Source organism: Bacillus sp. 103mf (assembly GCF_900116295.1).
In the GTDB taxonomy this organism is placed as follows: domain Bacteria; phylum Bacillota; class Bacilli; order Bacillales; family Bacillaceae_G; genus Bacillus_A; species Bacillus_A bruguierae.
Genome location: NZ_FPAF01000005.1, coordinates 230,686 through 288,192, shown reverse-complemented (window position 1 = coordinate 288,192; position 57,507 = coordinate 230,686). Strand labels below are relative to the sequence as shown.

At 33.5% G+C, this 57,507-nt stretch carries 52 protein-coding genes, 1 tRNA gene and 8 pseudogenes; 14 read left to right on the top strand and 47 right to left on the bottom strand.

Annotated elements, in window-relative coordinates; all coding sequences use genetic code 11:
• Window positions 1-606 (top strand): lipoprotein BA_5634 family protein (locus BM350_RS27000; protein ID WP_170857720.1); only part of this gene is annotated, 606 nt, incomplete at its 5' end.
• A gap of 128 nt (window positions 607-734) precedes the next feature.
• Window positions 735-1,784: pseudogene (locus tag BM350_RS15250) on the top strand (IS4 family transposase); the annotation flags it as partial.
• 96 nt (window positions 1,785-1,880) lie between these two features.
• On the opposite strand, the gene BM350_RS15245 reads toward BM350_RS15250, so the two are convergent.
• A complete protein-coding gene (locus BM350_RS15245; protein WP_090911255.1) occupies window positions 1,881-2,357 on the bottom strand; it encodes a hypothetical protein in 477 nt (158 codons plus the stop codon).
• Window positions 2,358-2,932: 575 nt separating this feature from the next.
• On the opposite strand from BM350_RS15245, the pseudogene BM350_RS15240 reads away from it, so the two are divergent.
• A pseudogene (locus BM350_RS15240) lies at window positions 2,933-3,397 on the top strand (transposase); the annotation flags it as partial.
• 117 nt (window positions 3,398-3,514) lie between these two features.
• Here the strand turns inward: BM350_RS15240 and BM350_RS26995 are convergent.
• From BM350_RS26995 to BM350_RS15200, 7 genes are all read right to left on the bottom strand, one after another.
• Window positions 3,515-3,676: a hypothetical protein gene (locus BM350_RS26995; RefSeq protein ID WP_170857719.1), complete on the bottom strand. Its 162-nt coding sequence runs from the start codon at window positions 3,674-3,676 to the stop codon at window positions 3,515-3,517.
• On the bottom strand, window positions 3,639-4,238 hold the full coding sequence (locus BM350_RS15235; protein ID WP_090911257.1) for an undecaprenyl-diphosphatase: 600 nt from the start codon (window positions 4,236-4,238) through the stop codon (window positions 3,639-3,641). Before BM350_RS15235 ends, BM350_RS26995 begins: the two co-directional genes overlap by 38 nt.
• 434 nt (window positions 4,239-4,672) lie before the next feature.
• Entirely contained in the window at window positions 4,673-4,861 is a 189-nt protein-coding gene (locus BM350_RS26990; protein WP_090911259.1) for a type 2 periplasmic-binding domain-containing protein, read from the bottom strand.
• A 972-nt stretch (window positions 4,862-5,833) separates the two neighbouring features.
• Window positions 5,834-6,253 (bottom strand): YxiG family protein, encoded by a 420-nt coding sequence (locus BM350_RS15215; protein WP_090911261.1) that lies wholly within the window; start codon window positions 6,251-6,253, stop codon window positions 5,834-5,836.
• Between the two features lie 45 nt (window positions 6,254-6,298).
• A complete protein-coding gene (locus tag BM350_RS15210) occupies window positions 6,299-7,225 on the bottom strand; it encodes a hypothetical protein (protein WP_090911263.1) in 927 nt (308 codons plus the stop codon).
• Window positions 7,226-7,604: 379 nt separating this feature from the next.
• Window positions 7,605-8,360 carry a DUF4262 domain-containing protein gene (locus tag BM350_RS15205; RefSeq protein ID WP_090911265.1) on the bottom strand — a complete coding sequence of 252 codons (756 nt, stop codon included), beginning with the start codon at window positions 8,358-8,360 and terminating at the stop codon, window positions 7,605-7,607.
• Window positions 8,361-8,539: 179 nt separating this feature from the next.
• Window positions 8,540-8,827 (bottom strand): RHS repeat domain-containing protein, encoded by a 288-nt coding sequence (locus BM350_RS15200; RefSeq protein WP_170857718.1) that lies wholly within the window; start codon window positions 8,825-8,827, stop codon window positions 8,540-8,542.
• A 157-nt stretch (window positions 8,828-8,984) separates the two neighbouring features.
• Between BM350_RS15200 and BM350_RS27585 the strand changes: the two are divergent.
• Window positions 8,985-9,122: pseudogene (locus BM350_RS27585) on the top strand (IS6 family transposase); the annotation flags it as partial.
• Window positions 9,123-9,400: 278 nt separating this feature from the next.
• On the opposite strand, the gene BM350_RS15190 reads toward BM350_RS27585, so the two are convergent.
• The 9 genes and pseudogenes from BM350_RS15190 to BM350_RS15150 all read right to left on the bottom strand — a co-directional run bounded on the left by BM350_RS15190 (window position 9,401) and on the right by BM350_RS15150 (window position 22,276).
• The gene (locus tag BM350_RS15190; RefSeq protein WP_090911269.1) at window positions 9,401-10,069 is read right to left on the bottom strand and encodes a hypothetical protein; all 669 of its coding nucleotides are present in this window, start codon (window positions 10,067-10,069) and stop codon (window positions 9,401-9,403) included.
• A gap of 18 nt (window positions 10,070-10,087) precedes the next feature.
• Window positions 10,088-10,294: an HNH endonuclease signature motif containing protein gene (locus BM350_RS15185; RefSeq protein ID WP_211482629.1), complete on the bottom strand. Its 207-nt coding sequence runs from the start codon at window positions 10,292-10,294 to the stop codon at window positions 10,088-10,090.
• A gap of 70 nt (window positions 10,295-10,364) precedes the next feature.
• Window positions 10,365-10,832, bottom strand: coding sequence for an RHS repeat domain-containing protein (locus BM350_RS15180; RefSeq protein ID WP_244548010.1), 468 nt, complete (start codon window positions 10,830-10,832; stop codon window positions 10,365-10,367).
• 212 nt (window positions 10,833-11,044) lie between these two features.
• Window positions 11,045-11,806, bottom strand: a complete 762-nt coding sequence (locus BM350_RS15175) for a hypothetical protein (protein ID WP_090911271.1) — start codon at window positions 11,804-11,806, stop codon at window positions 11,045-11,047.
• Window positions 11,807-11,826: 20 nt separating this feature from the next.
• A pseudogene (locus BM350_RS15170) lies at window positions 11,827-13,512 on the bottom strand (RHS repeat-associated core domain-containing protein); the annotation flags it as partial.
• Window positions 13,513-13,620: 108 nt separating this feature from the next.
• Window positions 13,621-14,007: a hypothetical protein gene (locus BM350_RS15165; protein WP_090911275.1), complete on the bottom strand. Its 387-nt coding sequence runs from the start codon at window positions 14,005-14,007 to the stop codon at window positions 13,621-13,623.
• A 170-nt stretch (window positions 14,008-14,177) separates the two neighbouring features.
• On the bottom strand, window positions 14,178-14,615 hold the full coding sequence (locus BM350_RS15160) for a hypothetical protein (protein WP_090911277.1): 438 nt from the start codon (window positions 14,613-14,615) through the stop codon (window positions 14,178-14,180).
• Entirely contained in the window at window positions 14,615-21,139 is a 6,525-nt protein-coding gene (locus BM350_RS15155; RefSeq protein ID WP_090911280.1) for a DNRLRE domain-containing protein, read from the bottom strand. The genes BM350_RS15160 and BM350_RS15155 overlap by 1 nt, the downstream gene beginning before the upstream one ends.
• A gap of 678 nt (window positions 21,140-21,817) precedes the next feature.
• Window positions 21,818-22,276: an SRPBCC family protein gene (locus BM350_RS15150; protein WP_090911282.1), complete on the bottom strand. Its 459-nt coding sequence runs from the start codon at window positions 22,274-22,276 to the stop codon at window positions 21,818-21,820.
• A 365-nt stretch (window positions 22,277-22,641) separates the two neighbouring features.
• Here BM350_RS15150 and BM350_RS15145 point away from each other — a divergent pair, with 365 nt between their 5' ends.
• Window positions 22,642-23,835, top strand: a complete 1,194-nt coding sequence (locus BM350_RS15145; RefSeq protein ID WP_090911284.1) for a S8 family peptidase — start codon at window positions 22,642-22,644, stop codon at window positions 23,833-23,835.
• Between the two features lie 159 nt (window positions 23,836-23,994).
• Here BM350_RS15145 and BM350_RS15140 read toward each other — a convergent pair whose 3' ends face one another.
• Both BM350_RS15140 and BM350_RS15130 read right to left on the bottom strand, forming a co-directional pair.
• Window positions 23,995-24,450, bottom strand: a complete 456-nt coding sequence (locus BM350_RS15140; protein ID WP_090911288.1) for a hypothetical protein — start codon at window positions 24,448-24,450, stop codon at window positions 23,995-23,997.
• Between the two features lie 385 nt (window positions 24,451-24,835).
• Window positions 24,836-25,429: a S1 RNA-binding domain-containing protein gene (locus BM350_RS15130; protein ID WP_090911292.1), complete on the bottom strand. Its 594-nt coding sequence runs from the start codon at window positions 25,427-25,429 to the stop codon at window positions 24,836-24,838.
• Between the two features lie 174 nt (window positions 25,430-25,603).
• Between BM350_RS15130 and BM350_RS15125 the strand changes: the two genes are divergently transcribed.
• A complete protein-coding gene (locus BM350_RS15125) occupies window positions 25,604-26,071 on the top strand; it encodes a GNAT family N-acetyltransferase (RefSeq protein ID WP_090911294.1) in 468 nt (155 codons plus the stop codon).
• Between the two features lie 628 nt (window positions 26,072-26,699).
• On the opposite strand, the gene BM350_RS15120 is transcribed toward BM350_RS15125, so the two are convergent.
• The 3 genes from BM350_RS15120 to BM350_RS15110 form a co-directional block, all read right to left on the bottom strand.
• A complete protein-coding gene (locus BM350_RS15120; RefSeq protein WP_244548009.1) occupies window positions 26,700-27,851 on the bottom strand; it encodes a cysteine desulfurase family protein in 1,152 nt (383 codons plus the stop codon).
• An 18-nt stretch (window positions 27,852-27,869) separates the two neighbouring features.
• A complete protein-coding gene (locus tag BM350_RS15115; protein ID WP_090911298.1) occupies window positions 27,870-28,763 on the bottom strand; it encodes an LPD16 domain-containing protein in 894 nt (297 codons plus the stop codon).
• A gap of 25 nt (window positions 28,764-28,788) precedes the next feature.
• Window positions 28,789-28,859, bottom strand: a tRNA-Cys gene (locus BM350_RS15110).
• Between the two features lie 411 nt (window positions 28,860-29,270).
• On the opposite strand from BM350_RS15110, the gene BM350_RS15105 reads away from it, so the two are divergent.
• Window positions 29,271-30,227 carry a DMT family transporter gene (locus BM350_RS15105; RefSeq protein WP_090911299.1) on the top strand — a complete coding sequence of 319 codons (957 nt, stop codon included), beginning with the start codon at window positions 29,271-29,273 and terminating at the stop codon, window positions 30,225-30,227.
• A gap of 180 nt (window positions 30,228-30,407) precedes the next feature.
• On the opposite strand, the gene BM350_RS15100 is transcribed toward BM350_RS15105, so the two are convergent.
• From BM350_RS15100 to BM350_RS27260, 15 genes and pseudogenes are all read right to left on the bottom strand, one after another.
• Window positions 30,408-30,905 carry an SMI1/KNR4 family protein gene (locus BM350_RS15100; RefSeq protein WP_090911301.1) on the bottom strand — a complete coding sequence of 166 codons (498 nt, stop codon included), beginning with the start codon at window positions 30,903-30,905 and terminating at the stop codon, window positions 30,408-30,410.
• A 161-nt stretch (window positions 30,906-31,066) separates the two neighbouring features.
• A complete protein-coding gene (locus BM350_RS15095) occupies window positions 31,067-31,552 on the bottom strand; it encodes an Imm30 family immunity protein (RefSeq protein WP_090911303.1) in 486 nt (161 codons plus the stop codon).
• A 174-nt stretch (window positions 31,553-31,726) separates the two neighbouring features.
• A complete protein-coding gene (locus BM350_RS15090) occupies window positions 31,727-32,092 on the bottom strand; it encodes a hypothetical protein (protein ID WP_090911305.1) in 366 nt (121 codons plus the stop codon).
• Window positions 32,093-32,542: 450 nt separating this feature from the next.
• On the bottom strand, window positions 32,543-35,113 hold the full coding sequence (gene pulA, locus BM350_RS15080) for a type I pullulanase (RefSeq protein ID WP_090911308.1): 2,571 nt from the start codon (window positions 35,111-35,113) through the stop codon (window positions 32,543-32,545).
• A gap of 762 nt (window positions 35,114-35,875) precedes the next feature.
• The gene (locus tag BM350_RS15070) at window positions 35,876-36,337 is read right to left on the bottom strand and encodes a DUF7832 domain-containing protein (RefSeq protein ID WP_090911309.1); all 462 of its coding nucleotides are present in this window, start codon (window positions 36,335-36,337) and stop codon (window positions 35,876-35,878) included.
• A 359-nt stretch (window positions 36,338-36,696) separates the two neighbouring features.
• Window positions 36,697-37,215 carry a hypothetical protein gene (locus BM350_RS15065; protein WP_090911311.1) on the bottom strand — a complete coding sequence of 173 codons (519 nt, stop codon included), beginning with the start codon at window positions 37,213-37,215 and terminating at the stop codon, window positions 36,697-36,699.
• 460 nt (window positions 37,216-37,675) lie between these two features.
• Window positions 37,676-38,464 carry an Imm47 family immunity protein gene (imm47, locus tag BM350_RS15060; protein ID WP_090911313.1) on the bottom strand — a complete coding sequence of 263 codons (789 nt, stop codon included), beginning with the start codon at window positions 38,462-38,464 and terminating at the stop codon, window positions 37,676-37,678.
• A gap of 174 nt (window positions 38,465-38,638) precedes the next feature.
• Complete coding sequence (locus tag BM350_RS15055) at window positions 38,639-39,181, bottom strand: RNA 2'-phosphotransferase (RefSeq protein ID WP_090911315.1); 543 nt, start codon at window positions 39,179-39,181, stop codon at window positions 38,639-38,641.
• Between the two features lie 211 nt (window positions 39,182-39,392).
• Window positions 39,393-39,944, bottom strand: a complete 552-nt coding sequence (locus tag BM350_RS15050) for an SUKH-4 family immunity protein (protein WP_090911317.1) — start codon at window positions 39,942-39,944, stop codon at window positions 39,393-39,395.
• A complete protein-coding gene (locus BM350_RS15045) occupies window positions 39,941-40,483 on the bottom strand; it encodes a DUF2247 family protein (protein WP_090911319.1) in 543 nt (180 codons plus the stop codon). Before BM350_RS15045 ends, BM350_RS15050 begins: the two co-directional genes overlap by 4 nt.
• Before the next feature lie 185 nt (window positions 40,484-40,668).
• Window positions 40,669-41,175 carry an ankyrin repeat domain-containing protein gene (locus BM350_RS15040; RefSeq protein ID WP_090911321.1) on the bottom strand — a complete coding sequence of 169 codons (507 nt, stop codon included), beginning with the start codon at window positions 41,173-41,175 and terminating at the stop codon, window positions 40,669-40,671.
• Window positions 41,168-41,503 carry an SDR family NAD(P)-dependent oxidoreductase gene (locus tag BM350_RS15035; RefSeq protein WP_280141390.1) on the bottom strand — a complete coding sequence of 112 codons (336 nt, stop codon included), beginning with the start codon at window positions 41,501-41,503 and terminating at the stop codon, window positions 41,168-41,170. The genes BM350_RS15040 and BM350_RS15035 overlap by 8 nt, the downstream gene beginning before the upstream one ends.
• 89 nt (window positions 41,504-41,592) lie before the next feature.
• Window positions 41,593-42,102 (bottom strand): annotated as a pseudogene (locus BM350_RS15030) (GNAT family protein).
• A 287-nt stretch (window positions 42,103-42,389) separates the two neighbouring features.
• Window positions 42,390-44,474 carry a serine hydrolase domain-containing protein gene (locus tag BM350_RS15025; RefSeq protein ID WP_090911323.1) on the bottom strand — a complete coding sequence of 695 codons (2,085 nt, stop codon included), beginning with the start codon at window positions 44,472-44,474 and terminating at the stop codon, window positions 42,390-42,392.
• A gap of 94 nt (window positions 44,475-44,568) precedes the next feature.
• Window positions 44,569-44,896, bottom strand: a pseudogene (locus BM350_RS27260) (serine hydrolase); the annotation flags it as partial.
• A gap of 1,341 nt (window positions 44,897-46,237) precedes the next feature.
• On the opposite strand from BM350_RS27260, the gene BM350_RS15010 reads away from it, so the two are divergent.
• From BM350_RS15010 to BM350_RS28050, 3 genes and pseudogenes are all read left to right on the top strand, one after another.
• Complete coding sequence (locus BM350_RS15010; protein ID WP_090911325.1) at window positions 46,238-47,095, top strand: MBL fold metallo-hydrolase; 858 nt, start codon at window positions 46,238-46,240, stop codon at window positions 47,093-47,095.
• A 108-nt stretch (window positions 47,096-47,203) separates the two neighbouring features.
• A complete protein-coding gene (locus tag BM350_RS15005) occupies window positions 47,204-48,337 on the top strand; it encodes a zinc-dependent alcohol dehydrogenase (protein ID WP_090911327.1) in 1,134 nt (377 codons plus the stop codon).
• Window positions 48,338-48,483: 146 nt separating this feature from the next.
• Window positions 48,484-48,585, top strand: a pseudogene (locus BM350_RS28050) (RNA-guided endonuclease TnpB family protein); the annotation flags it as partial.
• A gap of 63 nt (window positions 48,586-48,648) precedes the next feature.
• On the opposite strand, the gene BM350_RS15000 reads toward BM350_RS28050, so the two are convergent.
• Window positions 48,649-48,840 carry a spore coat protein gene (locus BM350_RS15000; RefSeq protein WP_090911329.1) on the bottom strand — a complete coding sequence of 64 codons (192 nt, stop codon included), beginning with the start codon at window positions 48,838-48,840 and terminating at the stop codon, window positions 48,649-48,651.
• A 241-nt stretch (window positions 48,841-49,081) separates the two neighbouring features.
• On the opposite strand from BM350_RS15000, the gene BM350_RS14995 reads away from it, so the two are divergent.
• Together BM350_RS14995 and BM350_RS14990 are read left to right on the top strand one after the other, a co-directional pair.
• Window positions 49,082-49,294, top strand: coding sequence for an alpha/beta-type small acid-soluble spore protein (locus BM350_RS14995; RefSeq protein ID WP_026591505.1), 213 nt, complete (start codon window positions 49,082-49,084; stop codon window positions 49,292-49,294).
• A 339-nt stretch (window positions 49,295-49,633) separates the two neighbouring features.
• Window positions 49,634-50,149: a DUF3231 family protein gene (locus tag BM350_RS14990; RefSeq protein WP_090911331.1), complete on the top strand. Its 516-nt coding sequence runs from the start codon at window positions 49,634-49,636 to the stop codon at window positions 50,147-50,149.
• Window positions 50,150-50,177: 28 nt separating this feature from the next.
• On the opposite strand, the gene BM350_RS14985 is transcribed toward BM350_RS14990, so the two are convergent.
• Window positions 50,178-50,672 (bottom strand): YndM family protein, encoded by a 495-nt coding sequence (locus tag BM350_RS14985; protein WP_090911333.1) that lies wholly within the window; start codon window positions 50,670-50,672, stop codon window positions 50,178-50,180.
• Between the two features lie 278 nt (window positions 50,673-50,950).
• Here BM350_RS14985 and BM350_RS14980 point away from each other — a divergent pair, with 278 nt between their 5' ends.
• Window positions 50,951-51,163: an alpha/beta-type small acid-soluble spore protein gene (locus BM350_RS14980; protein WP_090911335.1), complete on the top strand. Its 213-nt coding sequence runs from the start codon at window positions 50,951-50,953 to the stop codon at window positions 51,161-51,163.
• Here BM350_RS14980 and BM350_RS14975 read toward each other — a convergent pair.
• Complete coding sequence (locus BM350_RS14975; RefSeq protein ID WP_090911337.1) at window positions 51,125-51,271, bottom strand: MerR family DNA-binding transcriptional regulator; 147 nt, start codon at window positions 51,269-51,271, stop codon at window positions 51,125-51,127. The genes BM350_RS14980 and BM350_RS14975 overlap by 39 nt on opposite strands.
• 504 nt (window positions 51,272-51,775) lie before the next feature.
• Between BM350_RS14975 and BM350_RS14970 the strand changes: the two genes are divergently transcribed.
• On the top strand, window positions 51,776-52,597 hold the full coding sequence (locus tag BM350_RS14970) for an alpha/beta fold hydrolase (RefSeq protein ID WP_090911340.1): 822 nt from the start codon (window positions 51,776-51,778) through the stop codon (window positions 52,595-52,597).
• Between the two features lie 55 nt (window positions 52,598-52,652).
• On the opposite strand, the gene BM350_RS26985 is transcribed toward BM350_RS14970, so the two are convergent.
• From BM350_RS26985 to BM350_RS14940, 7 genes and pseudogenes are all read right to left on the bottom strand, one after another.
• Complete coding sequence (locus BM350_RS26985) at window positions 52,653-52,793, bottom strand: hypothetical protein (RefSeq protein WP_170857717.1); 141 nt, start codon at window positions 52,791-52,793, stop codon at window positions 52,653-52,655.
• A 237-nt stretch (window positions 52,794-53,030) separates the two neighbouring features.
• A complete protein-coding gene (locus BM350_RS14965; RefSeq protein WP_090911342.1) occupies window positions 53,031-53,450 on the bottom strand; it encodes a hypothetical protein in 420 nt (139 codons plus the stop codon).
• Between the two features lie 675 nt (window positions 53,451-54,125).
• A complete protein-coding gene (locus BM350_RS14960; protein ID WP_090911344.1) occupies window positions 54,126-54,833 on the bottom strand; it encodes a DNA alkylation repair protein in 708 nt (235 codons plus the stop codon).
• A 239-nt stretch (window positions 54,834-55,072) separates the two neighbouring features.
• A complete protein-coding gene (locus BM350_RS14955; protein WP_090911346.1) occupies window positions 55,073-55,546 on the bottom strand; it encodes an Imm30 family immunity protein in 474 nt (157 codons plus the stop codon).
• Between the two features lie 376 nt (window positions 55,547-55,922).
• Window positions 55,923-56,447 carry a hypothetical protein gene (locus tag BM350_RS14950; RefSeq protein WP_090911348.1) on the bottom strand — a complete coding sequence of 175 codons (525 nt, stop codon included), beginning with the start codon at window positions 56,445-56,447 and terminating at the stop codon, window positions 55,923-55,925.
• Between the two features lie 313 nt (window positions 56,448-56,760).
• A pseudogene (locus BM350_RS14945) lies at window positions 56,761-56,967 on the bottom strand (IS4 family transposase); the annotation flags it as partial.
• A 112-nt stretch (window positions 56,968-57,079) separates the two neighbouring features.
• Window positions 57,080-57,502: a DUF1801 domain-containing protein gene (locus tag BM350_RS14940; RefSeq protein ID WP_090911350.1), complete on the bottom strand. Its 423-nt coding sequence runs from the start codon at window positions 57,500-57,502 to the stop codon at window positions 57,080-57,082.
• Between the last annotated feature and the right edge of the window lie 5 nt (window positions 57,503-57,507).

Genomic DNA, 57,507 nt, shown 5'->3' with positions numbered 1-57,507 from the left:
GCAGGATATTTTGTCTATCAAAATAAACCAAATATATTACTTGTATCTGGAAATCAACAACAAGTAGAAAAAGTAATAGAAGAATATAAGTCTAAATTAGCTTCTTCTACGTACTATAAAGAAAAAATTTTATGTAAGGATAATGAAAAACAATTATGTGATAATTTTAATACAAATTTAAGAATTTTGAATAAAACTACAGCTGAAAAATTAATACAGGAAAAGATGTTACAAAAATCAATAGGTCCACGTGTTACAGAACCAATTCATTCTTTACCATCAATTACAAAAGAAAAAGGTGTTGTGTATGGAAAAGACATTTCTAGTGAAGATATAAAGGTTGAAAATTATATAATTCCTGTAACAAGAGGAGAAGGTGAATTAGGTATTGGTGTAGGACAAGGACAAAAAATACAGTCTAAATTAATTATTGTTGATGATTCTATTTATAAAGAACTGCCATTGAAAGAAAATACTTTTGGTATATTGCGTTTTGATATTAAAAACATTTTAATGGATAATGTTCCAGGTCTAGGAGTTGTAGAAAAATCGTATTCAGAAGTAGAGACGATAAGAGTAAAAGCTAATAAAAAGATTAATTATTAACGTGCTATTTTTAGTTTTAATAGGGGTCACTATACATGCCCATCAGCTTAAGAGATTTTAATACCCTCAAATACAAAAAAACGTTATCCTTTCTAAATAAAATAAATTAGAAAGGATGACGTTTTCTTATGCATTTTTCAATTCAAGATGAATTACAATCATTTGCGGAAGAATTACAACGATATGTTACACCTGTATTCTTAGAAGAACTTGCAAGAGAAATTGGATTTATAAAGAGAAAACGTAAGTTTTCTGGCTCAGACTTAGCTACTATGTGTATTTGGATTAGTCAACAGGTGGCAAGTGATCCCTTAGTCCGATTATGTAGTAGGCTTCATGCAGCTACTGGTACTTTACTTAGCCCTGAAGGCTTAAATAAACGTTTAAATGCGAAAGCAATTTTGTTTTTACAAAATATTTTTTCTTTACTCTTACAACAAAAAGTATGTGAACAAACGCAAATTTCTAACCAGCTTTTCTCTTATTTTCAACGAATCCGTATCCTAGATGCCACCGTATTTCAAGTGCCAAATGCTTTAGAAAATGTATATCCAGGCTCTGGAGGATGCGCCCAAACAGCCGGAATCAAAATTCAATTAGAATATGATCTGCACAGTGGGGAGTTTCTTAACTTTCAAGTTGGACCAGGAAAAAATAATGACAAAACATTTGGTACGGAATGCTTAGATACCTTACGGCCAGGAGATTTATGTATTCGTGATTTAGGTTATTTTTCATTGGAAGACTTAGATCAAATGAATCAAAGAGGTACATATTATATTTCTCGTTTAAAATTAAATACAAATGTATATATGAAAAATCCAAACCCCGAATACTTTAAAAATGGCGCTATTAAGAAACAATCGGAATACATACAAATCGATGTAAAACAGATTTTGAAACAACTACAGCCTGGGGAAACATTTGAATTAAAACAGGCTTATATCGGTGATAAACAACAACTGTTTGCACGTATTATTTTTCATCGATTAACAGAAAAGCAACTACAAAAACGAAGAGCAAAGATTGCAGAAAAAGAAAAATCACAAAATAGAACGTACTCAGAGAAGAGCAAAATGATAGCGGGATTAAACGTATATGTGACAAATACACCTTGGGAATGGGTTCCGATGGAACAGGTACATGAGTTGTATACGTTACGTTGGCAAATAGAGATATGTTTGAACAACCTACTCCTGACAATAACATGACTGGAACAACTAAAGCTAACATTTTACGTTTCATACTCACCTACCCCTTTATTTGTTTATCTGTTACTTAATCTTTTTCATTTCCTTATGCCCTTCATCTATTAACTTAGAAGCGGTTTTTAGTTCATCAACTGCTATTTCTACGCTTACTTTGTCTCCCATAGATAAAGCAGTTTGCATATGGTCTACCCCTGCTTTTACATATGTCATTGCTTCATCTACCTTATTGTGTACAGGGAAGTATTTTTGGTCGTACTCTAATTTTTTTACCTTGTCTACTGTATCTAGGAAAGGTTCAGAAAGCTCTCTAAACTCAGTTGCTTTTTTATACTGTGATTTCTTGATATTGATAAGGTTATCAATATCTCTAGCTTGGTCTGTAAAATCTTTCATTAGATATTTTAGGTTTTTAGGGTAGTCTTCTGGTTTATTTTGCTCTATTGAAACTTTAATTTCTTCTTTTTCTTTCTGATTGTTTACACAACCTACCGCTGATAATAACATGACTGGAACTATTAAAGCTAACATTTTACGTTTCATTATGTATACTCCTTTTTAACAGTGTTGTAATTGACTAACATATGGAACTGTAACATAAAATAAATAAACAAATATAAGCTCATTTTTTGTCTTTAAAGGGAATCCCTCCTTTTTTTTCGTATTTTCATTTAATGAAAAGTAATTCTCCAAATAAAATAAAAGAACTTGTAGCTAAATATTTTAGCTCATCAAAACAAAATATACATTCTACACAATCGGGGTAATTCCTAAAATATGGTTTGTTAACATCATTATATAACATAATTATGAATTTTTGTTAAAAATTCTATATTCTTGGATAAATTGCACTCCACTTTCTTACTTGTTTTTATTTACATGTAGTTTAACCATTTGAAAGTAATAAAGTGGTAGATGGATTTATTCATGTTGAACATATAATCGTTGTCAATATTGATACACAAAAAGCAACCGTTTATTATACGGATGCTTTTTGATTGCAAATATTATTAAAATTAAATGAATTTCTTAATTTATATCCTTTTCAGATTCAGCCCAGCTATACCCTATTTTATCGAAAGTAAACTTTTACCCAAAAGTTTACATTGTAACCTACCGAGCGATATAAGCATCGACTTGAAAGAAGCAGGCTCATTCTGGACCTTTTTTCGTCATGGCTTCATGAACAGAAAGATCGTGTTTTACCAAAAAGTGCGCTAGGAAAAGCCATCACTTATTGTTTGAATCAATGGAAGCATCTTAAAGCCTTTTTATTAGATGGTCATTTAGAAATTGATAACAATAGAAGTTAACGTTCTATTAAACCGTTTGTAATCGGGAGGAAGAATTGGATGTTCTCAAATACACCGCGAAGTGCTAGAGGAAGTACCATCATGTATAGTGTGGTGGAAACCGCAAAAGAGAACAATCTAAGTCCCTATCATTATCTTCGTTATTTGTTTGAAACGCTTCCTAACATCAATTTAAACAATAAAGAAGAAATTGATAAAGTCTTGCCGTGGTCAAAAGATTTACCATCTAGCTGTAGAGTGCCGAAAAAAAGTGAAGCAAACAAAAAATAACTCCAAAATCAACTTTTATTGTATATTTTGGAGTTACTTGACGTTTACTTTGCAACGAAAGAGAACCGCAACACTGCCTAAAACCTGGGCGCTTATCACATCCACAAACACACAAAATTAAGAAGCCTTCTTCATTCGTTGTTGCTCTTTAATTTGTTCAGCAACAGCTGCAACATGAATACATTCCATATATAGGTTGTCAGCATCTGTATCTTTCACGCTAACTTTTATACTTGTATACTCAAAATCCCTTTGATTTGTTTTTGGATGGTAAAACATGTTTCTCTACTCTTTCATATAGAGTAAGCAATTGCTTGATAAAAGAAAATTTCGGTACTAACCAATACGAAAATAACGCTGAAACACATCCTATTAAAGCCCCTATTGCAACATCAAAAGGATAATGAACCCCCACCCAAATACGAGAGATCGCTACACAAAATGCAAGTATAAGCCATAACCATCCAGTCTTTTTACGAACAAGCCAAAGCGAAAAACAAATCGAAAAAAAGAGAATCGTATGGTCACTAGGAAATGAATTATCTACAGCATGGTTGACAAGTTTATTAACATCAGGCAATACTGCAAACGGTTGATAATTCAAATAAAATTTCCCTGCTATTTTTCCAAGCACCTCAGCAATCACAAAAGCAACCATCGCTTTAATAACCATCATCCTACTTTTTCTGGATCCGGTAAACCAATAAGCTATAATAATTAAACCAAAAATATATACCATATATTCTGCCAAAAATATCATGGCTGAGTTTAGGAATGAATATTGTTTACCTAAATCATTGATTGCTCGAAAAATATCAATATTGAATTGAGAAAAAGACATTTTCAAATCCCTCCTTTATAGTAAGGTGCTTACCTGATCGCCATATACCTTCATTACATGAATAGTTTTGATTATTGTACTCATCTAAAAATACCAACCTTCTTGTACGCTTATAATTTTATTATGGGAAAAAAGGTTTAAATGGGACTTAACTACTTCTTAACTATGTGAATGTATTGTTTCTTCCTCTAACATGACGTTTTCCATACGTACGTATATTTCGACTAACGTTTTTAAACGCGAGCTGAGAAAACGTCATCTTCCTTCCCCTCCCACGCCTTTTTTACTTTCATAAAAATAGGTATCACCATGAGTATGACATCTCCTTCTTCTTTCTTCTTTCTTCTTTTTCACTATAATAAAAAAAGAAAAAGGAAAACATCGAACTTTCTTACATACATTCGTGTATTCTTACAGTTTTGTCATTTTTCTCGTCATTTTGTAAATGTGTTCATCGCCTTGCCTTTCGCTATTTTCAAAAACTCTTGTAACTCTGGGTTTATATTCGTCTTTCGGTATACAACGGCTAGTTCCGCAACAATTTTAGAATCACATATTTCTTTGTAGACAACTTCTGATTGATATAATTTATTTGCAGACACGCACAGAATGGATTTTCCCATTTTTTTCTACTTATGTATTGAATCTTAATTTTTGAATACATTATAATAATTCTATATGGAAGATTAAGGAGGAAAATGATGAGATTGAAAGTAAGCTTTACTTGCAAAGTAATTCCTCTCTCGTATCGTTTTATATTTGTGAGTTTTATCAAAGAAGCTCTAAAAACATCAAATGCAGTATATGCAGAGAATCTATATGTCTTTGAGAATAAACCAAATAAAAAAAGCAAGAATTTTACGTTTTCGTAATAGGGGTATTGATACATACCATCAAGCCATGAATTTTTTATAACCATTTGCTACTTTGCCTCTGGTTACAAGAACGCTGGTACTGGGCAAGATAGAAAAAGAAGAACCCGTTTAGGTTCTTCCTTTAAAAGAATACAGAAGTTACTTAACAGCAATCGGATTATTCTTTATCTTCTATTTCTTCTGTATCATATAATAAATCTTCATTCACAACATATATTGGACTATTTGCAATATCGATACAAAGTACTTAAGACCACGGTATCGCAAAACGTTCATATACATCTCACCAGAATTCCATGGATTACCTTTCGAACTCTACCATTTAACTACTGATATTAACCAAGATTCATGTCATCCGTAATATAGTTCTAATTCAAATCATATTGTTTATCTCAGTAATAATTGAAGCATCTTGTGCTTGAACTTCAATATATGATGAATCAAAAATTTTGCAGAAAATTTCACATCTATCTCGAAGATACGTTTCAAGTTCATCCATCCATAGAATTAAATACGTTTGTTTTAATACTATTTATCATCTGTTCTATTTCTTGACCACCAATAATAAATCTTTCAGAGATATATTCATCATTTAAAAATGATAAATCCAATGGTTCGAACACAACCACATTTCGATTAAGAAATCCTCTTAATTTAACGTAACTTTTATATCCCTGTTTATCTCTTAAGAACCTTTGCAACAGAATCTATAAAAAACAACTACATTTTAAGATGAATTAATTTGTCGTTAAGAGAAAGTTTTCTTGCTTCAACTAATAAAATAGAGTCCCAAATTTCCATTATAATATTTATACCTGTGGAATATTGACTACTCCATTCTTTTTCATTTTGTAAATTAAATTTAACTTCACTTAAATTTGGATCTTGATAATAAATTGTTGTCAATTCTAAAAAATCCATTTTTTCTCTATCATAAAATTCAAACCTAAGATTTTCATCATCTTTAACATAATAAAATGACGAAACATCTATAAATACCATTTTAACATCCTTTATAACTCCATTATCAATTACCTGTAATATGAATTGAATATTATTATTTAACAAATTTATATGAGTATCTAAAATTTTAGCGCTCCATAAATCATCTAATATTGATTGTATATCAATATCCTTCATGTAGTTTCTCTTCCTTCTGAAATATATTATGAAAAACACTACACCTTAATTTTCAAAATAAAATGTTAAATCTAACTGTCGTTTTCTATTATTTACAAAATCATTCTTTTCGAATATTTGATTTTGGATGTAAAAATCTATCTTCTGTATATTTGTTTTTAGATCAAATAAAAACTCTTTTAAATCAAAATACTCTTCATTCATATATACAGCCCCTTCCATAATAGAGAAAGTCCTTGCTGTTTGATCTACATCTATATTTAAAATACATGGATATAAAATATCGTCTTTATTTATCACTAAGTCTGCTCTTATAAAGACATCCATATTATCTAATTTAAATATGTCCTTAATAATTGACGGTCGGACCCACGTTTCATCTTGAAACACTTCACTTTCATTTTCTAAATCCCATTCCCAAACCGCAGAAACAGAAAAATCTTCAAGGCTTAACTCCTCTATCGATTTCCCAGTAGAAGAATCCATTGTTGATTTAACTTCTTTAACTACTTCAGGGATAAGATTATTTAAATACATCCTTTTCTCATCAATTTTCGCTTCCTTAATAAGAGGATATAAATATAATGTACTCATAATTCTTGAATCACTATCACCACTTAATTCTAATTCCATTTCTACAGAAAAAGTCCTTATTGATAAATAGTCAATTTGAATATTCCCATTAAGAATCTCAAAAAATTGGCCTTCTATATTTAGCTTTGATTCTTGAAAACTAAATTCTTTATAATAATAACTATGATCCTTATGAATAAAATCTGGATATTTATTTAAATATATATCCAAAAAATCATCTTCCACAAGCAATTTATATGTTGGACAAACAATTTCTAACTGTAACTTTCTACTTTTAGCTTCTAATACAATAAAATCATCATATATTATACATAATACTTTCGGTATTACAATTTTTTGTTCACCTAACATAAGCATTGATGGCTGTCTTTTTATCATTTATAACCTCCTAATTTATGTCACCAATTGAACTGCTTACTTAAAATATCCGTGCTTATTTGAATAGTAGACTCCTTGTACAAAAGCTTTCTGGTTCTGGTGCAAAAACTTCAGGGAAATTGCAAATAATCTCTAAATCTTGGACATACTGATACTATTACTCTAAAAAGGTGTGTGATCAGTATGAAAAGGAGAATCCACTTTGGATTCTCCTTTTATAAATCGCACTTTAAAAAAGTATTAAATGTGTCCCCTCATACTCATCCATACCGCTACAATGAATTACAGAAATTATTAATAGGTGTATGAACCATAAAGAGAATTATCTGGGTTCTTTGAAGTTTAAAAAATTCATAACAGAAATCGCTCACTTATCATTTTAATTTTCAATGTTATCTAATTGAGTCTTATAATCTTCACTACAATCTGGATGAGTTGGTAAAAACCCTCTTTCATCAGGTAATAAAATTCTTAAAACCTCTCGGTTCATTTCTTTAAAAGATTTCATAATGATTGGATAACCTTCAATAATATTATTATACTCTATCCCTTGCTCAAACTTTTCTCCACGTTTAATTTTTTCTACAATTGTATAAAAAATATCTTGTGCTACTTCCGGATCCATATTTAATACTATTTGTAAATCCCGATGACTATAAGTTTCTGCTAGTCCATGCGTATGATAGTTCGCATGAATGTGATCATTATCTTCGGCTAATATAGAATGGGTATACCACCCATATTCTTGTAACATTTGTTTTTCCCATGCATCTTCATCTATGTCCAAATCTTCGCCCAGCAAATTTGGATCATACCAAACATCTTCATAATCTCCTGCAATTAAAAATCTCCACCCAGGCGGTAAGCCTAAATACTTCTTTACCTCCGGTGCCCATCCATCAATATGCTGAACATGTAAAGGAATAAAGAAATCCGGTTCTAGTCCCATCTCTTCTCCCGCCCAAATATACCAACCAGTTGTATCTCCCTCTAAAGGCATTCGAAGACCATTAATAGGTGTTTTACCATTTTTTACATTTTGTGATATTCCTAATTTCAAGTTATCAGGAGATTCTACATACTCCGCTTTATACTTCTCACATAACCTTATTTGCTCTTTAATATATTTTTCCATTTACCTCTTCTCCTCCTAAGATATCAGAATCCATGATTTTTCTTGTGTTTTTTTGAATAACTAGACATATGGCCCCCTTGTCGATTTGAACATCTTGTACATTGTGGTTGAACCGCCGTAGTCCATTTGCGTCATACGAAAGAGATTCATTCCCGGATTTGATTAACTTACACGTTGTACTAAATAAAAGAAAGGAACCTTTTAAAGGATTCCTTTCCTGCTTCTGTTACTTTTACGTTTGTGCGTTTTCCAAAGCCGTCATAGCTGTATTCTTTCATTGTACCATTTGGCAATGTTTCTTTTGTTAATTGATTAATAGCGTCATATACGTATGTTGTTTTTTCTATTTTGTCACCGTTTTTACGTTCAACTGCGGTGCGGTTGCTTGTTGCATCATACGTATACGATTCTTCTAAAATGCGATGTGAATCTTTTGTACCAATCTGTAAGTTTCTTTGTATGGTCATACGTAAATTGGGCCGCTGTGTCATTGCCAGCCTGGTAACGAACAACGTTTCCAAATTCGTCGTAATTAAAATAGAACGTTTTTCCGCTGTCAGTTACTTTCGTATTTTGATTTAAGGCGTTATATTCATAGTTTGTTGTGTTGTTGCGGGAACCATATTTGCCAAATCTACAGGATTTCAAAGTCTTCATTATGCCCCATGTACCATAGAGGGAATCGAGCCCATTCATACTCTATATAAACAAAGGCGAAGTCTTCAAGCAGACTCCGCCTTTTCGATGTATCATGAATTATAGAAACCACTAGCTACTGCATAATATTTCCTCATACTTTTATATCCCTTTTTACTTCTTGAGAAACTTTGTAACAGAACCATTTTAAGGATGTACTCCTTATTCTCCTTTTTCGGGGGACGTGCAAAACATCCTAAGTTGATAAGCATGTGTCACTAGGCCAAATCGGTACAATTTTTATGTTTTTTTTGAATACAAATCCCCCCCACAGAGAAAACCTCCATGGAGGGATTACTTGCAAACAAGTATTTTTACTATTCATTCCCAAAACTATTCCAATATTAAAAATTCCAAGTAACATTTATTTCTTCAAAAGACTCTTTGCTTTCTTTAAGCCCTTCATCATCAATTACACCCATCATACCTACCTCATGTTCAGAAAGAATAATTCTCTCTTCGGGATTTTTTATTTTCTTAGCAAAGATTAATTGTAATAATTCTAATTGTTGTTCAGCCATTTCGTATTCTTCTTCTAAGGTTTCTATTGCAGATGTAATATCCTCCAATTGTAGATTCAATAAAAAGCCGCCATGTTCTTGTAAATCTTCAAATGTGTCCATTGAATATGCATTATTATTTTCAATCCAAAATGATGAAGTAATTAATGGTATTGTTTCTCCTTCAACATCTTCTAATAAATATTGAAATGTTTCCGCTTTAGCTATTTCTTTCAGTTTGTCCGATGCTTCTTCAAAATAGGTCGATGCTTCTTTTACCAGCTCGCTTCTTTCACTATTTAAATCTTGGAATGCAGCAATACAAAAATCTGGATGAAAAGTTATCGTACCTCGCGCCCCTTCTCCATCCTGCAAATTATAATTAAAACCATCCCACGAATTTTCATACGATAATTCAGGATAATGCGCTACATTAATTGCATGTGCAATAGATTTTAAAATACTCCTTTTCCATAAATCCATTCTATTTATATCTAGTCTTTTTTTTAGCATATGATATCTCCTCTATATTTAATATTTATTAGATTTTTTTCTATTCTCTGCGCGGGATAACACTTGTGCATTTTTATAGCTGTTACTTCCACCTTTACTTTTAGGTTTGATATGATCAATTTGCCATTCATTCGGACATGGTGTTTGTCCCTTTTTACTTTTCTTTGGTTTACAAAGTACCTTTCCAGATAAATCTGATTTAACTACTCCACCATTCCTTTTCATATTTGCTGCTATTATATTTCGTTTTGTGTTGCTGTAAAATTTTTACCCTTACCTACATCTTTTGAATCTTTTAGATGTCCATATGGGGAATTTTACCTTTATAAGTCTGTACCTTTTGAATTTTTTTGTAAAGTTTATATCCTTTATATCCAACCACTACAACTATCGCTTTTGCCCATTTCCCATCCGGATCCACCATCATCACCGGATTATTATCCGCATACATATACCCATTCTGCGTAATCGGACCATCCTTATCACCCGGGTCCGAATCCACTGACAAGAACACACCATGAGTTAGATTGTAATATCTCGCTATCAGATAATACATCCCAATCTCTTTATCATACATATATCCCGCATATCCAAATGGATTCTCTGCTGCGATGCCTTTTGTGTCACTCTTTAAGACATTGCTCCATGCATCGTATTCGTAGTTTGCTACAACTTCTCTATTTTGATCTATCATCGCAAATACATCACCACGAGGATTATAGTGATAGTATAATGTTTGTCCTTTTGATTTTATAATCAACAAATATTAATGTATACCAAAAGAGAGAAGAGCCTACATCAGCTCTTCCCTCTTTCACTTCTTCTGCACCATATAACAAATATTCATTTTCCAATTTCAATACTGTTTATGAGAAACTACAAGATGCGCTTTAAGATTATCATGGATAGTATAATCTATATTTCCCCATACTCTCCCTTTATCTAAATTTATTATATCAACTACACACATTCTTTTTATAGCTTTTCAATTTTCCAAATTAAATTATATGGATGCTCCTTTTCTAAAAAAGTTAGTACCCATGTCTCTTTCCCTCTATCATTCGTCAAAACCACTTTATGGTTTAACTTCCAAACTAAATCACTAACATGACTAAATATTTCTGTTTCGTATGTCTCCTGTTCTCTAATAAGCTTTTCTTGTTTAATTAACCTTTTAGTTCTAAATTCTCTTATTTCAAGGTAAATATCCGCATAAGAAACTTCATGTTGACAAACTATATTACATACATATTTTTTGTTCGGACTATTTTTTTTTATATATACAAGTTCATTTTTATAATCCAATTCCAGTATCTTATTGTATACTTTTTCTAACTCTTCTACATCCCAATCATATTTCACAGCTAGATTCTTAATTTCTGAATGTATAATCTGGAGGGCCAGTTCTTTTTTCTTTCTATCAGGCAAATCTGAAAAATTCTGTTCATTTCCAAATTCCACAAAAACATTAATATATTCAGGGAAATTTCGATATTCCTTCTCCCACTGATTTAATAATGAAATATCATCTACACAGTGAATCAGAATACCTTTTTCATAGTCGGTTCTTAATTTTGGTATATATCTCCAATATAAAGAAGTGATACATCTCGTTTCTTTAAAAAAAGATGTATCTTCATCGTAGTTACTTGAAGATGTTAATTTTAATGTTTCTATGTTACTTATACGTTCTTTTCTTTTTAGGAATGTTAATTGAATATCTTTTACAACCGGCATCTACTCTCTCCTTACTAACCCTACGGTCGACTATGGAAGGGTTTCGCTAATGGTTTTCCTTGTATTCTATTAATATACTTTACATGGTATTTTTCCCAACGCTCTGCTTTAGCTCGACCTCTTAAATCCACTCTAACAATTCTTGATGCATAATTATTACCGTAATTTCTATTAAAGTTCCTTACTTGTTTCTCAGCTCTTGCTGATTTACCATTCTTCTTAATTCTATCACCGCTAATTCCAACTTTAACAACTTGTTTACTTTTAGTATTATAAATTTCATAGCCATGATATGTTTGAGGGTTCTTTTTACTATTAGAATGTCTATTCTGTTGTTTATTTGTTTGTTTTATTTTTTTATTATAGTTATTAACTTTTTTAATTTGTTTATATCCTTTGTATACTTTATACGCTCTATATCCACCTATTGCAACTGGAATTAATAACTGTGCATAATGTCCATCTGGATCCACCATCATCACCGGATTATTATCACCATAATTATATCCATTCTGCGTCAACGGATCATCCTCATCACCCGGATCAGGATCCACAGACAAGAACACGCCATGAGTTGGATTGTAATATCTTGCTATTAGATAATACATCCCAATCTCTTTATCATACATATATCCTGCATATCCAAATGGATTCTCTGCTGCAATACCTTTTGTATCACTCTTTAAGACATTGCCCCATGCATCGTATTCATAGGTTGCTACTATTTGTCCATTTTCATCTGTCATCGCAATGACGTCGCCGCGTGGGTTGTAGTGGTAGTATACCGTTTGGCCTTGGGATTTCATCGCAAGACGGATGCCATCTACTGAGTATACATATTGACGAAGGACGTTTCCGTTTCCATCTGTTTCATATAATGGGTTGATACTGTCGCCGTCATAATGATAACGCGTCGTTGTACCATCTACTGTTTTTTCAATGCGACGTCCATCGTCATCGTATTTATATGTCGCAAATGGTGTACTTTCGCCCTGTTTTGTAATGGCTACAAGTTGGTCTGCTTCGTTCCATGTGTATTTGTATTTGCCATCGGATGTACGGTTTCCGTTGGCGTCATACGTTAGAGACTCGTTTCCAAATTTCGTTAGTTGGTTGCCGTCGTTAAATACGGCTGTTGTCGATACAGCTGTTTTTCCTGCTTCTGTTACTTGTATGCCTATGCGGTTTCCAAAGCCGTCATAGCTGTACTCTTTCATTGTACCATTTGGCAATGTTTCTTTTGTTAGTTGATTGACAGCGTCATATGCGTATGTTGTTTTTTCTGTTTTGTCACCGTTTTTCCGTTCCATTGCGGTGCGGTTGTTTGTTGCATCATACGTATACGATTCTTCTAAAATACGCTGTGAATCTTTTGTACCAATTTGTAAGTTTGTCAGTTTCTTTGTATGGTCATACGTAAATTGGGCCGCTGTGTCATTGCCAGCTTGATAACGAACGACGCTTCCAAATTCGTCGTAATCAAAATAGAATGTTTTTCCGCTGTCAGTTACTTTCGTATTTTGATTTAAGGCGTTATATTCATAGTTTGTTGTGTTATTGTAAGAACCGTGATTGATTGTTGTATCTTTTAGTTTATGAGATTTTGGTTGATACGACCATTTTACGCTGCCGCCGCGGTCTGTCATGCTGATGATGCGGTTGCCTTCGTCATATGCTTTTTCACGTGTGATTCCGTTTATATGATTGGCGGTTTGCGGAGGATATTTTATTATTTAATTTATAGAAAAAGAAGAACCTGTACAAAACAGATCCTTCCTTCAAAAGAATCTAGAAATTATCCAATTATAATTCGCTTATTCTTCCTCTTCTATTTCTTCTGCATCATATAATAAATCTTCGTTAGCAATATAAATTGGTCCATTCGCAATATCAATACGTAGTACCCAAGCCCAAGGTACAGATAAACGTTGATATATTCCTTGCCAAAATTCACTTGAACGTCTCTCGAATTCTTCCATTTCTTTTGAAATTTCTTTATAAGAACTTCCATCGAAATGAAAATTAGACTCTTGCAAACGCATTAATGCATAATTTTTATATTCTAATTCTGCTGCTATTTTTCTTTCTTCCTCTGTTGCTATTCCAATAATTGTTCCATCTGGGGGCAAAATTTCATAGATATTTTCTACTTTAACGAACTCTCCTGGAATTGGATTAAATTTATTTTTTCTTCCGAACATATAAAATCCTCCTAAAAATTCTTTATATTTTTACTACCCTTTGTTTTTTACCTGACTTATTAACTAATACTATTTCACCCTCACTTAGCCATTGTAATTTTCCTAAATGCTTTACAAAAGCAAATTCATTAGGATGATAACCTTGACGAAAAACGCATTTAAGTTCCTTTCTATTTTATTTTTTCAATAAACTCTTTGGCAATTTGATTGTTAGGATTTTCTTGTAATATTTCTTTTGCTATTTGAATTGCTGTTTTCTTTTCTAAAAGCTTTTCAGGAATTTCATAAAAAAATAACAAAAATTCTTTATAACTAATATTTTGGGGAGCTAACCGCACACACTCTTTTGCATGATAAAATCCAGCTACATATGCACCATCTAAATGACACAATGGATGACATAAAATATCCGCTGTTAAAGATTGTAACTCAGCATTTTCCTCTTTTTTTAACCTTTGGCATAAAAAAGTATAGATAATCATATTAGGCTCATCAAAAGCCCATTCCATTAGTAAATTTTCTAATTCAGATATAGTTATTTCATATGATAATTCTACAGCTTTTATAAGTTCACCATCATAGATTTTTCTTTTCAATAAATCTTGCATTATTCTACCCACCCATTCGATACTTTTACTTTTCCATTTGGAAGTTTGACATACGTCACGGTTACTTTTTTCCCTTTTACTTTAAGGTTTTTTTGATATGCAGATTTTTTATATGCACTTTCCTTTCCACTTTTCATAACCTTGTGCATGACTTTTGATACGGATTTATAATTATTAGGTTTATTGGTAACTTTATTCCAATTGTGTTTTTCAGCCAAAACATGCTTTACTTTATTAGGCTGTTTCCCCAAACTTTTCAAATCATTCTTAACCATTTTAGAATATTGATATGTTTTATATGCTTTTTTTCCTTGATTCCATACCCATTTCACAATCTTAATTAATCCTTTAGCCTTATGCCCATCCGGATCCACCATCATCACCGGATTATTATTCCCATACGTATATCCATTCTGCGTAAGCGGATCATCCTCATCACCCGGATCCGGATCAACTGACAAGAACACACCATGAGTTGGATTGTAATATCTTGCTATTAGATAATACATCCCAATTTCTTTATCATACATATATCCCGCATACCCAAATGGATTCTCTGCGGCAATACCTTTTGCGTCACTCTTTAAGACATTACCCCATGCATCGTATTCGTAGTTTGCTACAACTTGTCCGTTTTCATCTGTCATCGCAATGACGTCGCCGCGTGGATTGTAGTGGTAATATAGCGTTTGGCCTTGGGACTTCATCGCAAGGCGAATGCCGTCTACGGAATATACATATTGACGAAGGACGTTTCCACTTCCATCTGTTTCATATAGTGGATTGATGCTGTCGCCGTCATAGTGATAACGTGTCGTTGTACCGTTTACTGTTTTTTCAATACGACGATTATCGTCATCGTATTTATATGTCGCAAATGGTGTGCTTTCACCTTGTTTTGTGATGGCGATAAGTTGGTCTGCTTCGTTCCATGTGTATTTGTATTTGCCATCGGATGTACGGTTTCCGTTGGCGTCATACGTTAGGGATTCGTTGCCAAACTTCGTCAGCTGATTACCGTCGTTAAATACAGCTGTTGTCGATACGGCTGCTTTCCCTGCTTCTGTTACTTGTACGCCTATGCGGTTTCCAAAGCCGTCATAGCTGTATTCTTTCATTGTACCATTTGGTAATGTTTCTCTTGTTAATTGGTTAATAGCGTCATATGCGTATGTTGTTTTTTCTGTTTTGTCACCAGTTTTCCGTTCGATTGCGGTGCGGTTGCTTGTTGCATCATACGTATAGGATTCTTCTAAAATACGCTGTGAATCTTTTGTACCAATTTGTAAGTTCGTAATTTTCTTGGTATGGTCATACGTAAATTGGGCCGCTGTATCATTGCCGGCCTGATAACGAACGACGTTTCCAAATTCGTCGTAATCAAAATAGAATGTTTTTCCATTATCGATTACTTTCGTATTTTGATTTAAGGCGTTATATTCATAGTTTGTTGTGTTGCTATATGAACCATGACTGATTGTTGTATCTTTTAGTTTATGAGATTTTGGTTGATACGACCATTTTACGCTGCCACCGCGGTCTGTCATGCTGATGATGCGGTTGCCTTCGTCATATGCTTTTTCACGTGTGATTCCGTTGATATGATCCGTTACCTGTGTTTCATTTCCGTTCTCATCATATGCATAGGAGAATGCATCTTTGCCGTTTCGTTTTGCTTTAATCGCTCGGTTTGCCGCGTCGTACTCCCATTCTAACACAGCGTTTGTTGGCAGAGTTGTCTTTGTTCTATTCGCATTTGCATCATACTCGTGTACAATTTTTCGCGATAACGCATCTTGGAAGACAGTTAGTTTGTTATCCACATCATACTCGAAGATGTTCTTTTGCGTTTTTCCGCCGGCTGTCACCAATTTCTCTGTCGTGTTTCCATTATCATCATAACTGTATGAAACAGACGTACCATTTGCGAGTGTTGTTTTTGTTAATTGATTATCTTCGTTATAGGCAAAGGTCTTTTTATTTTCTTTTTCATCTGTTTCACTTGTTTTGTTTCCATACGTGTCGTACGTAAATGTATTCTTACGGTTTTCTTCATCATAGATTGCAGTAATAAAGTTGCCATCTGCATCATACTCTGTTTTCGTTAAGTGATTCCCTTCCATAATCCGGATATCATCGAACCATACTTTTCCGGTATGTTCTTGATCAAACATCGTATGAAGCTGAATGCGTTTAATCGCCCCTGCGGATGCTGGGATGACAACTCCTCCGCGGTTCCAATCTTTTGTGCCAAGCGGGAACGTGATGTAATAGCTTTTCCATGTTCCGCCTTCATGTTCGGCATAGACCCAAACAGAATATCCATTGTTTGGCTGAGATGTACTGCTGTGTTTCACATTTTCCGCTTTGGACATTGCGGTAATTGTGATATCTTTCGCCTGGCTTTGATTTATCGTAATTTCTTGACGATAATGCAGATCTGGATTTGGATCAGTTGGACTCTTTCGTTCCATCACAAGCGCTGCTTGTCCTCCAAACCCTTCCCCGATAGTATCTATCGGTACGTTTTGCCATGTATGCCATCCTTCTAGTTTGTCTCCATAGTATTCAAAACTAGAGTTAGGTACTGGATTAAAAGAAGAAGCAACTGGTCCTTCTTCTAGCTGTAAACTGTCAAACCATGCCGTTCCACTTCCACTTGTATCCGCATGATCCGTAAATAACTCAATTAACAACTGATGTGTTTTTTCAGAAGTCACAATGGGTACTTGTCGTTTTGTCCAATCGGTTGTGCCATTTACTTTGCTATGATAGTTAGAGAATGTCGTTCCTACACGATTTCCATTTCCATCCAGCTCAACGATATGAAAATACGCACTCGCCTTTACTAAATCCTTTGTTTTTATCCAACCACTAAAAATATAGGGACGTTTTGGATCAACTGTTACTTTTTGGCTCGCAATGGTTGCTCCCCAATCTCCAGTAGTCGCTTTTGTTTCCATGCGCAAAGAGGATACTTGTCCTAACTCTGAGGAGCGAACCGTTCCATCTATTTCATTTTTTCCGCCATCGTTCCATCCACGCAGCTCCCAACGATCACCACCTGCTTCAAAACCAGGGTTTCGTAATAAATTACCACCCGGCGCTAGTTCTAAACTGCCGCGAATCGGATTTCCATAAGAATCATACTGCGTCACAGATGACGTTTTCGCTTGATAGTCTGTTTCCGAAACGGCATTGGCACCGTTATATGTTACAGACGTCGCTTTATCCTCTGCATCTGTTACTTTCGTTACATCATTATTTTGATTATATTCATACTTCTCTGTTCCAATTGCGTCCGTCGCAGATGTTACGTTCCCTTTACTATCATACGTATAACTTTCGGAAACGCGTTTTCCTTGGTCTTTTGGATCTGTTTTTTTCGTTAGGTTATTTGTTTCGTATTCATAGGTTGTCGTTAATTTTAATCCGTCTGCATCTACAATTGTTTTTGCTGGATTTCCTGCAAGATTATATTGATGGACATCTTTCACTTGCTTTGGATCTGTAACAGTCACTTCGCGTAATTCTTGATTATACGAAAGCTTTGTTTCCTTTCCAAGTGCATCTGTCACGCCAACTAGACGATTATTTTCATACGTGTACGTAGTTTTATACGGATTTTCTTCTGTATGCTTTGGGTCATACGTATAACGTAGTTTCCCATTTTCATAACCGTATCGATATTGTTTTCCTCTTGGTGTTGTTACACCCACTAACTGGCCATCTTTATAATCATACGTAACTGTACGATTCTCAGGGCCGACAAGCTTTGTTAATAGCCCGTCTGTATTATACTGTAAAGACAATGTACGGTTAGAAGCGTTTGTAATTTCTACAACACGATCATTTTCATAGCGATACGTAAGCGTATTACCATGTTCGTCTTTTACCTTTGTTAAATGGCCTTGTTTATCATATTCTGATACCGTTTGATCTTTATCAGTAACCGTATATCCAGTATCTATTTTCTTAATTTCTAAAAACACACCCGGCGGCGCTTTGTAGGAATTGTCTCCTACTTTTTCAAAACGATCGACTGCACGATCTTCATAAATGAAGTGCAGATCCCCATTTGGCTGCTCCTGTACTTTTTCATCAAAAGAACTTGTCCAGCCTTTTCCTAATACGCCTTGTTCTGTGCTGTTACTGTTGTATACGCGGTCAATGCGTAAGTCAGGACCACGTCCTGTTAAGGTGAAGTCCGATTCATCCATGACAAAGTTCCCGTTTGTCGCATTTACTTTACCACCGATGACATCAACAGAGGCAATATAATCTTTTAGACCAAAAATTTCTGTTGGTTCTGTCATTTTAATGCCGTAATCTGGAGAATACGTACTTTCGGCATGCCCAATATTACTGTAGGCTTGAATATGAACCCAATACTTATCGCTTCTAAAGTCCCCTGCATTTTGATACAGCTGAGAAGGGTTTAGCGCAAGTTCTTCTCCCATTCCATCCGTGTGGAATTGGTAACGACCACTTTTTAATTCATCTGCCGTTGGATACATTTTCTTTCCTTGTGTAGACCACTTCGTTACATTTCCAACATCAAATACATCATGATTCTTTCCATTATAAAAAATGACGCGATAACCTGTAGCACCAGGGATTTGATCCCAGTTCAGCTCAATGTATCCCGATTGAGAACCTATTAAATTGGCAAACACATTCGATCTCGGTTGTTTCGGTGCCTCTAGCGGTATAAATACCTTTTCTTCATCTGACTCTGGACTCACTTCATCATGAGGATACTCCGCTACAACTTTTATTTTGTAAGCATGTTTATCATTACTTTGTTCTTGAGAACCATTATTTTGATATAGCTGAGAAGGACTCGTTGGAAATTCTCCGCCTAATCCGTCAAAGTGGAGTTCATTCCGGCCACGGTTTACATCCTCTTGACTTGGCCAGATTTTTTTATCCTTTGTCGACCACCATGTTGTATTCCCAACGTGATAATAGTTATAATCTGCCCCGTCAAAAATCCCTACTCGATAACCAATTGCTCCTGGTACCGGATCCCAGTTCACATTAATATGTCCTGTTCCGCTTCCCATACCGTTTGAATAGGCTGATAAACGAGGTTTATTCGGCTTTGGATATGAATACGTAATTTCTAAATGCGGTGCTGCCTCTCCTCCGTTATAAGCCGCAATAAACTTCTTCCAATGCGTTTGTCCGCGTCCGTTCGGATGCAGCTTAAATCCATAGTTCGGTCTCTCACCGCTGAGCCAAGCTCTCACTGTATCTGTAACATTAAATTCTGCCCATTGATTTCGGCCGACATTCGTAACTGCGATTTCTTGGGACCACGGTTTTGTTTCCCAGTTCATCGTAATATAATCCCAGTCACCTTTGACTTCATCTAACCAAACTTCATTTGGACTATTCGCATAATAATGCCACGCCGCATAGGCATAAAACTTTGCATCATGCACAATTGCGCCATTCAAACTAGAAATTTCCGGCTTTATATAGGCAAAATTATAGCCAGTTGTATTGTCAAAATAGCCAACTTTTAACGTATGAGCTTGCAGATTTTCATCCCAAAGTACCCACCTTGAATAATTGTTCTTTGGATACGCACTCGATACGTAAGCTTCTTGGAAACTTTCCATCGCAATGGAAGGATCAATATAAACCGGATATTTTCGCTCAGGAGCCTGCAGCCATTTCGGATCCGCTGTAATGGTTACATTGTACGTATTGTCTTCTTGTTTCTCTAACGTATACTTTACATCTTCTGAAATCGGTGCTTCATTCGATTCAGGATGTACATTGGAATCTGTCATAAACGGTTTTGGCAATGTAAACACTGTCTTTTGTTTATCATCTACCATCAAAATAGAACCATCTTCTTGTAACTTCGGTGTCAATGTGGTTTGTAATTGGAAGGTAAAGATATAATGTCCTGTATATTCATTCAGAACAATATCTTCTTTTACTTTGTCATTAAACGTAATGGTACGTAAATCAATGTTTGGAAAAATATCTTTATACCAAACCTTATTTTTTTCATAAGTAGCTGTAACCTCAGATGGTTGAAGTTGTTCCTTCTCACCCTTTGCCCCTATTAATTTATAGGTAACTTTGTGACCATCTACTTCAAAGATTGCATATTCTTTCTGTTCTAATCTTTTTTGAAACGTTGGTTTTAACTTTGTTGTTTTTGTCTCAATCGTTTCTGTAGTCTTTGTAACAAGCTCTGGTTGAATCTCTTCTAACTTCCCATTTTTTTCGGTATGTATAGGCTCTGTATAGACTTTCTTTGTAAATGTTCCATTCTTGTTATCAAACACTTTTTCATGTTCGGTTCGTTCTTCTACCACTTCAGTAGGTTTGTTATCTGATACTTGTTGCTGTTCAGTAGAAGAAACTTTGTTTTCTTGCGCTGGTTTGTCATGATTCACCGTTTCTGCGATTGTCCCCATCGGAATAGAAGACACAATTAACGCCATTACGATGAGTTGGATTACATACCGATACCATCGCCTTTTTCGTTTTTCCTTTTTCATACATTCACCTCATCATTATGTTTTCAATCTTACGAAATACAATATAAAAAAATGATATATGTAAAGTAAATACTTTTTCTATATTGGAAAAATATACAACGATAATTTTGAATATTCACTGACAGTTGTTAGAAATGTATTCTCAATTACTCTATCTTTTAGTAAAATAAACATGAATTCAAACGAATATTACACCTTGTGTACTAATAATCTAATAAAAATTTCAATTACAAAAATCTTTATATTTATACATAAAGTAATTATCATGAAAGAATGTTTACTTCTTCGATAATGCTAATCTATCACCATCAAGTTAAATTCCCTCAAATAACTGTAAAAATATAACATTTTAACTTAGTAGTTCTTAAGAAGAATATTTTTTGGTACATTTCCTGTGACACAACACGTTTAAAAACATAATAAAAAGCTATCTACATTAAGATAGCTTTTTATTTGATAACTATGTAAAATGCCTGGATGGTTCTATGGTTAACACTTATATGAGTGGAACAATCCCTCCGTCTTAGTATGCTGAATCGCCCTAGCCTTCTTTTGTAATTGAAACTACAGTAGCTGTTTTATAATATCTTTAGCGTAAAAAACAGTGGAATTTTTCGACTCTTATCGTTTACGCGTTATATATAATTCTATTACTTTCAAGTAAAGTTTGATTAAAAATCACTTTTCTTTATAATACGCAGTTTCTACACATTCTGCTAAGCGTTCTATTTCCTGCATATATAATCCTCGTGACATCCATCCTGTTAACTTATATACAATATTATAAAAAAGATTTCTGGGTTCATATTCTGAGATCAATGTAAGTACTGTACCTTCCTCATCTTCTTCTAAAATATAGGTTGTAGTCGAATAACCTTGTTTCATCTCACCGCCAACTGAAACAATATAAGGTGCATCATACTCTAATAATTCCACCTCAACTTCAAATATTTTCTTTCCAATTTTTTGAACTGAAATACACTTATCTCCTACACGAGGATTTTTCTTATCTACATTTGATGCGTAACGATTTTCAACTATGAACGTATTCCATTCTTTTATTTTTTCATCATTATTTACATAATCAAATACAATATCAATTGGTGCTTGAATTACTATTTCTAAGGCAAAACTCATCCAACTTCTCCTCTCAAATACCCTATTCATTTCTGTTTATGTAGTAACAAAATCATTATGTCATATTTTACATAAGCAAAGTACAGGTAATATATTGAAAAACCTTATTAGAATTATTAAGAGAAGTACCTTTAAATTTATTTATGGTATTATTTCATTTCCATATGTGTATTGTTAGATAAACTTAGTTTTTACAGAATAATACCTTAGCAATGGGAAAGCACTACAAAAAAATACTTAATTCAACTTATATAGATTTATATCTTCAAAAAAATTCAAAAAAAAGTCATAAATGGCATGTTCTAAATTATATAGTGGAAAAGAAATTGCATCAAAAACAGGGAAATACGAAGGGGGAAATTTGATTGAAAAACAAGTTGATTTCTTTACTATCTGTTTTATCAATTATTTTTGGCGGGTTCTTCTTTTATAACACCGATACCTCGCAAGCAGCAACGTCCAACAAATACGTTCCTAACCAAATTATTGTGAAATTTAAAAACACTACTTCAGTTACTAAAAAACAAGAATTTCATAAATCAGCAGGAGCTGAAATTGTCTCAAAAGATGACGCTTTAGGGTTTGAAGTCGTTCAATTTACTTCAGGTACTGTCAAAGATAAGATAAAAATTTATAAGGATAACCCGGATGTAGAATATGCAGAACCAAATTATTATTTCCATGCATTTTGGACTCCTAATGATTCTTACTTTAGTAATCAATATGGATTACTAAAAATCCAGGCTCCTCAAGCTTGGGATACCCAACGAAGTGACCCTAACGTGAAAATTGCTATTGTTGATACCGGCGTACAAGGTTCGCATCCAGATTTATCATCTAAGGTAATCTATGGACATGATTATGTAGATAGTGATAGCCAATCCGATGACGGAAACGGGCATGGTACACACTGCGCTGGTATTGCAGGAGCTCTTACAAATAATAATATTGGAATTGCAGGGGTTGCTCCGCAGTCCTCTATATATGCTGTTCGCGTACTAGATAGTCAAGGAAGTGGTACTCTTGACGCTGTAGCACGAGGTATTCGAGAATCTGCAGATGCTGGAGCAAAAGTAATTAGCTTAAGCTTAGGAGCTTCTAGTGGAGGAACTGCCTTGCAGCAAGCTATTCAATATGCTTGGAATAAAGGTGCTGTAATTGTTGCCGCTGCAGGAAATTCTGGCAATACACAACCCAATTATCCTGCTTATTACAATGAAGTAATTGCAGTCGCATCTACAAATCAATCCGATCAAAAGTCCTATTTCTCAAATTATGGAAGCTGGGTAGATGTGGCAGCGCCAGGATCAAGTATTTACTCTACGTATAAAGGCAGTACGTATCGATCATTAAGCGGTACATCTATGGCAACTCCACACGTTGCAGGAGTTGCAGGATTATTAGCAAGTCAAGGATACAGTAACGTTGAAGTCCGTCAAATTATTGAAGCAACAGCAGACAAAATCAGCGGAACAGGAACATATTGGCAAAACGGTAGAGTAAATGCAAGTAAAGCTGTCCAATATGGATTACAATTAAAAGAAAAGAAAGCTTCATAAAAACTGGAACAAGTGTGTATATTATGTTCCCTATTGCCCTCTTAGCTAAGTTAAATATAGATAAGGGTAATTAGTTGCCTATATAGCCTGTAACAATGATTACTAAGTAATCATTGTTACAGGCTATTTTTTATTTCTATTAAACTAATGCACGAATTATTAATCATTATCTTCTGCCCACAGTATGCCTATCTTGTTTTTATCTATTGCTAAAACTCCTGTGTCAAATGTCGAGTTTGTAATTGATGTCCACCCACTTAGCCTAAAGAATCCATCAATTTCATCAAAGTTTCCATTAGTATAGTATTTTGCATCTGGTAGAAATTCGTTTAAAAAATAATTACTTAATTTTTCTGCTAAAGGCTTTGTTTCTAAATCAATATCATAAGCCATATCCATTGATAAAATGTACTCAAGAATTTTCTTAGCCATTCTTTTGTCAATTACTTCCCATCTTCCTTTTATTTCATTGGATTGATGACCTATCTCTTCCAAAAATTCTTCCTTTGTTATTTCATTTCCTAAATTATTTATACTTTTGAAACTGCAAGTAATGCTACCTGAATTTCTTTTGGTTAACAATACATTATTAAAATCTTCAAAGCTATTAAACATACATCAATTTCTCCTTGTTGTATTCGCATCTTTACGGCTAATTTTGTTTACAGTTTTCTTTATTATGAATTAATCTTAATAATTTCACTACATGTTTTCCTTTTTCGCTCACTCTTATATCCTACTAATAGTAAATGATTAATTGTATGGTTTCATTAGTTGCTGTTTTGTTAGTGCTGATTTAACGATATATGAATTATCTTCCTTTTTACAAGGAAATCTAAAATTTTCAGTAATGAAATATATATGTGATTCTGTCTCTAAGGCTACATAAGCTTTAAGTAAATGTTCCTCAATGTCTTTATTACTCCTTAATCCTAACCTTTCACGGCTGCGTGCTAAAAATTGTATATTTGCATGATCTGAAACTATAAAATTTAGTTCGCTAAAGATAGTCACTCATTTTATTCTCAATTTCTTTAATTAAGAGCATACCTAAATCAACCTGATAATTTTCTAAAACTCTCCCCATTGCCATCGAAAATGTTATCAAACCATTTTCTTCTATATTTCTAAGTATCCTATTTTCTGCTTCTTTTGATATCACTCCTACTTTATTCATTAATACTTTCTTTATTTCCATTACTTCTTTAGAAAGCTCTTGCACTGCTAAATCATTTGTATTTTTATCTGTATAATTTTCCTTTTTCTCAAACGTCAAATGCATACTAGAAAATTCCAGTTTATTTTCCTGATTAATCCCTACAACTTTAACATTATCAATTCTGTCCCCTATTGAAATATATTCTTCTATATTTTTAATGAATTTATCCTGAAACTTATTGATGTGTAAAAGTCCTTCAGTTTTGTATTCATCATCAGTTACTACAAATATACCAAATCCAACAATATTTTTTACTATGACTGAAACAAAAGAATTTATTTTATAAATAACCTTTAAATCCCTATGCTCTATCGCTGTCCTATGAAGATGTAGTTCGATATTAGTATCAACAGTTGCTAATCTTTTCTGTACCATTTTTACCACTCCTCTCCATATAACCTTTCTATAAATTTCCATATACACTCTATATTTCCTCTAATATATAAAATAACTTGTATAATATTGAATATTTTATTTCATTATTTTCATAAGGTTTAAATAATACTAGGCTATTCAAAAATTAAGTGTAAAAACTGGAGGTTACCACTTATGTCTCAAGTAAACCTGAAGAGAATAACTTCTGAAAACTGGCGAGAAGCTCTTGGATTTTCCGTAAATATTAAGCAGGAAAAGTTTGTTGCCGCGGTCAAGCCTCCTGTCGCTATTGCTCTTGCTAAGGCATATATCAAACCAGACGATAGGATGGTTGAACCTTATGGGATCTACCATCAGAATAAAATGGTGGGTTTCTTCAATCTGCACTATACACCTGATAGTAAAGAAGACTTTTGGCTTTTTCATTTTTTCATTGATAAAAGGTTTCAAAGAAAAGGATTGGGATCTGCTGCGATGAAAGTGTTGATTAAGCATATCAAAGCTACGCATCCTTCTTGCTATCGCATTCGCTTAACTGTTCATTCTGAAAATGATATGGGTAAAAATTTTTACACAGGACTTGGATTTACCGATGATCATATTCTTACATACGGTGAATCGACATATTCCTTGTACATTTAGCAAATTTTTAATCTAGCATAATAACTGTTGATAACACTGATTATCTGAATAGAAAGTTCTTTCAGATTCAAATCTTCTGAAGAGACTTTTCATTTTTTGTGATACATTGGTTTTCTGTTAACATAAGGTGCTCTCATGTACAGAAAACACCATTTCAGTCTACAACTATTTTTTAACAGTTTAATACTTTTTTCTATAGCCTAAAATATTTTTTAACGAAACACCTACACAATCAAGAATTTTTTAGGAGGGATATATCATATTTTCAAAAATAAATGAATTGAAAAAGCATTGAATAGTGTAAAGCAATTATTAGATAATAATCAGGAGATAAAGATATATGTTGGTATAGGAACGAATTTAAAGTAAAATTTGTAATTTTAATACTCTTAACCCTTAATATGGTAATTAAGTATATAGAAAGACAAACTAAATACAATTGGGTATTTTTTGTTCCAAAATATATTCTACTTCTTTCATACTCTGCTTATTTGTTTTTACAATCTTTTCAAATGGAACACCAATTTCATGTATACTTGGCTTCAATCAGGATATGTGAAAAAATGGGCATAAACATGCCCATTTGGAAAGACAAAAGATTGTTTGTACAACATGATTGATAGTATTATTAAAATCCTTGTTGTACACAATAAATATCTTTAATTTTCGCTACAATCTCATCAACAGCATACAAGACTTCTTCTTCACTTAAATATGGACTAATTGATATACGAATAGAACTATTTGCTTCTTCTTTTGTTAATCCAATCTCTTGTAAAACATATGACGGTTCTAAACTACTTGAGTTACAAGCAGATCCTGAAGAGATAGAAACAGTTCTCATACCTGCTATAAGTGTTTCTGAACTAATGTTTGGAACCATTATATTTATAATATGAGGTATACTATTTTCCATGCATACATTTACGCAAGAATGAGGTATTTCTTGTTGAATTCGTTTTACAACAATTGTTCTTAATCTCTTTACCTTTTCATAATTTTCTTCTAGTTCTAATACAGCAATATCACTTGCTACTCCCATACCAGCTATTAGTGAAGTCGGTAATGTCCCACTGCGTAAATATGTTTGTTCACCACCAAATAGTAAAGGCCGGAAATCTTTCTGTTTGTGTTGATTTACATATAAAACGCCTATGCCTTTTGGTCCATAAATTTTATGTCCCGATAATGATAAAGCATCGATATCTAATTTTTTTACATCAATTGGTATTTTTCCGAAAGCTTGAACAGCATCTACATGTATCAATGTTTGATACTTTCTGCATAGAGCAGAGATTTCATTGATAGGCTGAATTGTCCCAACTTCAGAATTAACATATGCAAAACTAACAACCCTTGTATTATCATCTAACAAGTATCGCAATGAATCTAAACAAATAGTTCCATCACGATTAATATCCACATATTTTACGATAATCCCTCTTCTTTGTAACTCTTTGCCGGCCCCTAGAATCGATTTATGATCTATAGGAGAGAGAATTACATTTACCGGTTCTTTTTCATAATAATCAACGGCTCCCAATAATGCCAAATTATTACTTTCTGTTGCACCTGAAGTAAATATTATTTCTTCTTTATCAGCACCAATAGAAATACCAATTTTACTTTTTGCTTGCTCAACTGCATACTGTGCTTTTTTTCCCATCACATGCTGAGACGATGGATTTGCAAATTCTGTTTTCATGTACTTCTCCACCACTTCGACCACTTTATTATGACACGGAGTGGTAGCAGCATAATCTAAGTACACTTGTCTCATAAACATTGTCCTCCTTTATTAAGAAGAAAACACAGAAAAATTAATAGGCTTTTCATAGATTTCTTCCTTGGACATTTCACCGCTTCCTCCTGGATCTGCAACGATAACTTTCATGCCTGTTAGATTATATAGATTAAGAGCAATTTCAATCCCTGTACGTACTGGCTGGTAACACTCCCCAGGCGCAAATAATAATAATGCTCTATAACCCGCCTTATATACCTCAGCAATCATTTCTGTAATTTCTCCTGCACATCCAGTTATACCGCAACTAATTAATGTTTTATAATTTCCATCTTCATCTAAAAACGATACTTCAGATTGATTGTCTCGATCATTTAACATTCTTTTTTCTAATTTTCCATCTTTCACTAGCTTACTAGCGCTTTTTTGAAATCTATATTTAAGCCAAGTTTCCGGAAAAAAGATTGGATTTTTTCGGCTAGACAAAATACTTTGTTGATTAAAGTACTTACTCTTTTCTAAACTTGTAACGTAAGCTTCTGGAATTTCTGTATATCTTTCGTAAAATTCTTTACGAAGGTCGCTAACACTTGCATTTGTAGAAGGGACATATTGCCAATCATTAATTAATAACAGGAATTTAATATCTTTAAATTGTTCATAAAATTGCTCACCTAACTGAATTCCAATATCCCAAGTATACATAGGGAATATACCTACTCTACGTGAAATCCGCTCTTTCATTATGCCTGTTTTCTGCTCTTCGATAATTCCAGGAGTTAAGTTATTCGTTTCTTCATTAAAAAAAAGCATAAAATGTCCTGACATAATTGCTAATTTTTCTTGAGTAGTATTTTTTAACTCTTCACTAATTAATTTGATCATTTCTTCTTCTGATGCAACTAATTGATGAATTCCTTTCTTTTTTACATTGATTGAATTCGACATATGTTATCCCCCTTAAAATGAATAGAGGCAGTGCTTGGATTTGAACCAAGGAATTAGGTTTTGCAGACCTATGCCTTACCACTTGGCTACACTGCCATTACATAAAGTTTAGCTGCCAATTTGAAGATTACTTATTACGTTGTTAATGGTATTATTAGCAAAAAGAAGTGTCAATAATATTTAGAATATAATTATTTTTCTCAATATTAAAGCAAATACCTAGAAAATCTATTGAAAATATAAGCATTCAAATAAAACAAAGGGATATACATATCATTTCAAAATAGTGATTTTTAAAAAAACATAACCATATAACATTTTTTTCTGTTTTATGAGTAATTACTCTGGATAAATTTCTCAAATAATAATCGATTTTTTATTTTGCAAATATAAGCTCTATTATGCTATGGTTATTTTTAGAAATTTTTGGTTTTCCAAAATCACCTAACACTATAATTACAAATAAAACTACTTAATAGGGAAAATTTATTAAGAAAGGAACTCCTTATGTCTAAACAAACACTTGCTTACATTCAAATTTCATTTGCAATGGTTGCAATTGGAAGCTTTGTGATTGTTAATAAGTTCATTATTAAAGAGCTTCCTGTATTTATTGCTTCTGAGCTTAGATTATTACTTGCTTGCCTCATACTACTTCCTTTATTTTTATATAAAGGGGAAAAAATGCCGAAACTCATAAAAAAGGATTACGTTATATTTTTTCTTCAAAGTTTTATAGGTGTGTTCCTATTTAGCATATGCACATTATATGGATTAAAAAAAACAACAGCTTTAGACAGCGGCATTATTATGAGTTGTACACCTGCAATAATGGCTTTAATCTCTTATTTTTTTCTAAAAGAAAAACTAGGGATTCATAAAATAGGAGGAATTTTTTTAACCATTTTAGGTACATTATCTATTAATGTTTTTGGTCAACTTTTAAATTTTAATGAGAACTCACATTCATTAATAGGAAATATACTAATCTTTTGCGCTGTTATTGGAGAAGCAGTTTTCTTTTCCTTTGGAAAATTAATTTCCACACCTTTAAGACCTTTAACAATGACGACAATTATGAGTTTAACAGGTGCCGTATTATTTTTGCCTTTGGCAATTTATCAATCCTTACATTTTAACTTTTTTACTGTCTCTCCATTAATATGGTTGCTAGTACTATATACAGGCGTTGTAATTACTGTGCTAGCAGTTCTATTGATGAATCAAGGATTAGAAGTAGTATCAGCGGGAACCGCAGCAGTATTTACTGCTTTAATGCCGATAAGCACCGTCGTTTTATCAGCCCTTATCTTACATGAACCTCTTTTCTGGTATCATATTTTCGGTATGCTATTGGTTATGGGGGGGATTTTTGTTATTACGAACTCTTCAAGTGAAAGTACAGTTACAAATAATGAAAGATTTCAAAAAAGTAGAAACGAAAATATAAGTTCTGATACGTGAGTTTGAATGCAAATAGATAATGAAAAATAGTAAAATAGCAAACCGTATGAGAGGTTCTCTCTCATACGGTTTGCTGAACATTACTTAAAAATATAGTTAATTTTGAATATAAACTTATGAGTATTTATAAATTATTTACACATCGTTTACAAATAATAAAGATTTCCCTTTTACAAATGATTATATAAGTCCATCATAAGCATCCCCGAGTGATACAAAATCACTCTGCAGCCAATACCAATACTTCCCCTTATTATGTATAAGTCTTTCAAGTAAATCTGTAAACGATGTTGCAATGATTTGTGATTCCCCTACAATTCCATGACGATCAAAGAAGCTGTCATAACATTTCCCTAATCTATTTTGATGCAAATCAATTGTTACGTATTCTTCTTGTCCATCATTACATATAATATACCAATTTGAAGTCATATCATCTTCACACAGCTCACCTATTATTACCGGATTTGCTAAAATAAATTCTTGTGGAGAGACAATATAAACCGGATACTTCTCATTCTCAAACAAAACCATTCCTCCGCAAAGACTGTAAAATTCCTTTACCTCCTCAGGTAGGATATGCTTCTTCTCGTCAATTATCGGTATTCCTGCAGGCTCAAGGACACGACAATCAGATAAAGACTCTATTTGTGCAATAAGTTGACTCATTTCTTTCATATCTATAACTCCTAAAGTGATATTCGTATTAGCAAATTTGAGTGCACTTTTACGGCATTGAATGTTTTTTAGTAAAACTGTTTTCTTTGATTCCCTTCCTAAATCATGTGGAATCTAGAAAAATGATTGTAACACTGTCACTCAATTTCTTTTCTAAAGTTTCAATTTACTTCATTGATAACGGAATGATTTAATATAAAATCAGCCTTTTCCGCATATAACTCCGGCATCTCACTCTTTACATTACATAAAATAGCTTTCACTATTTGTTTTGTATGCTTATCAACCTGTTGTAATGCTTTAATGTATGGCGAAATCAACTCTTCTGAATGTAAAAGCGTTCGATGAATTCTATCAGCCCAAAATTCTGCCTGAGGTAACATATTTGGTATTCCACTCGCTAACTGTACAAGTCCATCTTCTAATCCATTCCGGCTTGCAATAGAAAAAATCGTTTCAATTACATAATCGTCTGCAGAAGGTTCCGCTACATCGTCTTCAAATATTTTACAAAGTTCTGGAATTACCTCATTTTCTGCATGAACTGATAATTCATTTAATATTTCTTCAAATTTTTCAATATCATCACCTTCATTTTCCATAAAGCGCATCTTATATAAAATAGCAAGTTGTTCTTTATAATTCATAATGTACCTCCCGATTTTATCCGCAGCGTTATTTCCAACTATTCAATCTTGTTCTACTGAATCCTCAATTCATTTTCTACATTTCATTGATACTCACTAGGGGATATGTAACATGATTTAAACAATTATTATGTAAAAAAACAGCAGAGTTTTTAAAATCTCTGCTGTTTTCTGTTATTTAACTTCTAACTTGAACCAATTTTTTATTGAATACACCAACGTTACCAAACTTACGATAAAAGCAAACAAAATAACACTACGATCAATCATGGAACCATATACTACTCCTATTAACGTTACTATATACAATAGCATGGCTATACCATTAATCTTAATTTCGACTATATCGCCGCTTTTCACTTGCTTTTCTTTACTTCCGAAAAACAATTGATTTACTTTTATCTTCGCTTCTTTTACATCAGAAGGGAGCGTGTACTCCTCATTATTTTCTAATTTCATCACAACTTCATTATCCACCTTTAAAGCTACTCTTGTAGCCATCCCCATCATACCTGTTGCCCTTATTACTTTTATAGCCATTTTTAAACTCCCCTTAAACTTTTGTTCGTCCAATAAAAGACTTCTCACTTTTCAGTCTAGTATATTTCCTACAATTCTTCATCTTTTTTCCACAATATACATATTATCATATTTATAGTCTATAACAAGAAGCCTGCGGCACTCCGATATGGTTAGTGGATTTTTCAAGCAAGATTTCCTTTTATATAATCTATTCGTAACTACTCAGCCATACATTTCATTTAGAAGTTTGGTAAGGAGTATAATTCCAGCGAAAATAAGCTTACCTATCATTGCTGCCATGAAGATAAAAATGGATCTATACCTCGCTGCCTTTCTTTGTTTTCAAGCTTTGCGCGTGGCAGGAAAAGGCACTGACCGCTACTATACATAGCCAGTCCCTCCCTGACCACTTAAAAAAATGCTTTTCTATCGGTTTTTCATAGAGTGACTAAGTAGTTACATCTATTCTTATTTAATAGGTTTCTCTGTTTTTAAAACAAATGAACTTAATGCGGGAACCTTAATCTTATTATCATGGAAAACATAAAGCACTTTATTTCCTGCATGTTCACCATCTACTAGCACTTTCCAAGGACCTTTTGATGGAAGAGTAATTTCCACGGCTTCTCTATTCGCATTGTGAGCTACAACAAAGTATTCGTTTTTATTACCATTTGCTTTGCCATCTATTGTATAAGCTACAACATTTTTGGGAGAATCAATGAACGTTATATGTTTTTTTATTTGTTCAGCAGATGTCATACGAAAAGCTGGATGGTTGTTACGCAACTCTATTAAGCCTTTCATATAATCTACTTCTTTATCAAATGCCACGCGGCGCACCCAATCCATCTGGTTAATAGAATCAGGAGATTTGTAGCTATTATGATCACCATATTTTGTACGCATGAACTCTTGGCCTGCATGCAAGAATGGAATCCCTTGCGATGTTAAGATGATGGAAGAAGACAACTTGTGCATTTGTTTACGTACTTCTTCGCTGTCGCCAGGATTCGTCAACGCAAGCTTATCCCATAATGTATGGTTGTCATGTGCTTCAACATATGTCAGAACCTGCTCAGGATCCTGATAAGTAGCCATTTTTTTATCATAATCAATACCAGCCGTAATTCCTTTTTTAATGCGTTCTTCCATGTTTTGTTTTCCGTTCACAAAACCATTATCCGTATCCCCAAATACGCTGCCTTTCAATCCATCACGAATATCGTCATTAAAATGAGCGATTCCTTTCATTTTCTCCGCATTTTTTTGATTTGCCTTCAACTCAGGTGCAAGAGGGGTATTTAAATCCCATCCTTCTCCATGAAGAATAATAGAAGGATCAATTTTATTAACGGTTTTACGTATCGCATTCATTGTTTCAAAATCATGAATACCCATCAAATCGAAACGGAATCCATCTAAATTATACTCTTTTGCCCAATACGCGACGGAATCCACCATAAATTTCCTCATCATCTTTCGTTCAGAAGCCGTATCATTTCCTACACCAGTTCCATTTGCGAGTGAACCATCCTCGTTGTAACGATAATAATAACCTGGAACTAACTTGTGGAAATTGGATTCAGCCGCATTGTACATATGATTATATACCACGTCCATCACAACACGAAGATTATTATCATGAAGTGTTTGAATCATCTGCTTTAATTCAATAATTCGAACAGTCGGCTCATAAGGATTTGTAGAATACGAGCCTTCTGGTACATTGTAATTTTTCGGATCATATCCCCAGTTATATTGTGGTTCATTTAAATTTTCTTCATTTACTGAAGCATAATCAAATATTGGTAAAAACTGAACGTGAGTAACACCAAGATCCTTAATATGATCAAGACCTGTTTTTACACCTTCAGGTCCTCTTGTCCCTTTTTCTGCTACACCAAGATATTTTCCTTTATGTTTAATACCACTTTCAGGTTGAATAGAAAGATCACGTACTTGCAACTCATAAATAATTGCATCTTCTGGATTTTTAAATTTCGGTTTTTTATTAACCTTCCAATTTTTTGGATTTGTTTCTTTTAAATCAACGACTGCTCCTTTATCACCATTCACAGAAGCAGCACGTACATATGGATCAACGGCCTCAGTCCATGTATCACCAATCTTCACCTTATATGTATAAAAAAGGCCTTTTTGATCGCCTTTAAGCTTTGCCATCCAAGTTCCTTTTTCACCTTGTTCCATGTTTATTTCAGTACCTTTTTCATCATTCCATTTTTTGTAAGAAACTAACTTTGCCTCACTTGCAGTAGGAGCCCACAAACGGAACTTTGTTTCCCATGGCGTATATATATTCCCTAAATCATTACCATCATAATAAAATAAATGATCAAATTCCTCGCTACGAATTACTTTCCCAATCTCAGTATTAGCTTCAACGTAATTTTCCATTTTGATTTTGTATGTTTTCTTTAAATCAAGATTCTTTTCTGTAATTATTTTAACCTTATTGGTAATATCTCCATCATTTGTGTCATAAGGACTAACTTTCTCAATGTTAACGCCCTCAATTTCAATTTTTTGCTCCTTAATATTGAATGGAACATTCGTAGTTATAGTGATTTCATTGAAGCCATCAATGGTGGCCTTCTGAATAGAAAGTTCAGAAGAAGGCTTAGCATAGTATACTTTATCATCGCCCGAAAGGACCCATACTTCAGCACGGCCGTCTTTAATATTTTCAATCCAACGATCACTACCATCTTTTTCCCATTCATTCGTACGAACTATAAATCCTATACGATTATAATCACCATCCATTTTCACCTTAGCATACTTACCAAACTCATCTTCCCCAGTGAATTCATAGGATTTACCATTCCCATTCTCGGCCCACATCCAAAGATTCCAATCTTTTGTATTTCCAGACTTCTCCTTATAATGAATGATAATTTCAGTTGTTTTCGTATTTGAATCTGCCTTTACATTTTGAAAAGAAAAACCAGATAATAGCATGACAATTACAGTAAGTAATAACATCGTCTTGTTTATTAATTTTTTTGTAAATTGCACTTTATTCACCCTTTCTTAAAATATTACGAATAATTGATTATGTTCATTTCAAAACTATATGTTACTAACTAAGTAACACTGGTTAAGTTAATCTAAAAATCTCTTTTATAACACCTCCATATTGAATGTATTCGTATTTATTTCAATGATCTTTTAATAGGAAAATCAAACATAAAAAGAAATAACAAAGGTTTACGAAAACGTTTGCATTAAATCTCAAAAAAAAGAATTACTTATTCCTTGTTATATCTCTAAATATTAAAAGATCATAGAAAACCTTTTTAGGAAACCGTTTGTTATCGCTTTCAATTTTATAGTACTAACTATAAAGAGGTCAATATATTATTAATTATCTGTTTTTATTCTGTGCACATATTTCAAATTTTGTTAACATTTAAAGTTGTAAATCATTGAAGAGAGAAATCATGGATATATTTTGATTTTGAAACTTCATTGTAGCTTCAACACCTAATAAAATTCTCCCACTTTACATAATAAGAACTCCCCTAAATACATTCACGTATTTAGGAGAGCTTGGGATTACTTTATTTTACAAGATTCATGTATTGAATCCTCTTTCTTTATAACTCGCTTGTATTAACTATCTCTTTTCAAAATAAGCGATGATTCTTCCATCACCAGGATACTCACCATTCCAGCCACAAGGGAAGCCACCTGCTTTATAGATTTCAAACATAGTTTCAAAAAAATTGTTATTTTTCCCATTGATAGCACGGCTAAAAGCACAATTATTGAGATCTGTTACAGTTTCTGTATGTTGTTTTTCCAGTTCAGATAGCTATAATCAACCTCTTCTTTTAATTCAAAATAGTTTTCCCAAGTATCTTGTACATGATAAAGTGTTTCGCCTGCATCTATAAAAACATCTCTATAATCATATAGATACTTCCAATCATTATCATTATTAAAGTAATACATTGCAAATTGATTACCCTCATCATTTAACATGTCGTCTGCAAACACACCACCCCACTTCATATAGATTTGCGTACCAGTAATTTGTCTAAGCTTAAACTTATTAATATCATCTCGAGACTTTTCTTCAAATTCCTTACTAAATAAATTATTTTCAATGATCCACCCAAGAAACATACCAGTATGTACATATGCTTGTTCAATTGGCAAATCCTCCGGAAAATCACCATTATAGTGGTACTTTGCCTTATCATAAATCACGACGTCCAGCTCCTTTTCATATCTCATTCATTTTACATACTATTGAAAATAAAACAATGCAACTATTATAAAAATCTCATATACAATGAATCTATTTTTATTTAATTTGTATATTTATCTCCTATCTATATTTGAATCCTGTAGCATCAAAATAAGCATCACAGCTCTCACCAGAAAGAATATATACTTCCCCTGAAATCTCTATATTCTCGATAGTAAACTCGACAGATTTCTGTTCATATTATGAGGAAGTTCTTATATGCTAAGGAATCGAGTTTTAAGTTTTATTCTTCCACTAAGAATTTTTTTACAGCAGTTTCAATTTGTTCTCTTGTTCGTAATTGATTAAGTAAAAGACTTCTTGTATAAGATGATTTCTTCTAAATTCAAGTATTAACATTACCTTTATTATCTATTTTATCTAATTCTTCATGCTTAAGTTCTTTAATACTACCCTTTTCCGGAAAACCGTAACAATTACGTAGCCAAGCATATTTTCCGCAAAGTAGTTCATTTTGATGATAGTTTATCCTACCACCTCTTTCATATAGCATGATTATTGGTTCATACAGATCCTCAAATTGCATAGCAATTTTATTATTTGAACTAATCAGATATGACCATTCTAAAAAACTCTTACATAGATATCTAGCGGTCCAACCATATCTTAGTAAATTCAGGTCATTAACAATACCCTCAATATCCATTTGAATCTCAGCGTTTATAGTCTCAGCTGCACTAAAAATTGCTAAACGATACTTATTTTCTGGACTATATATATCCCTGAAAATATTACCCCTTCTAATAAATTCTGAAATCAATAATTCAAATGATGGTTGACTCTTCTTTACATCATCCCAATTTATGTCTTTTATTCTTTGAATTGCATTTTCAAATTGTGTCACAAAATTACCATCCTATATCTAAAATAAAATCTGGAAGATCTCCTGAAGGCTCTGGAGCTAAATCGTGTGCTTCAGGGGGGACCATCTTCAATCGCCTTTACATCTTTAAGGCAAATCACTCTGTATCAATCTAGCTCCTTCAAGTTCATGTTCGACTAACTGTTTAAACCAAGTTTTGTGCTCTGCAATTAATTCATCTTTCAAAGATACATATTCATCCTTCTCTGAAATAGATAAGTTACTGCACAAATCTAACAATTCTTAGAAAGAAAGGATATGCCTCACACATCTATCATACCTGTCCATCTACGTAAAACCGATTCCATTAATTCAAATCCATTTATACAAAATTAAAATGAATAATCATAAAGTTCGACTTTAATTTGTTGTCAAAACAGATTTTCAATCAAATTTCTATTCAATTCTAGTTTCTATTAGTATTTATTTTTGCATGTCAACTTTATACTACTAAATGACCGTAAAAATACTTTTCTCCAACTTTCCATTCTCTGTTTGTTAATTCATCAATATATGATATCAATTCTCTATATTTTTGATCATCTATTACCATACCATACTGAACAGGGCATTTAACCCCACTCCAAATGGATAAAATAGACGGGATTGTAATCACATTAAACGCGGTTTTTTCTCTTAAAGAAATCATTACCCTCGGAATTAATTCCTTCACCAAATTCCCTGGAAATGACAAATTATTATGATAGTAATATTTAGTGATATCATTATTTTTAATGGACTCCGAATATATTTCTCCAAATTCTTCTATTGATAATTCATAATAGTCATCACTAACTCCAAGCATTAATGTCAGTGTATTTCTGATTGCCTTCTCAACAAAAGTATCTTCCCATTCTTCTAATAAAGCGAGAAGGTATGGAATCACATTATATGAAAGAGTGTCTCCTGCACTTGCTACAAAAGTATGAACGCTATCTTCAGAAGCATTTGAAAGAAATTTCAATTTATTAGTATCTAATAGGTCATCGTGAGTAGCTATCGAGCAAAAAAGTCTTGTACATAAATTGAGAATAACCTCATCTTGGGTACTATTCATTAGTTGTACTAGCAATTCCTTTACAGAAAAATCACCTAATTTTAACAATTCATTAATAAGGCGAAAGCATTCTTCCTCAGTTGTAGCATTCTTAAGCTGAGATTTAAGGGTTTGAATTGTATCATTAGGAATTTCTCCATACCAAATATCTTTCACCATATTCTCTAAATTCATAATCCCTCTCCTTATTAAGCATGTTTTTTATCAGTCCCCGATGAACTCACAAAATAGCAATTTAATCACTTTCTACTTAACATGTCCACTGTTTTCATTAGCTTTTTAGCTTGTTCTTTTAAAATTTTCTTTCTTCATCCTCAGAATCTAGCAAAATAACATTTCAAAAACCATTCATTTCTTAATCGATATACATTCTATTGGAATAGAATCTGCAAGCCATACCTTTTCATTTCCTAGATAAAATTTAATTCCCTTTTTTTGAGCTTCTTCTGTATCAATTATTAAGATAACAGGAACAGAGGTTTTTCGTTTACCAACTAGTTTAGCTGTCTCTATATCTTCTGAAAGATGAACATATTGCCTGGACATTGGTAACAAACCAGATTCGCTAATGGACTCCATAAATTTTGGTGAAGTTCCATGATATAGTTTTCTAGGCGGTATAGCTTTCTTCTTAATAATCTTCATTGGAACAGAATGACCATATAAAGCTCTAATTTTTCCATTTGATAATTCGTGCCGCTTTTTTTCTGATATTAAAATCATTTTTTCTATATCTTCTTGTGTAATATTTTCCCATTCTTTTGATTGATGCAATGCAGTTAATAACTGATTAACTGGCACCCATCCTTCGTCATCTAATTCTAATTCATACTTCCATGGAGCATGACGAAGCGCATAAGAAATTTCTTTGCTCATTTTTTGGTAATTCATACATTTTCCCTCCTACCAAAACCTCTACTTATTCAGCTATAAATGCATACATTTTGCTATTTTCAAGGAAGATTGCAAAATGATGCAAATCCCAAAAATCTAATTCTTCTAGATTTAAATCTCCAATCTTATCTAACCATTCGGAATTTTCAACCTTACAACTTAAAAACCTTTAAAAACAATAACCTCCCTAAAATAATGTACTTATCAATTATTCATATAAATTTCCAATCTCAGTAAACCAAAAACATCCCTTTTCCATACACTTAGGGTCAATTCTTTCTAACTCTTCTCTTAACCAATTAATCACAGATTGTGGTATATCATTATTAATAAAGGCATCCTCACCATTTGTTTGTATTGCCTTGTCAATCATTCTTGAATATACTAATAAACATTCTGCAAATTGACTTAAAGAAGAATTTATAAATTCTTCTTTATAACCATCACTATTATTAAGAAACATTACATTTTCTTTTTTCTCAATTATACATATTGGATCTCCAGAACCTGTCGATCCCAAAAACCAATATTTTTGAAATTCTTCTGGTATATTGAGTATACTTGTAATAGATTTTAATAACGCTTGTGAAGAAATAAATTCTAAATATGGTGCAGGATTTTCAGGTAATCCTCCTATAGACAAAAATCTCTTTACTTCATCAGAAAAATCTGTGTCCACTAAATGCTCATAATTAAATTTTATTAGCGGACCATTTTTGCTTACATCCCATTTCTCATTAAACTCCTCTGGTAAAATCATCTTTTCACCTTTCTGTTTTGTAAGTATTGTTGTTCTTTATGTAAAAAGTCATTAAAAAAACTGATTAATCTTACTATATTTTCTTCTTCGGAGTATAGCAATGGGTTATAGCCGTCTTTAGAAGGCATATAATTAATAAGCCTTTCCATATCTTCTGGATAGTCAAAGTCAGCAAATACTTCAACAATTTTATTTAATAATTCTTTAGGTTCATCTTGATGCATTACTTTAAAATGTTTCAGAATACTAAACCTCCATTTTCTTTTTTCGAATTTCCATAAACCGGAATCCTTTAATAGTTCTTCACCATTTAGCTCTTCCAATATGTTCTTCAGTATTCTCCGATATTCAATATCATTTTTTCCCCAAGCAAGTTCTATAATGAACGGATTATTACATTCTTGATGAGTAGATAAAAATTCCACGGCATAATTAGTTATGTCGTTATTTTTAATTATACTAAGCTCTAAACCTACATATATTGTTTTCCAGTCATATTTTATTTTGCTTTGCTTTAAAATATCTATAGAATAATCCATTATATTCACCTTTGACCTTTTGGATTTTGATTAGAAGAACCTGTAATTTTCCTATTAAGATTTAACTGTTGTTATTCTCTCTGTAATTCATAAATCTTTATAACTGTAGTACTTCATTATGTGAAATATTTTTACCCTTTACTTTAGAATGTCCCCATGTTTCAACTGAGAACTAATAACTAGTACTACTTTTCTTCTAATTTTCCCTTTAGATATTCAGCAATTTCTGTTTGTCCAAATTCTCTAGCATATTCATAGGCACCTATCTTGTTAATCTTTTCACCAGTATACCTAATTGAAATATCTATACCTTTTTCAACTAGAAATTCGACTACTTCTTTATGCCCGCCGTAAATCGCTCCAAATAGTGGGTTTCTTTTTGCTAAGCTCACATCTAATTCTGTGCCAACTTCTATTAGATACTTTACTATTCCGAAATGCCCTGCTCCTGCTGCCAAATTTAATGCAGAAGCATTAAATGTACCACCTCTAGCATCAATATCTATACCTTTTTCAATTAGATACTTTACTATTTCAAGGTGTCCATTCTTTGCTGCTACATGCAACCATGTACCAAACGGAGTCATAGTATTCAAGGTTTCTGTATCATTTCCTATTAATTGTTTCACCTCATTAATATCACCAAGTTTAATTGCATTCCCTATTGCTTTGTTTATACTTTTTTTACCCAATACAAACCCTCCTTAATTTCAATTTATCTTCTACTAGCTGCTCATTTTTACTAATTCCAGAAAGTTCGTCTACATTGAATTTATTATTTTGAATAGCATTATTAATGACTAAATCGATACAACCTGTATATTTGTTAAGAGAAGTTTGGATTTTCTCTACACTCTTATCATCGTTTAAATCTGCTAAAATTGGATAGCAGCGGTCTGGAAATATATGCGTAAGCTTCTGAAGTTCTTGCTGCTTTCTAACAACTGGGAAAATAATATGCCCATTGTTAGAAAATATGTTGGCTAACTCAAAACCAAGACCTCGATTTTCCCCAGTTATTAATACTTTTATTTTATATGTCTCCTAGTAAAGGTATAAGGTAAATTTTTATGGTTATATAAACAGGATATAATAATGGACAAATTTCCCTATAGTTGTCCATTGCTATATTTCCAATAAATTAGTTCTGTATCTCTGTAAGTAATTTGGAATCCTAACTTCTCTAAAACATTGTTAGAATTGATGTTGTCCCGTTCACATCTAGCAGTAATACATTTGACCTCATCCTGGTTCGAGGGCCAGTTTAATAATTTTTAGGCAGCTTCAAAACAATAACCTTTACGGCGTTGGCTTTCATTAGTAGCAAAGCCCATTTCAATCATACCGCCCGAATCGGGATCACCAAAAAAACCAATACCGCCAACTATTTCTTTAGTACCTTTCTCCACAATAATCCAGGAGTCAAATCTTTTAGTTCCATTATTTTTAATCAAAAGTGCTCGAAAGTAAGGCAAAGCTTCAAAAAAGTCAGCGCCTGGCCATTCCCCGTTGGTTTTGTATCCCATTGCTTCGATTGCCTGTATATCACGCTGGGTTGCAACCTCGATTAGATTAAGATCAAGAGCTTTTAACAACAATCTATTAGTTTCAAGCTTCATATTAAATTCACCTTTCTTTTAGATATTAATTTTATAGAAAATCTTATAGAGAGGAGATGAAATAACGTGCCAACTATTTCTCGTATAATTGTCAATGTTGCAATGAATTATAAATCGAATAATTTACTTCACCTGAAAACTGGTATGCTAGCTGTTCTTGCATAGTTTGAGCGTGATATTATTCGTGGAAAGCCTCTTCGTAAAGATAATGCGTAAATACAAACAAAACCAGCAAAACACCTTTTCTGTGTCGTACTGGTTTTGTTGAAGTTCATCTTGAATTGTAGCTAGTTCAACGTGATTGCAAATTCCGAATTCGGCGCGCCAGCAAATACAACCGTTCCGTTATTCGGCAGTTTTACTTTGTTATTGCCGCTCACAACGGTAAAATTGACGCATACTCCCTTCTCATCATACACCGCGAACGAACTCTTCGATGACAACGCCACGGTCATCGTTTTCCCTGCTGCCGCTTGCGGAATCGTAAACCATTTCGCATGCCCATTTGCTTGCAGCGTAACTTTGGATGATTGGCCTGCATCAAGCGGTTTTACGTTGGATCCACTTACGTATAACAATCCGGTCATCTCCATATATTCATTGTCGCCTTCTGTATAGAAATGCGTTTCCGTCGTATCACGGCCGTTCATCACAGGAATCTGGAGCTGATGCGCCGCGGTGTTCGGGCCTGTAATTTTTCTGCCGTCCCAATAGCCCGCCAGGCCTTCCTTGCGAGTAATTTGTTTGGTAAGAAGTTTCGGTTGAACGAGATATTCAATAGAACTAAATTTCTCGTTCACGAGATAGAACTTGACGCCTTCCCGCTTCGCCCATGTGGCAGCGGTTTTCTTCGATAGCACGTTGTCTTCTAGTTTCTCGGCTAAATAGTGAGTCATCACATCTTGCCCTAAGCCTGGCGTCGATTTATATGTGCTCTCCCTCAAATAAGTTCTTCCATTCTTCTCGGTGACGAAGTTGAGCTTGGAAGTACCCTTCTCATTAATAAAGCTTCCATTCGCAGTATATACATATTTTTCTTCTCGATTAGATGGTAAGAACAGTTCTCCATTCTTTGTAATTTCTATTTTGAAATGACTTTCGCTATTGCCGTAAAAACCCGCTTTCTTCGCCACGTCTTGAGGCATCTTGGCCTTGATCGGCTTGCCAAAGGATTTGTTCGGCTTGATGTCCTTAATTGTGCCCTTCTCTTTGAGCGCGGCGAGCAGCAATTCAGTTGCCATCAGTTGATTTGTAGAGCTTTGGCCGCCGGATGACAACACAGCCGCTGCCATCTTCTGTTCCGGAAGCACGACCAGTATAGCATGTTGCAGTGCCGTGTCGCCGCCCTTAGCCAAGCCTTTTATCCCATATTCACTGAATGGGTATAGTTTCACACTATCCCAGCCAAGACCATAGTTGAAAATATTATCTCCATCCCCCGGCCACATTCCTTTTTTATATTCCTCTTGCTCCATCGCCTTGACTGCCTTATCAGAGAGGATCCCTTTTCCCTGTCCCATAAATAATTGTGAGAATCGTACCATATCTCCTGCCGTGGAAGAGATCCCTCCCGAACCAATCACATTCACCGATTCAATGGGAAGCTGCCCTTGGTACGCCGGAAAATAAAGTCCAGCCCGCTTTTCGTCTTCCCATTTGTCCTGCGGCGTTTTCGTATGATTCAGCTTTAAGGGTTCTGTAAACCGTTGATGTAGAAATTCGGTAAAGCTCATACCGCTGACTCTTTCCACCAAAATCTCGGCCAGCGTAAAGCCGTCGTTGCAGTATACCGAGAACGCGCCAGGATCCGCCTTCAAGCTCTGGTTGGACAATTGCCGCAACAAGACATCATGGGCATAGGGATCATTATCGTTAAATAAAAATGCATTACTAAACGTGGAACCTTGCAAGCCGGAGGAGTGGTTCAACAGCATACGCGGCGTAATGCGTTTGTACCGCTCGTCTTTCATCTTGAAATCAGGAACATAGTGGACGACAGGAGCATCCAAATCGACTTTTTCTTCGTCAACCAATTTCATTACAGCCGCTGCTGCATACACTTTACTGACTGAACCAACCCCGTATATAGTATCTTTAGTCAGCCGCTGTTCCCCTTCCATATCGTTCTTGCCTGTCTGACCCGACAAAATAAGTTTTCCATTATCAATTAGCGCATACTGCACGCTAGTCGTACCATGGGACTTCGTGAGTAGCGCAGCCTTCTCTGCCGCAATCTTCTCCAGTTCTTGGCTAGCAACTTCTTGGTTAGCTACAACCGGAGTCTTACTGCTAGAAGACGCTATCGCCCCTGTTGGTAGGGTCATCGTTAGTGCCAATGTAGCGGCTAATGCCCCAGAGAGTTTATTTTTCATGAGAGAATTGCCTCCTTAGATAAGTAATCGATTTCATCACTTATTTGTTTAGCTATAAAAAATATGACAAAATTTATCCGTTTTTCCTCTTTGCCTACTTGCTAAATTCAGCAAGTAAAATATTTTTAAAAGGATTAGTAATGTTAGCTCTACCCGAACTGTTCAAATTGATGGCCAACGTATGATTGGCTCCAAGTGTACCTCCGGTAAGAATAGAAAACCCTGGAACACCACCCGTGTGTCCCCCATACCGAGACACCGTTTGGAAGCTTAATTTCATAGATTGCAAGACCATATCCATCGATTCCTTTTCTTCCTGTAGGAACTGTAGTAACCATTTGTTTTAGTTGCTGTTCCTTCAGTCATTTGCCACTGAGTAAGTAAGAGAAGAATTTGTTTAAGTCGTCAGCAGTAGAAATCATATATCTGTTCCACCTTTCATGCTTATTTATATTTTGATCATACACAATGAAAATTTCTTTTTCCTTACCTATTCCTTACAAATTCCTTACGTTCAAAATAGCTTCTATAATAGGGTAGAAGGAGTATCTGTGCCTCAAAGTTCAAAGTATTTCCCAATAAATATATGAATCATAAAGAAACACAGAAGTTTTTCACACAGGAAAGGAAGAAATCACTTAGTTATATTCTTCTTGCGCTTCTGTTATAGCTAATTTCGAATACACTTCAAGCGATTGCCTACTTGTATGTCCAGAACAAGGCTGAATGAGGGCATCATCGATTCCCTGTTTTTTCAGCTAGGCTTTGTATCTAATTTAAAAACAACATATCACCAAAGGTTAGAAAATCATTGGCATACTAGCAATGAAACGTACCACTCCATTATGGTTATAAATCAACTCATCTGGATCAATCGCCAATTTTAAATCTGGGAAGCGTCTATGGACGGTAGAGAACAGTTCGGGTTCACTCAGTTTATCCTCTTGATTGATGGTTCTACTATCAGGTTCCATATAAACTAATAGTAGATAACCAATCAAACCTAAAAAATATGCTAAAGGAGCGAATTCTCATGAAAGAAAATCAAGATTTATTATTCAATCAAGTTGTTGTTATGTCCTGCCTAGGTGGTTTCGTATTATTATCCGGTATTGCTGCAATTATAGAAGTTTCTCAACGAATTTTTATGTAATATAAGTTTTAATTCAAACACAACGAAAATAATTATAGAACTCATAACATTTTATATCCAATTCAAATCGTTCAAGATGAATAAAAATCATCTTTCATATATAAATGAATCTTAAAAGTAACTTGATAAAGCTGTTGCTTTAAAATAAAGTTTGACCAAATTAATACTAATAACCTTGATAAACAATCATAAAAAAGAGCGTGTTAAAAAAAAACAGATTGATCAAAACACGCTCTTAATACTTTCAGTTGGTTTATTTTTTTATAAAAAAGTTTGATCATTTCCTATCTATTTTGCTCCACAATCGCGCCCTTTAAATGGAATAACCCAAATTATGAACGAGACCTAAAAACAACAATCACTTATTTTTATTTAACTAAATCCCCTTTAGGGGTATCGCCACACCGCTATCAAGCTAGTTTTTTGAAGTACCGCCTAAACAAAGTTTTTCCTTCTCTAAAGTTAGTTATTTTTGAGAATTCAGTTCATTTTTTCGTTTTGGGGAATAATGAATTTCTTAAGTTGATGGGCATGCGGCTGAACCCAATGGTAATATTATTTTAGTAATTCTACATACTAAAGAGCATAATGTAAAAAGGAGTTTGCTCTTATGAATGAAAAATTGAATCAAGAATTGAAAAGTAATTTAGATGAAACAATTTTACCTTTAACTTCTCTTGGCAATGGAAATAGCATCGAAGTTACATCCAACATCTATTGTTTATGTATAAAAATTGTTAATGTATGTTTTGTTGGTGATTCTACAAATCCAAACGAATGGGTTCTAATTGATACGGGAATGCCAAAATCGATGAATCTCATCATAGATTTTGCAGAAGAAAAATTTGGTAAACATAGTACACCCAAAGCAATTATATTGACTCATGGTCATTTTGATCATGTTGGTTCTGCAATTGAATTGATAAAAAAATGGGATGTTCCAGTTTATGCACATAAGCTAGAAATCCCCTATTTAAATGGTGAAAAAGACTATCCAGATCCAGATGGATCTGTGGAGGGTGGATTTGTAGCGAAAATTTCTCCTTTGTTTCCAAATGAAGGCATTGATTTAGGTAACTGTATACATGAGTTGCCTCCAGATGGTAGTGTTCCCCATATGCCTGGATGGAGTTGGATACATACTCCAGGGCATACTCCTGGACATATATCTCTGTTTCGAAATATGGACGGTTTTTTAATCGCTGGAGATGCTTTTGTTACCGTAAGACAAGATTCATTGTATAAAGTATTGATTCAACAAAAAGAATTAAATGGTCCACCAAGATATCTTACTACCGATTGGGAGAACGCCTGGGAGTCTATAAAAATACTTGAGAAGTTAAATCCTAAATCTGTAGTGACAGGGCACGGTCTACCTATGTTTGGGGAAGAATTAAGAAATAAATTGCATCGTTTAGTAAAGAATTTTGATAAAGTAGCTATTCCTGATTACGGAAGATATATTTAACAATAATCCTTATATGAAACATTAAAAGCCTAAAGTTCTTGCTTAATTTACAATAAAAATATTTTATTCATTAATAAATTAAAGTTTTATAAAAGGAGGCATGTGAATATGAAAGCTGTAACTTATCAAGGGCCGAATCAAGTACAGGTTAAACAAGTTGATGATGCGAGATTAGAAAAAAAAGATGATATTATTGTAAAGATTACTTCAACTGCTATTTGCGGATCCGATTTACATTTATACCAAGGTAATATGCCTTTATCCCCAGGATACATTATCGGTCATGAACCAATGGGGATTGTTGAAGAGGTGGGTCCTGATGTCACTAAAGTAAAAAAAGGAGATCGTGTTGTTATCCCCTTCAATGTTGCTTGCGGACATTGTTTTTATTGCCAACATGAAATGGAAAGTCAATGTGATAACTCAAATCCTCATTATGATTCTGGTGGATACTTTGGTTATACAGAGAAATTTGGTAACCACCCAGGTGGTCAAGCTGAATATTTAAAAGTTCCTTTTGGTAACTTCACTCCCTTTCTTATACCAGAATCATGCGAGCTTGAGGATGAGTCACTACTTTTTTTATCCGATGTTTTACCAACAGCTTATTGGAGTGTAATAAATGCAGGTGTAAAATCAGGTGATACTGTTATCGTGCTTGGTTGTGGACCTGTTGGATTAATGACACAAAAATTTGCTTGGATGAAAGGTGCCAAGCGTGTAATTGCAGTTGATTATTTGGATTATCGAATAAAATATGCAAAAAAGATTAACAATGTTGAGGTATTTGAGTTTACAAAATACCCGGATATGGGAGAACATTTAAAAGAAATTACGTATGGTGGCGCGGATGTCGTCATCGATTGTGTAGGTATGGATGGAAAGAAATCGCCTTTGGAGTTTATTGAACAAAAATTAAAATTACAAGGGGGAACGCTTGGTCCTATACAAATTGCTACAAAAGCCGTACGAAAATATGGAACGGTCCAAATGACAGGTGTTTATGGTGGCAACTATAATGCATTTCCACTAGGTGCATTTTGGAGTAGGAATATTAATCTTAGAATGGGACAAGCCCCAGTCATTCATTTCATGCCCGAATTGTTTGAAAAAATAGCAAAAAGTGAATTTGATCCAAAGGAGATCATTACACACAAACTCCCCCTTGAAGAAGCAAGTTATGGTTATCAAATTTTTAATAATCGTGAAGATAATTGTATAAAAGTTATTCTGAAACCTTAAAAATCTGTTCTTTCTCATTAATCCTTTTTAATTATTCTTTATACTAAAGATAAGATTCCATTCCAAGATCTTATCTTTTTTACTTTGAAAAATAAATACTGAATGAATTTTGAATATAAATATATATAGTTTAAATCATTCATATATGTCCTGCTGCGCTAACCTAATTAAAGAATCAACCGGATACAATTTGGTTAAAAGAAGTCGATAGTATTGCTCTTCAATCAACATTGAAAAATCTCAAAGAGGGCGTTGTTGATTTGTTTGTGTAGTCATTAGATCTACTTGTAACTATTCTTGTATATTAGTTTTTAAGATAGTAAATTCTTTAAGTCTTGGCAATGTTTCATAGACATGTTCACATCTTGTTGTAATAAACTTTGTAGAGCTGGATCTTGTGCTACGCCAGCGATAACAGCTGATTTTGTCATACATACATTTTTAAATGTTAACATTTCATGCAACTCATTCACTTCATGAACACCTTTTGTATTAGATCCCATTTACTTATCACTCCTTTTCCATATGAATTCAAGCAAGAGAAAAGGAAGAATAACACAATCATTTCAAACAAACCTTGTTATGAAAAGATATTAGAACAATTCCCCTTCTTGACTCTCCCAGCCATATTTTAAGTAGAAAAATAAAACTTATACTCAAATTCAGGTCAAAAAAATACCATAAAAAGGAATACTTGTTTTTCTGTGGTTCGTAGCATATTAAAAACATAGGAGGTGATACAATATGGCAAACAATAAAAGCGGAAATCGTAATGAATTATTGGTTCAAGGAGCTGAAAGTGCACTTGATCAAATGAAATATGAAATCGCGCAAGAGTTTGGTGTACAACTTGGTGCAGATACAACAGCTCGTGCAAACGGTTCTGTTGGTGGTGAAATCACTAAACGTTTAGTAGCAATGGCAGAGCAACAACTTGGTGGTGGATTTACTCGTTAACTTCACCTAAAAGTGGAAAAGATTAGGGTGAGCGATATGGTTGATTATTGGAAACATAGCAAGTTACAGTAGTTAGCATATCTATTTTTTCCATGTGGTTTAAAATAATCTCTAATAATGAATACATTTGTATTCAAAGATTGTTGATAATTTTAAATAATAATCTTTGAGTATTTTATTAAAAAAATTCCTTTCTAGATTACAAACACATATCTTGTGGGGAAGGTGTTTCCCATGAATATTAAAAAGTCTTTTACAGGAACAAATATACTTAAAAATTTATTTTCAATATTGAAAAGCATACTAACTATGATATTTACAAAAGGGAGGCATCTTAAAATGGGTGTATTAAGTGGAAATCCTCAAAATGAGCCTTTGCATTATGGAGAAGTATTTGATATTTGGAGTTATCTTCTTGCAACACAAGGGGCTGTTGCTGGACATCAAGTATTTATGAATCACACGGGTGATGAAGATTTAAAAAAGTTCTTAGAAAACCTAATTGAGAATGATATGACTTCTGAAATAGATGAACTAAAAACTCTTTTAAAGGTAAATGGAGTGGCTTTACCGCCAGCACCTCCAGAAAGACCAGTTGCATCTATTGAAGATATTCCTCCTGGGGCACGCATCAATGATGCTGAAATTGCAGCAGCAGTTTCTGCAGGTCTAGCGGCAGGATTAGTAACTTGTAGTCAAATAATGGGAAAATGTCTTCGAGAAGATGTAGGAATGCTTTTTGGACAATTCCATATGAAAAAAGCACAAGCTGGGGTAACTTTACTACGTCTAAGTAAGAAAAAAGGCTGGGTAGTTCCTCCGCCATTACATGTTAAAAATACTGAACAAGCTTAATAAAAAAAGTGGCTAAAAGCCACTTTTTTTATTTCGTTTTATTTTTTATCTCGTTTTCCTTTTGCATGGATCTTACTTTTTCTATTTCAGAACGGTTTAAATATTCATGTGAGATCTCCATAGCATATCTATCATGATGTATGTTAGTTGATTCTCGTGAATCATTGTTTTCATATAAAACCGCTTTTTTCATATAAATGTGAAAAAATACTTCTATCACACCGATAAGAAGCGCCGACCAAAATGAAGATGCAACAATATTACGAGCGAAATTGTTGTCTGTAAGAAGATAAGTTAACACCCAGATTCCTAAAAAACTTAACCCAAAATCTGCAATTGTAGCAACCATATTCCCATACTTAGGTAGAACAAATAAATCTCCTATTAAGTAGGCCGATCCTGTAATTAGTAATGAAATCAGTAATATTCTAGGGATCGAGATGTTCTGGAATATACCTAATATCATCAATAATACGGCACTGATAGCGGTATATTTAATTAATAATGCCACAATATGTTTCATAAATGATTCTCCTATCTTTTAATTTTCATGTAGAAATAGTACTTTTCAATAAAAACAGGTTGCACTTTCATAAAGTACAACCCGTTTCATCATGTTCAGGAGGTTTACTCACTACATGATACCCATATGGCAAAAAAATTTTTGCTCTCCTACACAATACTATTTTGTGAAATATAAGTATGAATTATGTGTTAAAACAATAAAAATCAATACCTAAAAAGGACCATATATTTCCGAATGCTTTTTCACATATTAAAGAGTGAAGGAGGTGACATAACATGTCGAACAATAACAGTGGAAGCAGCAATCAATTATTAATACGTGGGGCTGAACAAGCTCTTGATCAAATGAAATATGAAATCGCACAAGAATTTGGTGTGCAACTTGGTGCAGACGTAACAGCTCGTGCAAATGGATCTGTTGGTGGAGAAATTACAAAACGTCTAGTATCATTAGCTGAACAACAACTTGGCGGTGGAGTTACTCGTTAACTTGATATAGTAATGGATATATGGTATTAAGATTCCAATTTCCTCGTAATAATGAAGTGTTCGAACGCTTATATTTGTAATTTTAGAGAGTTGGCCGACTAAATACATATTATCTTCCTTTCTAAACTGGATTAAAAATACAATTAAATATTAAACCCTAACGTAGGCGTTAGGGTCAAGAAAAAATGTCATTGATTTTCTCAATTATTAAATTTATATCCTTCTTAAACAAATCTGCCTCTAAATTGCATCTTTAATTACATCAAAATATTTGTCGTCTTCGTTATCAAAAATCGAGTATCCTTCAAGAATATATGCCCTTAGCAAAAGCTCTTTAGAAGCAGTAAAATCTTTTCTCATATAATATGTATCGCCTATATCATTCAACAATTATAATGAATCCCTCACTATTTCAACGTAGCAATTTCATCGTTGCATTGAGAAATGGTGAGTTTGTTTCTTAGTTAATTTCTGCATTTTATATAATTCGTCAATCATATAAAGTAAAGAAGTCTAGCGATTTATGAATATAGCCATAGTTAAAAGTGGTAAAAATCGGAAAACCTTATTAAAAATTTCACAATGAATAAGAAGAAAGGAGTAAGTTTATCAATGATTGTAGTAAAGAATGGAACATTGCAAGTACCTGGAGCAAGCATCTACTATGAAGTACGCGGAAATGGCCCTGTACTTCTTTTCATTCATGGCGGTGGTGGTGACGCTGACAAATTCCTTAGTGTTGCTGACCATCTTGCTGATCGGTATACAGTTGTTACTTACGACCGCCGGGGCCATTCCCGCAGTAATCTCGCCAATCGAACTGAAGATTACTCCGTGGAAACGCACAGTGACGACGCTCATCGCCTCATAGCCAAATTGACCGATGAACCGGCGTACGTATTCGGAAGCAGTTCCGGTGCTGTCATCGGACTTAATCTATGTATACACCACCCGGAGCAAGTAAAGCTACTGATCCCTCATGAACCAGTCTTATTGCAACTTTTATTCGGCGAGGAGCAGATGCAGGCCAGAAAATTTATGGAAGACCTTAAGAAGAATCATCGAAATGAGGTCGTAAAGTTATTATCAAATTTAGAAGTGGACACTAACAATCTCGAGCACTCAAAGGATGTGCAAACAAAGCGTATTTTCAGTAATTCAACGTATTTCGTCGAGTATGAAATCCTAGGAATTCTTAATCATTCGCTTGATATCAATGCTTTGAAGACTGCATTAAAATCTTCATCAATGCAGGTACTTCCAGCTGGCGGAAGTGCCTCACGGGATTTTTTCGCTTATCGCTGCGCAGTCGCATTAACAGAACAAATAGGAACAGAGATCGTGGAGTTTCCCGGACATCATGGAGGCTATAATACAAGTCATTATAAAGAATTTGCTGAGAAGTTACACAAGATTTGTTCTTCACATTTATAAAGACAAATAGAAAACTAGCACATTTCATTTTGCTAGTTTTCTATTTATTTCAGGGCTACAATTCATCAGAGTCATCACCAAACATTACATTATCAATTTTTCTCCTGTCTTTTGCAATCCCTTCTATTGCTTCAATTAAATTCTTTACCATTTCAAGTGTAACCACTCCTTCATCTTTATGTGAACGTAATACCATTCTCCCTCGTACTGAACCCAGCCTTCATTCGTATACATTGCACCGGATGCTCCTAATAAGTAAAGTCCATTCCCATCATCGTCGCGCTTATACAAAAATTTTTGAATATGTAAGACAAAAAAAGATGTAGATTATTCTACATCTTTTCTTATCATTGGAAAGAACAGCATATTTGTTTAGTCCTACATCTATACCAATTGCGTGCTCCATAACAAAAGTTATCCATAAGTCTACCCCCTAAATACTTTTAATAAGTTTTATTTCCTCAATAAAGAATAATACTAAGTGCATAGCGTTTATTACAAACCATAACATGAAATTTGAGTTCTTTACAGTCTTCAACTGATTTGACTTTGTATCAGACAATTCTATCTTTAAAGACGTTAATATAATAGTGTTAGACATAAAACCTAACAATATAAATCCGAATAAAGGTAAGTTTGTTATAGTACCTATTACCATAATTCCTATATATACTATAGTTAACTTCTTAATATACTGTTTATCTTCTTTTAACTTCTCTATATCTTTACTTTTAAACCAGTCTCTTGCTATTCTTACAAAGACAATACTTTGAAATACCAGTACAATTATATTTACAAAGATAAGAAACAAAGTTTCGACATGATTTTCAATTAAGTTCCCTATACCGTTCATTTCGTCTGTACCCCTTTTATTTATGTAATATTGACTTTAGTACTTGAAAGTACAATATAGTCTTGAATATAAGTTTCCCATTCTTTCTTTAATAGGTGTCTTTTCATAAAAAAACTTCCACATGTAGTATGTAAGGAGATTATCTCATGAGTTATTTACAACTAGTAGGTGGGGAATATTTGACCCTTACTTTGAATCTAAAGATTTAAAGGTATCTAACATTGTATGCCTCCGAATATTCAATTCTTCCCACTTTTCAAAGATTATAGAAAAACAGTAGTTTCATTATTTAATCTACTATCAAAAACATTAAGATAAAATTACATTCACAATCAATAAAGTTTTTTAATTTTTGATGTAAGATACTTCACTACACTAAAAAATATAACAATAAAGTCGTTTAAAAATCTAAATTTCATTCAACAATAGTGCCCTTTTCTGGAATAAAGGAATAGATGTATTTATACAAAGATTGAATATTTTACAGGATTTCCGAATCCTAATTTTTCAGCTAATTTCTCTCGAAATCATAACAGCTGAAGTGAACTCCAAGTCAATGGTATTTATAAAGTTATGGTCTAAATTCTCTTTCACCCTTCTGCCCGTTAGTTCAGTAGCTTCAACAAAAAGAGTATCAATCCTTCTTAGATCAACCCCCAAATACTAAGCTAATTTTTAACATCTTACATATTTACGTTTGAAACCAAGCCTCCCTCTATCAATTTCTTTATGAATACTTTCGTAAGCATTTAGGAAACTGCTTTTTTTCTTGTCCCGTTTTACTTCTACTGTACCTATTTCCTTTGCGGTCTCGACTGCCTTTTCATGTAGCGGCAAATATGAAACCCCCACAGTGTATAGAAAATTATTCATAGCAGATTTCGTTCGTTCTGGCGAATCATGAATCGTATTTTTCACAATTTCAAGCATATTGGAAATCTTACTTTCGGAAAATTCATTGTCTAGGCGATTACCTAAAAGCCAGCAGTAGCAACTCCAGCCCGCTGACATTCTCAGCTCGTCACCGCTTGCAATCCATTTATCAGCAACGTCTTGTGCAAAATCTGACTCTGATAAAGTTACTGCCACCACAAAATCAGACAGCATATAAAAATACGCCCCATCCATCCAACGATCAAAATCCGACTCACTCATAGCTTTTGGGTTTGCAATAATGCCTGCAAAGTACATTGCATCGTAGTTACCTGTAGAATAAAGCTCTTCAGCTAAACGTTGATTTATTTTTATTTTCTTTGCGATTGGTTTCATAACACCTGTAGCTACGCCAAAAAGCGGCTCGTGCGCACCATTGGATATGTACATTTTTTTAGTTCGTTCCTTACTGAGGGCTTCAAGCTCCTGCATAACTGTTTCGAAATCCATAGTTTTGCACTTCCTTCCTTAATATTAAGACCCTTTTAATTATAACCAACTAGTTTATGCTCTTTATCAAGTCTTCCATACTTCTCAATTTTATCATTAATCTTATTCAAGTAGGATGTCTACTGTCTATAATTCCTCAACAATTCGGTCCGATTGTTGAATAGAATGACTCGCATTTTTTCAAACAATTTTCCAATTATCTCTGCACTTTCTGAGGATTTAATATCACCCCAAATAACTTAACAACTAACTTCCTTAAGTATAAAATTAACTTTGTCGGAGTATTGTTTTGGATGTTTATCACTTATTTCTTTCAAAATCGTAACTACTTCTGCTTTCTTGGAAGGTGTAACATTTCTTAAGACGTTTATATATGGAACAAATAAATCGTCTGTATCTAAAACGCTTTTATACAACCTTTTAGCACAATATCTAGCCTGTGGTAAAACGCGGCTTATTCCTTCAATTAATTCACTTAACCCCTCTTCAATTCTATTTTGTTCCATAATATAAAAAATGGTTTCAATCAAATCACCAATTATTGAAGGTTCATCTATTTCATCATGAAATACACTACACAGATCAATAATGACTTTATTGTCAGCAGTTTGTGCTATTTCATTTAAAGTTTCCTCAAATACTTCTACACTATCATCTTCATGCTCCAAAAAACGTATCTTTTTTAAAGTTACTATCATATTCTCTAAAGACATTCTTTCCCCTCCACCCTATTTTCTTACTAGATAAAACCATTATACAAAGTATTTCATACTCTCTATTTATTTGTTACACTATATAAATTTTTCTATATTTTATTTAACTTTAATTCGAATACTTTTACATCAAACCCTAGTTTTATGAATCAAATACTTTTTTAGTTCACATTCTCTCCATTCATAAATTGGTGTTTTTAGTAATCCTTCCGTCCTTTACTCCATTTTGAAAAAAGATTGATTAAAATGAAGTCTTTTCTTGCTAATTGGTATAAAAATTTTATAAAAAAGTTTGATTGGTTTGTTATCCGTTATTTCACTAACGTCCCCGTTACGTTAAGTACGTTTCTTCACACTCTTAATAGTCGTAATAATTCTAATCATATATTCCCCATTCAAACAAAAAGTAATGGCTATCAGATTGTCCGAATATGTAATCATAGATATACCCTTTTTGTACTTGTACTGTTTCAATATGATTTAGTCTAATTAAAAGTTCTTTAACAACTGATTTTGGTGCATTGACATCAGCTAAATCCCTTTTAAATCTACTTATAAAACCATCTTTGTTTACTAACTCTATGCAAGCACATACTCTTGCATAATATGCATTAATCCAGATATCTTTTAGTGCTGTTATCCATTGTTCATCTGAAGGGTCTGGCTCATCACTAATATCCCATTCCTCTCCATCGAACAATTCCTTTTTAAATAGTGCAGAAAATGCCTCTTGAATGTTATTAAATTGACCTTTTCTAGCGAATATTAAGTCTACTTGTATTGCATATTCATCTTTAAATTCATACACATCAAATAATAAATTTGACAATCTTACGTTTGCAATTTGTCTGGCAAATAAATTGAGATCGTCAAACAACTCTTGAATTTCTTTATTCAGCATAATACCCCCTCTTCTTCCTAAAGTTCCCATATTTTAATTATTGATGTTTAACTAAGCTTACGTCGTTGGTTCAATAAGAAAAACGAAATATAAGTAATTCCGGGTAAACTTTTTCAATACGGTACGACTTTCTTATAAACGGTGTATATTTGTTTTAAACTGACACAAAATCAAAATTTCGGTTGTGTCAGACCTATTATATCTCTTGTTAGGGTACCGCCACACATATCCATCAACTTAAAAATGGAGATGTGACTGAACCCTTATTATTATTTTTTCCTGGTTCAACTTAAAAATTTAGAAAATGACCACTAAGCCGCACTAAAGAATCAGTTGCTACTCGTTGACTGATCCAGACACAAATAGTAGTCAAATCATGACCTGAAAACTTACGCTTCCGTTGTACAAAACCTAGTTCTCTCGCAAGATTTTCTAAAAATGCAGGAGTAAGGTGTTGATGTAATTCTTCCACAAATGGTTGTAGTTCATTTTGAATCGAAAGATTCGTAAAAAACGTCACCCTTTCTAATCTAGCTTGTTTAGAAAGGATAACGTTTTGAGGGTATTAAAATCTCTTAAGTTGAGGGGTGTGGCATGGACCCCTCTATTTAAATAATTTCTTATAAATCTCATTAATGATTTGGATACGTCTCTTTTAAAAAACTTACAGATTGTTTGATTAGCGATTTTAGAACATTAATATCAATGTCTGCTACTTTATTAATATATATACACGATTTTCCAGATGTATATTTTCCGAAGTTTTCCAATAGTTCTTCTCGCCTAGGATCACCAGCTGCAAAATACAAACTAATTTTGGCTTTTCTGGGAGAAAAGCCTACTAATGGGGCATCTCCTTCATGACCAGATTCATATTTATAATGGTATGTACCAAATCCGATAATGCTCGATCCCCACATCTTTGCTGCATAGCCTGTTGTTTCAGTAAATATATCTAATAATTGATATGCATTTTCTCGTTTTTTAAGACTTTCAACACTTTCAATGAACTCAATTACACTATTATTGGTTTCTGTTGTTTTGAGTTTGTACATATTAG

Excerpts from the sequence above, each read along its gene's own strand:
- BM350_RS15185 (WP_211482629.1), bottom strand. The coding sequence starts at position 10,294 with ATGAAAAGGAATGGTGGAGTAGTTAAATCAGATTTATCTGGAAAGGTA.
- BM350_RS26995 (WP_170857719.1), bottom strand. The coding sequence starts at position 3,676 with ATGTTTTACCATCCAAAAACAAATCAAAGGGATTTTGAGTATACAAGT.
- BM350_RS14990 (WP_090911331.1), top strand. The coding sequence starts at position 49,634 with ATGGGTGTATTAAGTGGAAATCCTCAAAATGAGCCTTTGCATTATGGA.
- BM350_RS14985 (WP_090911333.1), bottom strand. The coding sequence starts at position 50,672 with ATGAAACATATTGTGGCATTATTAATTAAATATACCGCTATCAGTGCC.
- BM350_RS26990 (WP_090911259.1), bottom strand. The coding sequence starts at position 4,861 with ATGGGAAAATCCATTCTGTGCGTGTCTGCAAATAAATTATATCAATCA.
- BM350_RS15190 (WP_090911269.1), bottom strand. The coding sequence starts at position 10,069 with ATGCTAAAAAAAAGACTAGATATAAATAGAATGGATTTATGGAAAAGG.
- BM350_RS14975 (WP_090911337.1), bottom strand. The coding sequence starts at position 51,271 with ATGTATTTAGTCGGCCAACTCTCTAAAATTACAAATATAAGCGTTCGA.
- BM350_RS15025 (WP_090911323.1), bottom strand. The coding sequence starts at position 44,474 with ATGAAAAATAAACTCTCTGGGGCATTAGCCGCTACATTGGCACTAACG.
- BM350_RS15140 (WP_090911288.1), bottom strand. The coding sequence starts at position 24,450 with ATGTTTAATAGCTTTGAAGATTTTAATAATGTATTGTTAACCAAAAGA.
- BM350_RS14960 (WP_090911344.1), bottom strand. The coding sequence starts at position 54,833 with ATGGATTTCGAAACAGTTATGCAGGAGCTTGAAGCCCTCAGTAAGGAA.
- BM350_RS15155 (WP_090911280.1), bottom strand. The coding sequence starts at position 21,139 with ATGAAAAAGGAAAAACGAAAAAGGCGATGGTATCGGTATGTAATCCAA.
- BM350_RS15125 (WP_090911294.1), top strand. The coding sequence starts at position 25,604 with ATGTCTCAAGTAAACCTGAAGAGAATAACTTCTGAAAACTGGCGAGAA.
- BM350_RS14965 (WP_090911342.1), bottom strand. The coding sequence starts at position 53,450 with ATGAACGGTATAGGGAACTTAATTGAAAATCATGTCGAAACTTTGTTT.
- BM350_RS15010 (WP_090911325.1), top strand. The coding sequence starts at position 46,238 with ATGAATGAAAAATTGAATCAAGAATTGAAAAGTAATTTAGATGAAACA.
- BM350_RS15000 (WP_090911329.1), bottom strand. The coding sequence starts at position 48,840 with ATGGGATCTAATACAAAAGGTGTTCATGAAGTGAATGAGTTGCATGAA.
- BM350_RS15150 (WP_090911282.1), bottom strand. The coding sequence starts at position 22,276 with ATGAGTTTTGCCTTAGAAATAGTAATTCAAGCACCAATTGATATTGTA.
- BM350_RS15005 (WP_090911327.1), top strand. The coding sequence starts at position 47,204 with ATGAAAGCTGTAACTTATCAAGGGCCGAATCAAGTACAGGTTAAACAA.
- BM350_RS15090 (WP_090911305.1), bottom strand. The coding sequence starts at position 32,092 with ATGGCTATAAAAGTAATAAGGGCAACAGGTATGATGGGGATGGCTACA.
- BM350_RS15130 (WP_090911292.1), bottom strand. The coding sequence starts at position 25,429 with ATGGTACAGAAAAGATTAGCAACTGTTGATACTAATATCGAACTACAT.
- BM350_RS26985 (WP_170857717.1), bottom strand. The coding sequence starts at position 52,793 with ATGGTATTACGTTCACATAAAGATGAAGGAGTGGTTACACTTGAAATG.
- BM350_RS15050 (WP_090911317.1), bottom strand. The coding sequence starts at position 39,944 with ATGATTTTACCAGAGGAGTTTAATGAGAAATGGGATGTAAGCAAAAAT.
- BM350_RS15160 (WP_090911277.1), bottom strand. The coding sequence starts at position 14,615 with ATGCAAGATTTATTGAAAAGAAAAATCTATGATGGTGAACTTATAAAA.
- BM350_RS15100 (WP_090911301.1), bottom strand. The coding sequence starts at position 30,905 with ATGAAAGAAATGAGTCAACTTATTGCACAAATAGAGTCTTTATCTGAT.
- BM350_RS15105 (WP_090911299.1), top strand. The coding sequence starts at position 29,271 with ATGTCTAAACAAACACTTGCTTACATTCAAATTTCATTTGCAATGGTT.
- BM350_RS15070 (WP_090911309.1), bottom strand. The coding sequence starts at position 36,337 with ATGAGATATGAAAAGGAGCTGGACGTCGTGATTTATGATAAGGCAAAG.
- BM350_RS15115 (WP_090911298.1), bottom strand. The coding sequence starts at position 28,763 with ATGTCGAATTCAATCAATGTAAAAAAGAAAGGAATTCATCAATTAGTT.
- imm47 (WP_090911313.1), bottom strand. The coding sequence starts at position 38,464 with ATGAATTTAGAGAATATGGTGAAAGATATTTGGTATGGAGAAATTCCT.
- BM350_RS15045 (WP_090911319.1), bottom strand. The coding sequence starts at position 40,483 with ATGGATTATTCTATAGATATTTTAAAGCAAAGCAAAATAAAATATGAC.
- BM350_RS15205 (WP_090911265.1), bottom strand. The coding sequence starts at position 8,360 with ATGGAAAAATATATTAAAGAGCAAATAAGGTTATGTGAGAAGTATAAA.
- BM350_RS15165 (WP_090911275.1), bottom strand. The coding sequence starts at position 14,007 with ATGTTCGGAAGAAAAAATAAATTTAATCCAATTCCAGGAGAGTTCGTT.
- BM350_RS15245 (WP_090911255.1), bottom strand. The coding sequence starts at position 2,357 with ATGAAACGTAAAATGTTAGCTTTAATAGTTCCAGTCATGTTATTATCA.
- BM350_RS15235 (WP_090911257.1), bottom strand. The coding sequence starts at position 4,238 with ATGTCTTTTTCTCAATTCAATATTGATATTTTTCGAGCAATCAATGAT.
- BM350_RS15175 (WP_090911271.1), bottom strand. The coding sequence starts at position 11,806 with ATGCCGGTTGTAAAAGATATTCAATTAACATTCCTAAAAAGAAAAGAA.
- BM350_RS15120 (WP_244548009.1), bottom strand. The coding sequence starts at position 27,851 with ATGAGACAAGTGTACTTAGATTATGCTGCTACCACTCCGTGTCATAAT.
- BM350_RS15055 (WP_090911315.1), bottom strand. The coding sequence starts at position 39,181 with ATGAATTACCAAAAAATGAGCAAAGAAATTTCTTATGCGCTTCGTCAT.
- BM350_RS15215 (WP_090911261.1), bottom strand. The coding sequence starts at position 6,253 with ATGAAGGATATTGATATACAATCAATATTAGATGATTTATGGAGCGCT.
- BM350_RS14995 (WP_026591505.1), top strand. The coding sequence starts at position 49,082 with ATGGCAAACAATAAAAGCGGAAATCGTAATGAATTATTGGTTCAAGGA.
- BM350_RS14970 (WP_090911340.1), top strand. The coding sequence starts at position 51,776 with ATGATTGTAGTAAAGAATGGAACATTGCAAGTACCTGGAGCAAGCATC.
- BM350_RS14955 (WP_090911346.1), bottom strand. The coding sequence starts at position 55,546 with ATGTCTTTAGAGAATATGATAGTAACTTTAAAAAAGATACGTTTTTTG.
- BM350_RS14950 (WP_090911348.1), bottom strand. The coding sequence starts at position 56,447 with ATGCTGAATAAAGAAATTCAAGAGTTGTTTGACGATCTCAATTTATTT.
- BM350_RS15210 (WP_090911263.1), bottom strand. The coding sequence starts at position 7,225 with ATGATAAAAAGACAGCCATCAATGCTTATGTTAGGTGAACAAAAAATT.
- BM350_RS15200 (WP_170857718.1), bottom strand. The coding sequence starts at position 8,827 with ATGACCATACAAAGAAACTTACAGATTGGTACAAAAGATTCACATCGC.
- BM350_RS15095 (WP_090911303.1), bottom strand. The coding sequence starts at position 31,552 with ATGAATTATAAAGAACAACTTGCTATTTTATATAAGATGCGCTTTATG.
- BM350_RS14940 (WP_090911350.1), bottom strand. The coding sequence starts at position 57,502 with ATGTACAAACTCAAAACAACAGAAACCAATAATAGTGTAATTGAGTTC.
- BM350_RS14980 (WP_090911335.1), top strand. The coding sequence starts at position 50,951 with ATGTCGAACAATAACAGTGGAAGCAGCAATCAATTATTAATACGTGGG.